At 43.0% G+C, this 57,671-nt stretch carries 49 protein-coding genes and 32 tRNA genes (1 of these 81 running past the window's edge); 28 read left to right on the top strand and 53 right to left on the bottom strand.

What is annotated here, in order from left to right; translation table 11 throughout:
* The 5 genes from argC to V7K55_RS15320 all read left to right on the top strand — a co-directional run.
* Positions 1-623: the 3' portion of an N-acetyl-gamma-glutamyl-phosphate reductase gene (argC, locus tag V7K55_RS15340; protein WP_334832750.1), read on the top strand. Its footprint begins 349 nt before the window's first position; 623 of the gene's 972 nt are visible here — the last part of the coding sequence; the start codon falls outside the window, past its left edge; it ends in the stop codon at positions 621-623.
* Between the two features lie 174 nt (positions 624-797).
* Positions 798-2,699 carry an alkaline phosphatase family protein gene (locus tag V7K55_RS15335; protein WP_334832652.1) on the top strand — a complete coding sequence of 634 codons (1,902 nt, stop codon included), beginning with the start codon at positions 798-800 and terminating at the stop codon, positions 2,697-2,699.
* A gap of 422 nt (positions 2,700-3,121) precedes the next feature.
* Entirely contained in the window at positions 3,122-4,105 is a 984-nt protein-coding gene (locus V7K55_RS15330; RefSeq protein WP_334832650.1) for a hypothetical protein, read from the top strand.
* Positions 4,106-4,512: 407 nt separating this feature from the next.
* Positions 4,513-5,154, top strand: a complete 642-nt coding sequence (locus tag V7K55_RS15325; RefSeq protein ID WP_094341021.1) for a hypothetical protein — start codon at positions 4,513-4,515, stop codon at positions 5,152-5,154.
* Positions 5,155-5,164: 10 nt separating this feature from the next.
* Positions 5,165-5,971: a pentapeptide repeat-containing protein gene (locus V7K55_RS15320; protein ID WP_334832648.1), complete on the top strand. Its 807-nt coding sequence runs from the start codon at positions 5,165-5,167 to the stop codon at positions 5,969-5,971.
* Positions 5,972-6,020: 49 nt separating this feature from the next.
* On the opposite strand, the gene V7K55_RS15315 is transcribed toward V7K55_RS15320, so the two are convergent.
* The 5 genes from V7K55_RS15315 to V7K55_RS15295 form a co-directional block, all read right to left on the bottom strand.
* Complete coding sequence (locus V7K55_RS15315; protein ID WP_334832646.1) at positions 6,021-6,176, bottom strand: hypothetical protein; 156 nt, start codon at positions 6,174-6,176, stop codon at positions 6,021-6,023.
* A gap of 16 nt (positions 6,177-6,192) precedes the next feature.
* Entirely contained in the window at positions 6,193-7,260 is a 1,068-nt protein-coding gene (gene namA / locus V7K55_RS15310) for an NADPH dehydrogenase NamA (protein ID WP_334832644.1), read from the bottom strand.
* 183 nt (positions 7,261-7,443) lie between these two features.
* Positions 7,444-9,666, bottom strand: coding sequence for a dynamin family protein (locus V7K55_RS15305; protein ID WP_334832642.1), 2,223 nt, complete (start codon positions 9,664-9,666; stop codon positions 7,444-7,446).
* 309 nt (positions 9,667-9,975) lie between these two features.
* A complete protein-coding gene (locus tag V7K55_RS15300) occupies positions 9,976-12,057 on the bottom strand; it encodes a dynamin family protein (RefSeq protein WP_334832640.1) in 2,082 nt (693 codons plus the stop codon).
* Positions 12,058-12,073: 16 nt separating this feature from the next.
* Entirely contained in the window at positions 12,074-12,400 is a 327-nt protein-coding gene (locus V7K55_RS15295) for a DUF3040 domain-containing protein (protein WP_334832638.1), read from the bottom strand.
* 243 nt (positions 12,401-12,643) lie between these two features.
* Between V7K55_RS15295 and V7K55_RS15290 the strand changes: the two genes are divergently transcribed.
* The 3 genes from V7K55_RS15290 to V7K55_RS15280 all read left to right on the top strand — a co-directional run bounded on the left by V7K55_RS15290 (position 12,644) and on the right by V7K55_RS15280 (position 15,026).
* Positions 12,644-13,618 (top strand): cysteine synthase A, encoded by a 975-nt coding sequence (locus tag V7K55_RS15290; RefSeq protein ID WP_334832636.1) that lies wholly within the window; start codon positions 12,644-12,646, stop codon positions 13,616-13,618.
* A 64-nt stretch (positions 13,619-13,682) separates the two neighbouring features.
* Positions 13,683-14,021 (top strand): (2Fe-2S) ferredoxin domain-containing protein, encoded by a 339-nt coding sequence (locus V7K55_RS15285; RefSeq protein WP_334832634.1) that lies wholly within the window; start codon positions 13,683-13,685, stop codon positions 14,019-14,021.
* A gap of 48 nt (positions 14,022-14,069) precedes the next feature.
* The gene (locus tag V7K55_RS15280; protein ID WP_334832632.1) at positions 14,070-15,026 is read left to right on the top strand and encodes a DUF5331 domain-containing protein; all 957 of its coding nucleotides are present in this window, start codon (positions 14,070-14,072) and stop codon (positions 15,024-15,026) included.
* 5 nt (positions 15,027-15,031) lie between these two features.
* On the opposite strand, the gene ygfZ is transcribed toward V7K55_RS15280, so the two are convergent.
* From ygfZ to V7K55_RS15265, 3 genes are read right to left on the bottom strand one after another with little or no spacing between them, the layout of a single operon-like run.
* Positions 15,032-16,027: a CAF17-like 4Fe-4S cluster assembly/insertion protein YgfZ gene (gene ygfZ, locus V7K55_RS15275; RefSeq protein ID WP_334832630.1), complete on the bottom strand. Its 996-nt coding sequence runs from the start codon at positions 16,025-16,027 to the stop codon at positions 15,032-15,034.
* Positions 16,028-16,049: 22 nt separating this feature from the next.
* A complete protein-coding gene (locus tag V7K55_RS15270; protein ID WP_334832629.1) occupies positions 16,050-16,193 on the bottom strand; it encodes a hypothetical protein in 144 nt (47 codons plus the stop codon).
* A gap of 3 nt (positions 16,194-16,196) precedes the next feature.
* Positions 16,197-17,849, bottom strand: a complete 1,653-nt coding sequence (locus V7K55_RS15265) for a mechanosensitive ion channel (RefSeq protein WP_334832627.1) — start codon at positions 17,847-17,849, stop codon at positions 16,197-16,199.
* A 200-nt stretch (positions 17,850-18,049) separates the two neighbouring features.
* On the opposite strand from V7K55_RS15265, the gene V7K55_RS15260 reads away from it, so the two are divergent.
* On the top strand, positions 18,050-18,490 hold the full coding sequence (locus V7K55_RS15260) for an SRPBCC family protein (protein WP_334832625.1): 441 nt from the start codon (positions 18,050-18,052) through the stop codon (positions 18,488-18,490).
* Positions 18,491-18,548: 58 nt separating this feature from the next.
* On the opposite strand, the gene V7K55_RS15255 is transcribed toward V7K55_RS15260, so the two are convergent.
* On the bottom strand, positions 18,549-19,373 hold the full coding sequence (locus V7K55_RS15255) for a SirB1 family protein (RefSeq protein ID WP_334832623.1): 825 nt from the start codon (positions 19,371-19,373) through the stop codon (positions 18,549-18,551).
* Between the two features lie 27 nt (positions 19,374-19,400).
* Between V7K55_RS15255 and V7K55_RS15250 the strand changes: the two genes are divergently transcribed.
* From V7K55_RS15250 to V7K55_RS15230, 5 genes are all read left to right on the top strand, one after another.
* A complete protein-coding gene (locus tag V7K55_RS15250) occupies positions 19,401-19,571 on the top strand; it encodes a hypothetical protein (protein WP_334832621.1) in 171 nt (56 codons plus the stop codon).
* Between the two features lie 338 nt (positions 19,572-19,909).
* Positions 19,910-21,358, top strand: a complete 1,449-nt coding sequence (atpD, locus tag V7K55_RS15245; RefSeq protein WP_334832619.1) for a F0F1 ATP synthase subunit beta — start codon at positions 19,910-19,912, stop codon at positions 21,356-21,358.
* Positions 21,359-21,493: 135 nt separating this feature from the next.
* Positions 21,494-21,907: an ATP synthase F1 subunit epsilon gene (gene atpC / locus V7K55_RS15240; RefSeq protein WP_334832617.1), complete on the top strand. Its 414-nt coding sequence runs from the start codon at positions 21,494-21,496 to the stop codon at positions 21,905-21,907.
* Between the two features lie 270 nt (positions 21,908-22,177).
* Positions 22,178-24,283: an SPFH domain-containing protein gene (locus V7K55_RS15235; RefSeq protein ID WP_334832615.1), complete on the top strand. Its 2,106-nt coding sequence runs from the start codon at positions 22,178-22,180 to the stop codon at positions 24,281-24,283.
* A gap of 104 nt (positions 24,284-24,387) precedes the next feature.
* On the top strand, positions 24,388-26,292 hold the full coding sequence (locus V7K55_RS15230; RefSeq protein ID WP_334832613.1) for a serine/threonine-protein kinase: 1,905 nt from the start codon (positions 24,388-24,390) through the stop codon (positions 26,290-26,292).
* Between the two features lie 22 nt (positions 26,293-26,314).
* On the opposite strand, the gene V7K55_RS15225 is transcribed toward V7K55_RS15230, so the two are convergent.
* On the bottom strand, positions 26,315-26,614 hold the full coding sequence (locus V7K55_RS15225) for a 30S ribosomal protein PSRP-3 (RefSeq protein ID WP_012410744.1): 300 nt from the start codon (positions 26,612-26,614) through the stop codon (positions 26,315-26,317).
* A gap of 213 nt (positions 26,615-26,827) precedes the next feature.
* On the opposite strand from V7K55_RS15225, the gene V7K55_RS15220 reads away from it, so the two are divergent.
* The gene (locus V7K55_RS15220; protein ID WP_334832611.1) at positions 26,828-27,631 is read left to right on the top strand and encodes a TIGR01548 family HAD-type hydrolase; all 804 of its coding nucleotides are present in this window, start codon (positions 26,828-26,830) and stop codon (positions 27,629-27,631) included.
* An 87-nt stretch (positions 27,632-27,718) separates the two neighbouring features.
* Complete coding sequence (locus V7K55_RS15215) at positions 27,719-29,107, top strand: cytochrome P450 (RefSeq protein WP_334832609.1); 1,389 nt, start codon at positions 27,719-27,721, stop codon at positions 29,105-29,107.
* 170 nt (positions 29,108-29,277) lie between these two features.
* Here V7K55_RS15215 and V7K55_RS15210 read toward each other — a convergent pair whose 3' ends face one another.
* Complete coding sequence (locus tag V7K55_RS15210) at positions 29,278-30,081, bottom strand: tetratricopeptide repeat protein (protein ID WP_334832607.1); 804 nt, start codon at positions 30,079-30,081, stop codon at positions 29,278-29,280.
* 116 nt (positions 30,082-30,197) lie between these two features.
* Positions 30,198-31,298 carry a Holliday junction branch migration DNA helicase RuvB gene (ruvB, locus tag V7K55_RS15205; RefSeq protein WP_334832605.1) on the bottom strand — a complete coding sequence of 367 codons (1,101 nt, stop codon included), beginning with the start codon at positions 31,296-31,298 and terminating at the stop codon, positions 30,198-30,200.
* A 243-nt stretch (positions 31,299-31,541) separates the two neighbouring features.
* On the opposite strand from ruvB, the gene hisF reads away from it, so the two are divergent.
* The 3 genes from hisF (at position 31,542) to V7K55_RS15190 (ending at position 32,776) form a co-directional block, all read left to right on the top strand.
* Complete coding sequence (hisF, locus tag V7K55_RS15200; protein ID WP_114081963.1) at positions 31,542-32,315, top strand: imidazole glycerol phosphate synthase subunit HisF; 774 nt, start codon at positions 31,542-31,544, stop codon at positions 32,313-32,315.
* 99 nt (positions 32,316-32,414) lie between these two features.
* On the top strand, positions 32,415-32,609 hold the full coding sequence (locus tag V7K55_RS15195) for a hypothetical protein (RefSeq protein ID WP_012410736.1): 195 nt from the start codon (positions 32,415-32,417) through the stop codon (positions 32,607-32,609).
* Between the two features lie 94 nt (positions 32,610-32,703).
* A tRNA-Ala gene (locus tag V7K55_RS15190) sits at positions 32,704-32,776 on the top strand.
* Between the two features lie 123 nt (positions 32,777-32,899).
* Here V7K55_RS15190 and V7K55_RS15185 read toward each other — a convergent pair.
* Positions 32,900-34,627 carry a succinate dehydrogenase/fumarate reductase flavoprotein subunit gene (locus tag V7K55_RS15185; protein WP_334832602.1) on the bottom strand — a complete coding sequence of 576 codons (1,728 nt, stop codon included), beginning with the start codon at positions 34,625-34,627 and terminating at the stop codon, positions 32,900-32,902.
* A 217-nt stretch (positions 34,628-34,844) separates the two neighbouring features.
* Positions 34,845-35,162, bottom strand: a complete 318-nt coding sequence (locus tag V7K55_RS15180) for a hypothetical protein (protein ID WP_334832600.1) — start codon at positions 35,160-35,162, stop codon at positions 34,845-34,847.
* Between the two features lie 474 nt (positions 35,163-35,636).
* On the opposite strand from V7K55_RS15180, the gene V7K55_RS15175 reads away from it, so the two are divergent.
* Positions 35,637-36,467 (top strand): hypothetical protein, encoded by an 831-nt coding sequence (locus V7K55_RS15175; RefSeq protein ID WP_334832598.1) that lies wholly within the window; start codon positions 35,637-35,639, stop codon positions 36,465-36,467.
* A 63-nt stretch (positions 36,468-36,530) separates the two neighbouring features.
* Here the strand turns inward: V7K55_RS15175 and V7K55_RS15170 are convergent, their stop codons facing one another.
* The 4 genes from V7K55_RS15170 to pds form a co-directional block, all read right to left on the bottom strand.
* The gene (locus V7K55_RS15170) at positions 36,531-37,853 is read right to left on the bottom strand and encodes an ABC transporter substrate-binding protein (protein WP_334832596.1); all 1,323 of its coding nucleotides are present in this window, start codon (positions 37,851-37,853) and stop codon (positions 36,531-36,533) included.
* A gap of 193 nt (positions 37,854-38,046) precedes the next feature.
* Positions 38,047-38,138 (bottom strand) — tRNA-Ser (locus tag V7K55_RS15165).
* 134 nt (positions 38,139-38,272) lie between these two features.
* Entirely contained in the window at positions 38,273-39,205 is a 933-nt protein-coding gene (gene crtB, locus V7K55_RS15160; RefSeq protein WP_334832594.1) for a 15-cis-phytoene synthase CrtB, read from the bottom strand.
* Positions 39,189-40,628, bottom strand: a complete 1,440-nt coding sequence (pds, locus tag V7K55_RS15155; RefSeq protein ID WP_334832592.1) for a 15-cis-phytoene desaturase — start codon at positions 40,626-40,628, stop codon at positions 39,189-39,191. The genes crtB and pds overlap by 17 nt, the downstream gene beginning before the upstream one ends.
* 361 nt (positions 40,629-40,989) lie before the next feature.
* On the opposite strand from pds, the gene nagZ reads away from it, so the two are divergent.
* Positions 40,990-42,078: a beta-N-acetylhexosaminidase gene (gene nagZ, locus V7K55_RS15150; RefSeq protein ID WP_334832590.1), complete on the top strand. Its 1,089-nt coding sequence runs from the start codon at positions 40,990-40,992 to the stop codon at positions 42,076-42,078.
* A 1-nt stretch (position 42,079) separates the two neighbouring features.
* Here nagZ and V7K55_RS15145 read toward each other — a convergent pair.
* From V7K55_RS15145 to V7K55_RS15000, 30 genes are all read right to left on the bottom strand, one after another.
* Positions 42,080-42,150 (bottom strand) — tRNA-Lys (locus V7K55_RS15145).
* 256 nt (positions 42,151-42,406) lie between these two features.
* Positions 42,407-42,489, bottom strand: a tRNA-Ser gene (locus V7K55_RS15140).
* A gap of 7 nt (positions 42,490-42,496) precedes the next feature.
* Positions 42,497-42,570 (bottom strand) — tRNA-His (locus tag V7K55_RS15135).
* A gap of 6 nt (positions 42,571-42,576) precedes the next feature.
* Positions 42,577-42,650 (bottom strand) — tRNA-Ala (locus V7K55_RS15130).
* Positions 42,651-42,688: 38 nt separating this feature from the next.
* A tRNA-Arg gene (locus V7K55_RS15125) sits at positions 42,689-42,762 on the bottom strand.
* Between the two features lie 6 nt (positions 42,763-42,768).
* A tRNA-Val gene (locus V7K55_RS15120) sits at positions 42,769-42,844 on the bottom strand.
* Positions 42,845-42,849: 5 nt separating this feature from the next.
* A tRNA-Gly gene (locus tag V7K55_RS15115) sits at positions 42,850-42,921 on the bottom strand.
* A gap of 8 nt (positions 42,922-42,929) precedes the next feature.
* Positions 42,930-43,002, bottom strand: a tRNA-Thr gene (locus V7K55_RS15110).
* Between the two features lie 8 nt (positions 43,003-43,010).
* A tRNA-Met gene (locus tag V7K55_RS15105) sits at positions 43,011-43,087 on the bottom strand.
* A 10-nt stretch (positions 43,088-43,097) separates the two neighbouring features.
* Positions 43,098-43,170, bottom strand: a tRNA-Leu gene (locus V7K55_RS15100).
* A gap of 4 nt (positions 43,171-43,174) precedes the next feature.
* Positions 43,175-43,247 (bottom strand) — tRNA-Pro (locus tag V7K55_RS15095).
* A gap of 6 nt (positions 43,248-43,253) precedes the next feature.
* Positions 43,254-43,330: transfer RNA gene (locus V7K55_RS15090), tRNA-Leu, on the bottom strand.
* Between the two features lie 6 nt (positions 43,331-43,336).
* Positions 43,337-43,410 (bottom strand) — tRNA-Leu (locus V7K55_RS15085).
* Between the two features lie 3 nt (positions 43,411-43,413).
* Positions 43,414-43,486, bottom strand: a tRNA-Pro gene (locus V7K55_RS15080).
* A gap of 4 nt (positions 43,487-43,490) precedes the next feature.
* Positions 43,491-43,565: transfer RNA gene (locus V7K55_RS15075), tRNA-Leu, on the bottom strand.
* Between the two features lie 6 nt (positions 43,566-43,571).
* Positions 43,572-43,648 (bottom strand) — tRNA-Leu (locus V7K55_RS15070).
* 6 nt (positions 43,649-43,654) lie between these two features.
* A tRNA-Gln gene (locus V7K55_RS15065) sits at positions 43,655-43,730 on the bottom strand.
* 3 nt (positions 43,731-43,733) lie between these two features.
* Positions 43,734-43,806: transfer RNA gene (locus tag V7K55_RS15060), tRNA-Gln, on the bottom strand.
* A gap of 5 nt (positions 43,807-43,811) precedes the next feature.
* Positions 43,812-43,886, bottom strand: a tRNA-Asn gene (locus V7K55_RS15055).
* 6 nt (positions 43,887-43,892) lie between these two features.
* Positions 43,893-43,966, bottom strand: a tRNA-Phe gene (locus V7K55_RS15050).
* A 20-nt stretch (positions 43,967-43,986) separates the two neighbouring features.
* A tRNA-Arg gene (locus tag V7K55_RS15045) sits at positions 43,987-44,061 on the bottom strand.
* A 4-nt stretch (positions 44,062-44,065) separates the two neighbouring features.
* Positions 44,066-44,155: transfer RNA gene (locus V7K55_RS15040), tRNA-Ser, on the bottom strand.
* A gap of 4 nt (positions 44,156-44,159) precedes the next feature.
* A tRNA-Tyr gene (locus V7K55_RS15035) sits at positions 44,160-44,242 on the bottom strand.
* Positions 44,243-44,250: 8 nt separating this feature from the next.
* Positions 44,251-44,321: transfer RNA gene (locus V7K55_RS15030), tRNA-Glu, on the bottom strand.
* A 65-nt stretch (positions 44,322-44,386) separates the two neighbouring features.
* Positions 44,387-44,458, bottom strand: a tRNA-Trp gene (locus tag V7K55_RS15025).
* 3 nt (positions 44,459-44,461) lie between these two features.
* Positions 44,462-44,536, bottom strand: a tRNA-Ile gene (locus tag V7K55_RS15020).
* A 10-nt stretch (positions 44,537-44,546) separates the two neighbouring features.
* Positions 44,547-44,620 (bottom strand) — tRNA-Cys (locus V7K55_RS15015).
* Positions 44,621-44,623: 3 nt separating this feature from the next.
* A tRNA-Glu gene (locus V7K55_RS15010) sits at positions 44,624-44,700 on the bottom strand.
* Between the two features lie 4 nt (positions 44,701-44,704).
* A tRNA-Asp gene (locus tag V7K55_RS15005) sits at positions 44,705-44,778 on the bottom strand.
* Positions 44,779-44,899: 121 nt separating this feature from the next.
* Complete coding sequence (locus V7K55_RS15000) at positions 44,900-45,094, bottom strand: hypothetical protein (protein ID WP_334832588.1); 195 nt, start codon at positions 45,092-45,094, stop codon at positions 44,900-44,902.
* Between the two features lie 195 nt (positions 45,095-45,289).
* Here V7K55_RS15000 and V7K55_RS14995 point away from each other — a divergent pair, with 195 nt between their 5' ends.
* Positions 45,290-46,126: a polysaccharide deacetylase family protein gene (locus V7K55_RS14995; protein WP_334832586.1), complete on the top strand. Its 837-nt coding sequence runs from the start codon at positions 45,290-45,292 to the stop codon at positions 46,124-46,126.
* A gap of 54 nt (positions 46,127-46,180) precedes the next feature.
* Here V7K55_RS14995 and V7K55_RS14990 read toward each other — a convergent pair whose 3' ends face one another.
* Together V7K55_RS14990 and V7K55_RS14985 are read right to left on the bottom strand one after the other, a co-directional pair.
* On the bottom strand, positions 46,181-46,570 hold the full coding sequence (locus V7K55_RS14990) for an alr0857 family protein (protein ID WP_334832584.1): 390 nt from the start codon (positions 46,568-46,570) through the stop codon (positions 46,181-46,183).
* 16 nt (positions 46,571-46,586) lie between these two features.
* Complete coding sequence (locus V7K55_RS14985) at positions 46,587-47,093, bottom strand: HNH endonuclease (RefSeq protein ID WP_094332228.1); 507 nt, start codon at positions 47,091-47,093, stop codon at positions 46,587-46,589.
* A 436-nt stretch (positions 47,094-47,529) separates the two neighbouring features.
* Here V7K55_RS14985 and V7K55_RS14975 point away from each other — a divergent pair, with 436 nt between their 5' ends.
* From V7K55_RS14975 to V7K55_RS14965, 3 genes are all read left to right on the top strand, one after another.
* Positions 47,530-47,865 carry a hypothetical protein gene (locus tag V7K55_RS14975; RefSeq protein WP_012409307.1) on the top strand — a complete coding sequence of 112 codons (336 nt, stop codon included), beginning with the start codon at positions 47,530-47,532 and terminating at the stop codon, positions 47,863-47,865.
* Positions 47,866-48,748: 883 nt separating this feature from the next.
* Entirely contained in the window at positions 48,749-50,767 is a 2,019-nt protein-coding gene (locus tag V7K55_RS14970) for a sensor histidine kinase (protein ID WP_334832579.1), read from the top strand.
* An 8-nt stretch (positions 50,768-50,775) separates the two neighbouring features.
* On the top strand, positions 50,776-51,384 hold the full coding sequence (locus tag V7K55_RS14965) for an SRPBCC family protein (RefSeq protein ID WP_334832578.1): 609 nt from the start codon (positions 50,776-50,778) through the stop codon (positions 51,382-51,384).
* A gap of 78 nt (positions 51,385-51,462) precedes the next feature.
* Here the strand turns inward: V7K55_RS14965 and V7K55_RS14960 are convergent.
* Positions 51,463-51,535 (bottom strand) — tRNA-Glu (locus V7K55_RS14960).
* A 328-nt stretch (positions 51,536-51,863) separates the two neighbouring features.
* On the opposite strand from V7K55_RS14960, the gene V7K55_RS14955 reads away from it, so the two are divergent.
* A complete protein-coding gene (locus V7K55_RS14955) occupies positions 51,864-53,783 on the top strand; it encodes a cation:proton antiporter (protein WP_334832576.1) in 1,920 nt (639 codons plus the stop codon).
* Positions 53,784-53,813: 30 nt separating this feature from the next.
* Here V7K55_RS14955 and V7K55_RS14950 read toward each other — a convergent pair whose 3' ends face one another.
* Both V7K55_RS14950 and V7K55_RS14945 read right to left on the bottom strand, forming a co-directional pair.
* Entirely contained in the window at positions 53,814-54,425 is a 612-nt protein-coding gene (locus V7K55_RS14950) for a cytochrome b N-terminal domain-containing protein (protein WP_334832574.1), read from the bottom strand.
* 136 nt (positions 54,426-54,561) lie between these two features.
* Positions 54,562-55,257, bottom strand: a complete 696-nt coding sequence (locus V7K55_RS14945) for an esterase/lipase family protein (protein WP_334832572.1) — start codon at positions 55,255-55,257, stop codon at positions 54,562-54,564.
* 619 nt (positions 55,258-55,876) lie between these two features.
* On the opposite strand from V7K55_RS14945, the gene V7K55_RS14940 reads away from it, so the two are divergent.
* Complete coding sequence (locus V7K55_RS14940; protein ID WP_334832571.1) at positions 55,877-57,379, top strand: hypothetical protein; 1,503 nt, start codon at positions 55,877-55,879, stop codon at positions 57,377-57,379.
* 119 nt (positions 57,380-57,498) lie between these two features.
* Positions 57,499-57,630: a hypothetical protein gene (locus V7K55_RS14935; RefSeq protein WP_334832569.1), complete on the top strand. Its 132-nt coding sequence runs from the start codon at positions 57,499-57,501 to the stop codon at positions 57,628-57,630.
* Positions 57,631-57,671 lie beyond the last annotated feature (41 nt).

Genomic DNA, 57,671 nt, shown 5'->3' with positions numbered 1-57,671 from the left:
GTTATCCCACAGGATTTTTAGCCTGTATCCGTCCGTTAATTGCTAAGGAACTTTTAAAAAATAATTTTCCTATCACTGTTAATGCAGTATCAGGTTACTCCGGTGGCGGAAAGAATCTCATCAATCAATACCATACCTTCCACGAACAGCAAGCTGAGGGCGAGTCACTATATCCATACGGGATCTACGGTTTGCAGTTTGGACATAAGCACGTTAAGGAAATGCATTATTATTCAGGGTTAGCATCGCCGCCACTGTTCGTACCGTCAGTAGGGGATTTTGAGCAAGGGATGCTAGTTCAAGTGCCTTTGCCGTTAGGAACTTTGGATAATCCACCATCAGGTGAGGTAATCTATGAAGCGATCGCTAATTACTACCAAGGTGAAAAATTTGTGCAGGTTGCTCCATACCAAGATTCTACTCTGCTGCGAGACGGAGTATTTTTGGATGCGATCGCCATGAACGGCACTAATATTGTTCAAGTTTTTGTATTCGCCAATAACACCACCAAAGAAGCGTTGCTAGTTGCTCGTCTCGACAACTTAGGCAAAGGCGCATCAGGAGCCGCAATCCAAAACCTAAACATCATGCTGGGCTTTCCAGAAGAATTGGGATTGTTATGAAAAAGCATTAGGAAATAGGGAACCCGGATTTATCATCACATCTCGATTAAGCCTGCGCTTGACCAGAGGAACAGGGGAGAGTTCAAATACCAAGTTCTTTCCTCTCTGCTCCTCATTATATATTCTGGTATAAAAAAATTGGTATTCCAGTTAACACGCAATAAAGCTTGATGCATGGTTCAATTAGATACTAAAGCCCCAAAAGCCGGAAATATCTATATTTGGAGATGTGGTCGGATGGTTTTACCTAAGATATATAAGACTTTTTTGATAATAGCTACTGTTACACTCGTGACAGTATTGGCAGTTTCAGGGTTTGCTAAAACAAAACCTCAACACAATATAATAATTTTTATTACCGATGGATTGCGGCCTAGTAAAGTTAATGCTCAAGAAACTCCTAATCTTCATGAGATTCGCCAACAGGGTGTAAGCTTTGTCAATAGCCATTCACTCTTTCCTACTTTTACTACTGCTAATGCTTCTGCGATCGCAACTGGACATTATCTCGGTGATACTGGTGATTTCAGCAATACAATTAATGTTGGCTTTCCTGTCAAAAATGCCAGTAATAGCCCCCTTCCTTTCTTAGAAAACAATGCTGTTTTAGGGGAAATTAGCCAACACTTTGATGGCAATTACTTAAACGAAGAAAGCTTATTAGATGCCGCGCGTAAAGCTGGATTTAGTACCGCCGCCGTTGGCAAGATTGGCCCAGTATTAATTCAAAATGTTACTCAACGAACTGGTAAATCTACAATCATAATTGATGATGCCACCGGTTCTCAAACAGGAATTCCTTTGAGTTCTGAAATAGCTGGATTGTTAACAAAAAATGGCATTGACTTAAAATCACCGACACGAGGAGATAATGGCAAATCTGGCAGCAGTACAGTACCAGGCACGAAAGTCGCTAATATATTTCAACAACAATACTTTGCCGATATAACCACAAAAGTGCTATTGCCTCTATTCAAACAACGGCAAAAACCTTTTGCTTTAATTTATTGGTCACGCGATCCCGATGGAACTCAGCATAACCAAGGTGATAGCTTAAACACTCTTACTCCAGGGATTAATGGCCCCACTTCACTTGCAGGTCTTCAAAATGTCGATAACAATCTCGGTCAAATCCGTACCGTTCTCAAACAGCTAAATTTAGAAGCTTCTACAGATATTTTTGTGACAGCCGATCACGGTTTTTCTACTATCAGCAAGGAGAGCAAAACCAGCTATTCAAAGACACTTGATTATCCAGATATTATGAAAGGATTTTTGCCACCTGGTTTTCTAGCTATTGATATTGCTCATGGTTTAGGATTGCCTTTATTCGATCCAGATAAGCAAAATGTTGCGGTCGAGCCAACTCAGGGTCAGTTTTCTAAAAATGGTTTGATTGCTAAAGATCCCAATAAACCTGATGTGTTAGTGGCTGCTAATGGTGGTTCAGATTTGATTTATTTACCTAATAGTACAAATAACAAAGCACTTGCTAAACAAGTTGTAGATATCCTCTTAAAAGAAGATTATGTTAGCGGTTTATTTGTAAATGATACATTAGGTTCGATTCCAGGGACTTTACCCTTGAGTGCGATCGCACTTAATGGTAAATCTCATCTTCCTAGCCCTGCGATCGCAGTAAACTTTCGGACATTTGATACTGGCTGTGGCGACCCAACTGCTTGCGGTGTCGAAGTTGCAGACACTTCTTTGCAGCAAGGACAGGGGATGCATGGGTCTTTTAGTCGTGCTGATACTTACAATTATATGGCTGCGATCGGCCCTGACTTTAAAAAAGCTTTTGTAGACCGAGTACCAGTGAGTAATGCTGATGTGGCTATTACCTTGGCTAAGATTTTAAATTTGAATATTCCTCATCAAGGAAAACTTATAGGTCGTGTTTTAAATGAATCTTTGGTCAGAGGAGTAAAAAAAGTTTATTTTAAATCTAATACTTTGACATCTCAACCAAGTACTAATGGATTAAAAACAATCTTGAAGTATCAAACTGTTGGCTCAACTCGATATTTTGACGTTGCTGGTTTTCCTGGTCGGACACTCGGTTTAGCAAAATAGTCCGCCATTGGTATATTTAAATCTTTGAAACTCTCAAGACTATTTCATTCCTAGAAACTAAAGAAAATGTAGCAATAAACATAAGTAAGTTTATTCTTTAGAGCTTCTTAACAACTCCAATTTTTCCCTAGATTTTAATTCTTAAAAGCTATTTATAACGCGTTTTTTAAGTGATTATCATCACTATTTTTTGTTTGTACTTTTGACATACTTGAATTTATAGGCAAAGTGGTATTAAATCATTTAATTTACGATAATAGTCACGTTATATATTCATTTCTATTATCAATACCTTAGTCAAATCAACTAAAACCAACCAAAGACCAACAAACACATTCGTTAATAATTTATTTTGTAGAGTCTGATTTAACAATGAGATAACAAGGTATAGATTATAATAATTTCATGCTAAAAAGTTTGTGATGAGTAGATATTCCAATTACACTTACTATATCCGTTCAGATAACCTAGACTTAATAGAACAGGCTGTAACCTACATTCTTGAGCAAGAAAACTCTCATCGTATTCCTTTGCCTCCCCTGTCTCTAGATGGTATAGAGCTATCCATCGAAGAAATTGAAAACGACGTTAAAAAACTGCGTCGTTATAACTCTAAGCTAAGTAGCGAACTATGGGCGTTTGGAGTTTTTGTTGGTGCGCTTGAATGGACGATTGTAAAAACTTTTCCTGATGAACTGCTATGTCGTCGAGCAAAAGATGCCGAACGACCCCGACTATCAGAACTAGCAATACACCTTGGTACTGATGCTTTCTATATAGGTTACGGCGAAGAAGGTAGTATTTTTATGGAAACGGATGCAAGAGGTGGCATTTTCACATCTGGCTCAGTTAATGAAGAACACTCAGAAGAAGGTAAATTTTTTGAAGAGCAGATTAACTTAGTAGATCGTATCCAATCACTAGAGCAGATGAAGCTGATGCACTCAAAAGTACCTCAACACTTCTTCTTGTTAAATGTTCCAGAACAGATACAAAAAGCAGAGCAAGAACTAAAAGAAGAGGAACATAAAAGGTTTGAGGAGTGGCAAGAGCAGTTTTTAGATGATTATACTAAACGTTATTTTTCTCTAATGGCATCCGATAAGTTGGAAAAGTGGAAGATAAAGTTTAGACAGAACAGCAATCACTTATTTAACAAAAAAGGAGGGAAGCAATTATTTCGAGCTTGGTCTAATGCATATACATGGCAGGACTTTCATGATATGCCTAGCGGTTGTTTTATCACATTTGAAAGAGCTATAGGACGATTATTAGGTGGTACACCTTCTTACTGGCATTTAGGAAGAGAACCTTTAGTGTACCGTGCCTACACTCAGCAAAAACAGTTAGAAACTGATGGAGCAAGGCTATTGTACTTTCGACCGGCAAGCTACGCAGTTAATTAGCGAATAGCCTATTATTTCCTGGTTTCCAGCTAACTCACTTCTTGTCTACTTTGTCAATGTGCAAATCCTAACACTATCAGTTTGATTGGCAGCATTTTGTAGATATTGGCACAAGTCCAGCGAACTTTTTCCGCTTCAGTTTAGCTAAAAACTTTCTTGTCACATCAACTTTATCAGTAAATCAAGACTAGTTAAACATTGCAGAAAGCGATTTGTGCGTAATAAAGCTTGTACAATTATCAAGGCGGTTTTTACTGCCAGAATACTTCTCAGGTGTAAAATTTATCGACAGCAAAATTTTTATACTTTGTATTTTTCCATCCTTTACTTGTGGCAAAAATGACCCAAGTTAAGCACTCATATATTGCAATAGATAACTTTTACCCTTATGACTGGAGAGCAAAATCTTGGGAATAGAACTACGCAGTTTCGTATTTCTCGACAGCCTGCAACCTCAACATGCAGCATATATGGGAACAGTAGCCCAAGGCTTCTTACCATTACCAGGGGATACATCACTGTGGATTGAAATCTCTCCTGGTATCGAAATTAATAAAATTACGGATGTAGCCCTGAAAGCGGCCTCTGTCCGTCCGGGAGTACAAATAGTTGAACGACTTTACGGACTATTGGAAGTTCATTCTAGCTCCCAAGGCGAAACGCGGGCTGCTGGTCAAGCCATTTTAGCGGCCTTAGGAGTCCGAAAAGAGGAATGTCTCAAGCCGCGTGTTGTTTCTAGCCAGATTATCCGCAATATCGATGCTTACCAAACACAACTTATTAATCGCACGCGACGGGGACAGCTACTATTAGCAGGACAAACACTGTATGTATTAGAAGTGGAACCTGCTGCTTATGCCGCACTCGCTGCCAATGAAGCTGAGAAAGCAGCATCAATTAATATCCTTGAGGTTCAAGCTGTAGGAAGTTTTGGACGGCTTTACTTAGGTGGACATGAGCGAGATATTCTAGCAGGTGCGGCGGGAGCGTTAACGGCTATTGAAAGTGTAGCTGGTCGGGCAAATCCTCTAGGTGGTCGTCAGGAGTAAAGGAGAGAAAATGGCAAATCGAGAGCATCTAGCTTTACTGAAAGCAGGTGCAGTGAAATGGATTGAGTGGAGAAAGAGAAATCCTCAGATTGAACCAGACCTCAGCGCCGCAAATCTGCAAGGGGATAACCTCAGAGGCGCAAACCTCCAAGGGGTAAATCTGAGAAAGGTAGATTTGGGTCATGCTTTACTCGTGCGAGCAAACCTCAGTGGGGCTGACCTCAGTAGTGCCAACCTCTCCAAAGCCTTGCTCGTTGAAGCTAACTTGAGTAATGCTAACTTCAGTGTTGCTAACTTGAGTGGTGCTATGCTTACGCAGGCAGATTTGAGTCATACTAATTTGATTGGAGCCGACTTGAGTGAGGCAAATTTGAGAGGCGCTGCGATCGCTCATGCTAATCTAATTGGAACTGATTTAAGAGGCGCTAACTTGAGAGATGCCGATTTAGGTGCAGCGAAACTAATCCGGGCTAATCTCTCTTTTTCCAATCTCATTGAAGCTAACTTGATTGGGGCTGACCTCAGTGAAGCAAGTTTGTACGAGGCAGAAATATTGGGGGCTTATCTTTATAAAACCGACTTATCCAAAGCTAATTTGAATAAGACTCGCTTCAGTGGTGCTTACCTGCTACGAGCTAACCTAAGTGAAGCTGATTTGAGTCAAGCTGATTTAAGCTGGACTAACCTGAGAGATGCGAATTTGGCAGGGGCAAATCTTAGAGCAGCTAACCTCAGAGGAGCCGACATTCGGGGAGCTAATCTTAGCGGTGCAAATCTTCAAGAGGCAATTATGCCTAACGCTTCAAGGCATGATTAGTTAACAATAAAGAGCAAACGATGTTTAGATTCATTTTTTGAAGTTTAAACTAATTCGCAGTTTCAGAGCGATCGCTTGTCGCCCATATTCTTCTGCCTTCTGCCCTTAGCATAGCTGCCTTCCCACAACCAAGATCGCCAAAAGTTGCCAATAACCCATAACCCCTACCAGCAAGCAGTAAGGGTTGAAGGTGGTTGATGCTCAATTAAGGACAGGTGATATCATAGCCAAGCTCGGTCATATTGAACAGGCCAGAGTTTATCGTGTCCTAACTGTTTGGCTGCCAGATGCGGCCAGTAAGGATTGCGGAGTAGTTCGCGTCCCAACAGCACTATATCAGCTACTTCTGTGCGAATAATCTCATCAGCCTGTTCAGGGGTTGTAATTAAGCCTACAGCTCCTGTATGGATATTGGCTTCGCGTCGAATGCGTTCGGCAAACTGAGTCTGATAACCAGGTTTAACTGGTATATTAATGCCCGGTATAATGCCCCCTGATGAATTATCGATGAGATCAACTCCTAAAGACTTAAGTTTGTCACTTAAAGCGATACTTTGCTCAATGTCCCAACCCTTATCTACCCAATCGGTGGCAGAAATACGTACCCAAAGTGGATTCGTATCGGGCCAAACCTTTCGGACTGCTTGAACAACTTCTCTGAGAAAACGAGTCCGGTTTTCAAAGCTACCACCATAATCATCTTGCCGTTGGTTAGAAAGAGGTGAGAGAAACTGATGGAGTAGATAACCGTGAGCAGCATGGATTTCAACTACCTTGAAACCAGCTTCTAGAGAACGTTTAGTAGCTTGGACAAAGGCATCAATAACTTCCTGAATTCCCTCAATACTTAGGGCTTCTGGAACTGGGCTATCTTTGCTAAAAGCGATCGCACTACTCGAAACCAAAGGTCGCCAACCTTCCTGAGATTCATCCAGCACTTTCCCTCCCTTACTAGGTTTGGCAGTGCTGGCTTTTCTGCCTGCATGAGCGAGTTGAATACCCGCAACCGCTCCAAAGTTATGAATCAATGCCACAGTTTTGGCTAAAGTTTCGATGTGTGCATCCGACCAGATTCCCAAATCTTGAGGGCTAATGCGTCCGCGAGGTTCTACGGCTGCTGCTTCTGTTAGCACTATACCTGCACCGCCAACTGCGCGAGAAGCTAGATGAATAACGTGCCAATCATTAGCATATCCATCTGTGCTGGAATATTGACACATAGGTGAAACGGCGATGCGGTTACGAAAAGTAACTTCACGAATCTTTAATGGTTCAAATAGATGTGCCATTGCTATTGATTCCTTTTCTTACTTGGTGAAAAAATAGGGGTGTAAGGGTGGTGGGTCACTCTCTAATTCAATATAATTCTTATGAAAATCATGAATGGTTTTGCCCCTTAAGAGAGTTGTGACAAACAAAAAGTTTCAGATGCCCTTAATCTAACTTTTTAAGGAAGTCCGGTATCTTGTCGTTTATTTATCACTCAAAATTGTGTAAGCATCATTAACTAAGTGCATTTTCTCTTGTGCTTGTTTTAGCAGTTGTGGCTGATTCACAAACAAATCTGGATGCCATTTTTTTACTAAAGTTCGATAAGCCTGCTTTACTTCAGCCTGAGAAGCATAAGCTTGCAATCCTAAAATGCCGTAGGCGCGAGTAATCTTATCTTTTTCCGTCTGGCTTTTGGGTTGAGTGGGTGCTTTGTTGCTTTGAGTTGAATTTTGCTGTTTACCAGTTTGAGAACCAGGCGATCGCATCTCTGCTTTCATTCGCGCTATTTCCTCATTGAGTTCCCAATCACGAAATTTCGCCTCTACCTCTTCTTTCCTCGGAGAGGGAGAAGCTTTTGGTGGTGGTGGTGGAGAAACTGATTCTACCCTTCTACCACTATTCTTAGCAGTATTTTCTTGTTGTTGCTTAATGACAGGATCTTTTTCGGGGGAAATTTTAAATCTCTCTGGCTGTGGCGAATATTTTCTATTAGTATTTGTAAATTTTGGTATTTCTTTATAAGGTTGATAATTTGAGAGAATTTTGACATTTTCTAACTCTTGCAGAAACCGATTAAAACCATTTTGTAATTGCTGCAAATTTTCTCGCTTATTAGTAACTTCTACTGGATATTGACTGAATTCAAAGCAAATTACTTTTTCAGCTTTCCGTTCATATTCATTCAAAATCGATAACCCTTGGCTGCTGAAATTAGAGAAATAATCTTCAATTGCAGTTATACAAAGTTTAGCAACTTCCTGATGATAAGATTCCTTTGCTAATTGTTCATCTTGTTTTTGGATATTCTTGTTTAACAAATAAGAAATACTCCCGACGACAGCAGCACCTACCGGGCCGCCTAACAACCAACCGATACCACCACCAACAGCGATAGAACCAGGTTCACTTAAATCATCACTATTGTTTGGCTTTGTGGGCAATATTACTTGTGGTTCGCTAGGAAAGGGAATTAATAAATCTTGTGGTCTTTCTTCTTGGAAAAACTCGTAAGCTTGATAAAGCCATTTTGCCGCAGCTAATTGCAATTGATTTAGGTCTTTTTTAAGAGTATTTGTTTGCCAATCTTTAAATTTATTTTCTGCCAATGCAACTGCCGCATCAGCTTGATATTTTGTGAGTAGCTTGGGTAATTCTAGCCAATCGCGTAATTCTCCGATGCTAGTAGTGAAACCTTTATAAATTAAATTAGCTGCTTTTTGTTTAATTTCAATTTTACTATTTTGTTTCTCGTCAAAAGATTTTATTTCAAGAGCAATCGGGTCAATTTTAGCTTTTAATGAGAGTTGAATTTGAGAAGCGATCGCTTGCACTCTTGGCAAACGCACACTACCACGATCTGGTTGCAAAATCCCCACAATATTTTGCAACGCTGTTTCAAAAGCCGCCAACCCGCTACTATTTGCAGCCGCGACATCGCCTTTTAATCTGGCTCTTAAGGCGGGTAAAGCATCAACGCGATATAAATTACTAAAACCTGGAGGTAATTCGGCTCGAAAGCTTTCTGCAACAAATAGCAAGCGATTTTGAACTTGTTTTTGCTCGTCGGGTTCGAGTAAGTTGAGAAAATTGGCAACAAATATAACCGTTTTGATACCGCGATCTAATAGCCAATCTCGTAAGTTTTCCCGTTCACCTAAAGTCATTAACTTCCGTGCATCTAGTAATTGAATAACTAAATCTGCACTTAAAAGTTTTTCTCTGACTAAATTATCTTGTTCATCTCTATCATTAGTTCCCGGTAAATCGAGGAATTCTACACCTGTTTCTAAGAAGGGATGCGGACAAAAAACTTCTACAGATGCTACATCTTTTCGCATCTGCCTATTGCCATCAAGAGTTGCAAATTGTTGTAAAATTTCTGTGCCACTGCGATAGATTTCTGCACCATCTACCAACATGATGCGAGTCCGTACATCAGGACCATACTTGACAGTAATCGATGCGCCTGTGGTGGGGATTAAATCAATTGGTAAGGTGCGATTTCCTAGCATGGCGTTAAGTAAAGTAGATTTGCCATGATTGAAAGGGCCAAATACCGCAATGCGAAAACTAGGATTAACGAGATGATTGCAAATGGTTATTATATCTTGATTTAGTTGCGATTTGCGTTCTAAATTCAGTAACGCAGAGGCAGATTTGAGAGAATCTGCTAAATCCTTATAACCTTCATACTGTTGTTGCATAGTTTCTCATCCCCAGGCTCTACCTCACATTATTATGTTTATACTATGTATAATTCAACATCCAATAAAATCCTAGTTTGTAGTGAGCAATTCATTGCTCATAGCAAAGTTTATCAGGACTAAAGTCCTTACCCTCCGGGTTCGTTAGTCGCTCATGGGGGAAACCCCCAAGACCGCGCTAACTCACTACAAACTTTAATTTATTTACGTTTAGCTACTTATGGTTATGGAAAGCGGAGACTTCCTATAGGCATTCCCAGCTAAAAGCTGGGAACCAGAATAACGAAAAGACGATAGTAATAATATATATTAGCTATAGTAAGCTAATAGATTGCTATACGCCGCCTCTATTTTTTGCAACTGAGCTATTACATCTTCCTGTAAGCTTTTTAACCGATTGAACTCACCCTCACGATTGATTTCGCGGGTTTGTTTTTGCTTAACTAAGTTATCTAATTCAGATTTGCGAGAGACAATATCATCGTTAATTCGCTTACTCACTTCTCTTTCGTAAGAGTCAAAACACTCTTTCACAGCATTATATACAACCTGAGATTGTTCGTATGCGACTTGTGGTAGATGTTTAACTAATTCTTTCTTTGCAGTTTTAACTAACTCCCTACGCGCTTGATCTGCTTGCAAAAATCCTACCCCTAAACCTAGCAACGCAAACCCGATTGGCCCAAGTAAAACACCTGTTACGGCTGTAATTATGCCGCCAATACCAATTACAGTGAAGTAGTTTAACAAGATATTTTTCCAATCAAATCCAGCCCCGGCTAGTGCAAAGCCAGCAAGATTTCCTTTAGACAGTGATAACAATCCCATTGCCCATTTTGCCCAGCCGGGAGAGTTATCTTCTTCAGCAGTAGTAGTGGTATGTACCTTTACGTCTTGTCCGGTGAGCTTTTCTGTAATTTGGTCTGTGATTTGATTGTAAGATGCGCCATATTGTGCAGCACTACGAGAAAGTTCTTTAAAAGCTGCGTTAATATCTTTTTCAGCAGTTAATGTCCAAGCCGCAGATTTGTCGGTAATATATTGCTCAAAAGCTTTTTGCAGTGCGGTGTTAAATGCTTCTCGTTTACCACTGCTGAGAAAATCAAACAGATTTAATTCTGGCTGATAGCGTAAGAAGTCATTTTCAAAGGTATTACCTAAGTTTAAAACATAGCTGCGAAAAGATTCAGAAATCGTTCTTGCTTGAGTGTCTCTGGTATTGATAATTTCTTTTTGGAATTCATCTCGAATACCTGTGAGTTTGTTAAACTCAGGTTCTACTGAATCAATCCGTTTTTTTAATTCATTGACATCTTGATCGAGTAATGGTATACGTCTAGCAACTGCTTCGCGGGTATGATTGCAAGCAAGTCTTGCTAAGGTTCTGACTTGCCGGAGTTCTGCGATCGCACGTTCTCTGGTAAGAAATGTATTAAGGGAATCCATAAACTTCGGAAAGCCAGTCCCCTCTAAATCAGCTTGGGGGTTCTTCAACCGTCGTCTGAGTGCTTGAATTGACGAAAGTTCAAACACGCGTTCGTCATAAATATTCTGACCCTCTACAGTACAATATTCTGCTAAATTCGCCTTAAATACTTGCCGCAATCTATCCTCAGATGCTTGTAATTCTTCGACATCATCAGGATCTATCAGTGATTCCCGAACCTGATCCCAAGCATTAACTAAGAAGAAAACAGTCAAGCCTCGACCTTTGATATAATTTTCTAGATAGCGACGCTCACCCAAGGTACAAGGTTGAGAAGCTCTCATCACAAACAGAATTGCATGGCAATTATTTACATAACCCAAAGATAATTCGTTTCGCGCTTCTGTATCATTCAATCCTGGACTATCGACAATTTCAATTCCCTTTTCTAGTAGCGTTAAGGGATATTCAACAACTGCATAATCAACATCTGGAAAAGCTTGTTTTTTCTCCTGCTCTAATTTTTTTGCTTCAGCCGGATCGATGGTATATTTATATTTAAAGTTCTGAAAATCTAGCTGTTGCGGACTTTTACCATCATTAAAATGAATGGTAACTTTCTTTTCTGGCCCATAACGTAAAACTGTTAACACTGCTGTACAAGGGTTAACATCGCTCGGTAACAAGTTTTCACCAATTAAGGCGTTAAGAAACGTACTTTTTCCTCGTTTCATATCGCCCAATACCAAAAGGCGAAATACACCTTGACGGAGGTTTTTACTAGCTACTGTAATATCTTCAATATCTCGCTCTAAACTGAGTTTTCCTGATGAAGAGTCGCCAGCTAATTCCGCTTGATTAATTGTTTCAGCTAGTTTACTCAAACATACAGACATCTCCGACCGCACTTGAGCAACCCGCTCTAAATCTTGGATAAATCTGTCAGTTGCTATCTGATTTGTCATAAAATTTACACCTTTATTAAAGATTGGTTTTTTTAGATTCCAAAAATAGTTTGTAAGATAGCCATCCCAGCGCACCAACAATAATAAACCCAGCTAATACTGAGGCTATTCTTACTGCAACTAGCGCTACCACACCAAGAGCAAAAAGCTTTCCACCCAAAATCAGTTTTTTCATCCAAGGTTTCTGGGAATTTTCTGGCTGATGCTTCACAGTTTGATGAAAAGCTGCATCAGTAGCATGGATGTTAGTTTCCATTTCCCGCAGTCGCAATTCAACTTCTCGTTCGCGTAATGTACGTTCCCGGTGTTCAATTTCTTTTTGGCGATTACTCTCAAATGTCATCGGTGTTCATCCCGTCTAAGACAATGAAAAGATGTCAGCATTTACTTATCAGCTATGCTGTATACTAACTTACGTAAATATTTAGCAACCCCAGTAAATTTACTATTTTGCTTTTCATCGCCTGGTAAACTGAAGCTGGAGTTAAGTACCATAAATTTGTGGTGAAAACGAATATTTTTGATGTAAGTTATGCGATCGCTATAAGCCAAAATTTTTATAGATACTCACACAGGTATAGTCAAAATGGATATTAAAAATGGCTTCGTTGGCGCTATTGGTAACACACCTCTAATTCGCTTAAACAGCTTCAGTGAAGAAACAGGGTGTGAAATCCTCGCGAAAGCTGAATTTCTCAATCCTGGCGGTTCCGTCAAAGACCGCGCCGCACTTTATATCATTGAAGATGCCGAAAAGAAAGGTTTACTCAAACCCGGTGGTACTGTTGTAGAAGGAACTGCTGGTAATACTGGCATTGGACTGGCGCATATTTGCAATGCCAAAGGCTACAAATGCCTAATTATTATTCCTGATACTCAGTCACAAGAAAAAATAGACGCACTGATAGCACTAGGCGCAGAAGTTCGTCGCGTTCCTGCTGTCTCCTACAAAAACCCAAACAACTACGTCAAGCTATCTGGCAGAGTCGCTGCTGAGTTAGAAAATGCTATTTGGGCGAATCAGTTTGATAACTTAGCCAACCGCCTCGCCCACTACGAAACCACAGGGCCGGAAATTTGGAAACAGACAGATGGTAAAATAGATGGATGGACAGCTGCAACTGGTACTGCTGGTACTTATGCTGGTGTGGCGTTGTACTTGAAAGAACAAAATCCAGCGATTAAATGCGTTGTAGCCGATCCACTGGGTAGCGCACTTTATAGCTATGTCAAAACTGGCGAAATCAGTATAGAAGGAAATTCCATTACCGAGGGCATCGGTAACGGTCGCGTCACAGCAAATATGGAAGGCGCACCTGCTGATGATGCTATCCAAATCGATGACAAAGAAGCTTTGCGGGTAGTTTACCAATTGCTAAGGAAAGATGGGCTGTTAATGGGCGGTTCAACGGGTATTAATGTTGGTGCAGCTGTTGCCCTAGCGAAGCAGTTGGGGCCAGGACATAGCATTGTCACCATCTTGTGTGATAGTGGTTCTCGGTATCAGTCACGGATATTCAACCCGGAATGGCTAGCCTCAAAAGGACTTTCAATAGATTAGTCATTGGTCATTGGTCATTGGTAAAAAATAATATAAAAGACAAAGGACACATGACAAAGGACAAATGACCAACATTACTCAACCATCAAACTTGCCCACAATAGACCAACCCTCTTCTTCTAAATGTGTGCGTGTTTGTCAAAATCGTACCTGCAAAAAGCAAGGTGCGGCCAAGGTATTAGCAGCTTTTACGGCTTTCCCAATCCCTGATGTAACGGTAACGGCTAGCAGCTGTTTAGGACAATGTGGCAATGGGCCGATGGTGCTGGTATTACCCGATATGGTCTGGTATAGCGGCGTTCAACCCGATGGAGTATCTCTACTGATAGAAAATCATTTACTAGGTGGTCAAAGAGTCGAACAGATGCTCTATTATCGGTTTCATCCCCAGAGATCAAATTAATTAGCAATATCAAAGTCTGTAATCTTGTTGACTGAAGTGAGGCATCCAATGAATATCCAGCAGCTGCGTCAATCCTTAAAACAAAATTGGCTTATTTACTACAGCCAAAATATTACCTGGCTAGTGAAAATGCGAATTTGGGGGACTTACGATGGTCTACGCCGTCCTTTGTCCGGTTTTATTTTGGCAACACTGTCTGTTTTAGAACCCCAGTTTGATGAAATACTTGGTTTTATGCTGGATCTAAATAACGATCCAGATAAAATAGTCATTGCTTTAGGTCTTAACTTCAATCCTGATGAAGAGTTACGTTTAATCAAATCAGAGCATTCTATGGCTACAAACAAAGCTGAAAGCGAGTCGCTAGATGAGAAGTATTCTGAGGATAAACATCTGTTATCAGTTGTAACTGCTACCAAGATTGCGCCTAATTTTCTTGCCAAGACTCTAGACTCCAGTTTGTCACGCGCCGATAAACTTGTACCATCATATACAGCTACTACTGAGGTAGTTCGCACCCATAAATCTGAGTTGGTAGTTGCATTTGCTACTAAAATTTCTCCATATCCTCCAGTAAAAACGCCATCCTTCGGTTTCTTTCACGAATATCAATCAGTACGTAGCGGCTTTGCATCTGGTCGTCAAACATCAACTCTTGAACGCCTCCCTTCAGGAACATCGCTGACAATGACTGCTGAGGTCAACAGTAAAGCCAAGACTATGCCATCTGTGGCGCTAGCTAGCGAGGTTAAAAGCAACGTGTCATCTGGCCGAATCCCTGTAGGTGCATTGCTGGCAATTACAACCGAGATTAACAGTAATGGTAAACCAGTGCGATCGCTAGCAATTAATACTGAGGTTAAAAGCAACGGCAAACAACCGAATATTCAACCACAAGAGTTTAAGAGCAAAGTGAATTTACCAACCACTAATGCCCGGAATCTAGCTTCTTGGGTAGATGAGTTTTGTTACGGCGCTAGGGATAAAGAAGATATTTTGACCTGAATTACTTATGGGTAATCGTGAGAAACAAAGGGGATTTCTATGACTTCACCTTCAGTTTCTCCCACTTTAACTTTTAAGCCTACGCCACCAGCTTTGGAGCGAATATAACCTAGTCCAAAATAACCATCAGCCGTTTCTGTGTAACTGGTAAGTTTGCCGACCTTTTCATCTCCAACTGCGATCGCACTTCCAACTTCCACAGGGGCATTGAGTCGTATACCCAAAAGGTGTTGTTTTACACCTTTATATGTATTTAACCGAGCGATGGTTTCTTGCCCAATATAGCAACCTTTAGTAAAAGAAATTGTCTGCCACAAACCAACTTCCAGAGGATTATAATCATCTGTGAGTTCGGAATCTGGCGCGGGACGGCCTTGTAAGATTCGTAAGGCATCCCAAGCGCGATCGCTCATCTCTACCGCCCCAGCTTCTAACAATTTATTCCACACCGTCGCTTTGTCAGTATAAGGGAAAGTGAAGGTGTATCCAGGTGCAGCCAACCCACTACCCACAGCAATCCGCACTCCCTCGGCGGGAGGAATGGTGTATACTTTGTGACTAGCATAAGGTTGGCCGATGAGTTCGCCAATACCCAACTTTTCTAAAATAGCGTCGCTTCCTGGGCCAATGAGGCTGAAGGTATTGGTGTATTTTGTGATATCAGATAATTTCACCTTGTCGGCAGAGAAAATATATTTATCCAGCCATTCCATGAGATATTGGCGGCGGTTGGGTGAAACCAGCAAAATTACCGCATCTTCTCTAACATAAGCAGTTACTAAATCAATTGTTCTAGCTGTGGAAGTGACGAAAACCGTATCACAACCTTCTCCAGGCTTGAGTATTTGGAAATTGTTAGTACTTTGATTGTGTAAGAAATTGAGGCGATCGTCGCCAGCTACTTTAATGCGTCCCCAGGTGGTGCGATCGCATATTGCAACCCCAACTTTAGCAGCTTGGATAGCTGCTGCGTCTCGATCGTCAATTGTAGATGTTGGCATGGTGGTGATAACTTGCCCTGTTTTAATGTTGTCGCACTGGAAATCTTAGCAAATAAGCGTTTCCGGCTTCAAAGCGTTGAGCTTCAGAACTCGGAACTTGAGCTTTAGAACTCGAAATTTCAAATTCTCCACTCAAACTCCGAGTTTCTGAGCTTCTAACTTTCAACCTCTAGTTTCTACTTTTGAAAGAGTTTAGCCATTCTTGAACTTGCTCGCGGGCAATATCGCGCCCTCCAAGACCAAAGGCTAAGGCAATAGCAACTGCGATCGCCCCGAGTAAAAGCCCAAAGGCTAAATTCACAATATCACTGGCAACTCCAATCTGTTGCAGTGCCATTGCAGAGACTAAAGCAATAATGGCAATTCGCGCTACTTGTCCCAAAATCTCTGCCTGACGTTCGCCGGAACTGGTAATGATATTAAAAGCCAGATTTGCCAAGAATAAGCCAATGGCAAATATCACCAATCCCGCCAAAATTCGCCCAAATACGATCGTAATCCCAGACACTAATGCTGTCAGGGCTGGAATATTCAAGATATTCACCGCCGCCACCGTTGCAAACAGCATGATACCCACTAAGGCAACAATACCTGCAATTTCCGATGGAGTGCGGCTGGGAATATGGGCAGTTCTTGGTTCAGTTGAAATTTCAATGCGTCTAGTGGGTGTTGTTAAACCCAAGACGGTGAAAATGTTATTAAAGCCTAAATTGGTGAGGATACTTGTCACCAAATCCGCGACAAACCGCCCCGCGAAATAGGCAACAATTAAAATTGCTACGGCTGTAAAGATGGCAGGGAGAGCGTTAAGAATCTGTTGCAGCATAGCGATTGCCGGGACAGAGATCGCATCAATTCGCAAGGCATTAAGCGCTGCGATCGCCACAGGAATCAAAATCAAAACATAGACAATTGTGCCGAGAATATTCGATAGAGGTTGCACCCCCGCAGCCGGAGATAATCCTAAGCGACTACCTAAATGATCGATCCCAGTTGTCGCCAACAAGTTGGTCACAATCCGCCGCACTACATTAGCTATAAACCAACCAATTACAGCAATTAGCCCCGCCGCTAAAATGTTCGGCAGAATTAGCAGAACTTCTGTAATCAGAGCTTGTACTGGTTGTAGAGCCTGTCTTAGTCCAAGAGTATCTAAAACTGGAGCAAGAAACAGTAAAAATATAAACCAATACAGAGCATTACCAATAGTGTCACTCAGAGACAACTGATTCAGGCTAGGTGTCCTGTCTTCTGGTTCTGGATTCAAACGCTCATCCAGATTAAATGCCTGTAACGATCGCACAGTGAGAATCTTCACAATGGTCGCCAAAAACCAGGCGGTTCCTAAAAGGATTCCCGCACCAACCAAATTTGGCAAAAAGCCAATAAGTTGATTGAGAAAATTATTCAGGGGTCGAGAGGCTACCTCCAGATCCAATGTCTGTAAAACAGCTACCGCCGTCAATAGGATAATGCTCCAAAAGACTAAGCTGGAGATTAATTTCTCCACTTGAGGAACATCCTGACGACCCGTTATCCCTGCGGCAATGCGATTATCTATATTTGTGCGATTGAGGATTCCTCGCGTCACCGCAGCCGCGATCGCTGCAAGTAGCCAACCTACTAACAAAATTGCTACTGCCCCCAGTAGACGGGGCGTAAACAGAATTATCTGTTGAACAATACCTTGTACATTAGCGATTCCTTGATTCACTGCTGGTTGAATCGGTTGCAAACTGGGCGATTGGGCCAAAAATTGCTGTACCCTCATGGGCAAACCAACTCCTATCACCTGGGTTATTCCTTGCCAAGTTGTGTTCATGGTTTTCAGAAATTAAGCTTAAGTATTCGCCGCAAACACTGAGTAAGTGTTTTGCCTATCAATTTACCAGTAAAAACATACATCTATCGCATTGATATCAAGAGTAATTTTTGACTTTGCTACTAAATATTTGGTTTAATCTACTGGCAATGGTGAATTTTGCGTTACTCTAATTGCAGCAACAGCATCGAAGATGTAGAATGCCCCAAGTTTTGGAACAATCGATTCAAATTAATGCTACAGCTACGGTGGTGGAGCGCTGTATTAGCGATTTAGCTCTTATGCACCGTTGGCTCAACCCCGTTCTCCGTTGCGAACCTGTGGGCGAAGCTTGGAGTACTGATGTCGGCAGTCAAAGTCGTTTTATCATTCAAATTCCTCTGCTGAAACCCACCTTAAATAGCGTAGTTGTAGAACGACAACCGGGTTTGGTAGTTTGGGAATTCCAGGGATTTTTTCAAGGGCGCGATCGCTGGGAATGTCAACCCACAGAAAAGGGAACGCTACTACTAAACCGCTTTGAGTACGATATCCCTAACCCCTTAGTGAGTTGGGGTTTCAACACCTTTGCTGCTTCTTGGACAAAACAAGATATGCAAGCTCAACTCCGCCGCCTGAAACGAGTCGCAGAAAATTCGTAATCGGGCATTGGGCATTGTTTATTTTTCCCCCTACCCCCTGCCCCCTGCTCTCCATTACCTACTGATCTTTACCCAATTCGGTAAGTAGCCGCCGAATTACAGATGCATCTTCGGCATCAGGAACTTTTGCTAAATAATTTTGTAAGTCGTCTACGGCTTGGGGGTAGTAACCGAGTTGATAGTAGATCAAACCGCGATCGCGCAATTCTAAAGTTAAACCAGGAAATAGCAACAAAATTCGTTCAACTGCTGCCAGCGTTTTTGCTAATTCTTGCTGTTTGAGGTAAATAAATTTTAAATTTGTCAGCATCCGGGCCAAAAATTGCCGATTACTGACTACAGCTAAAAACTCTGGTTGTAGCGTCACAGGTCGCTGATAAAGTTGAGACAGTCTGTCTTTGCAATCTTGGGCAAATATTATTTCACCGCCATTGAAAACATCCACAAAAATCTCTATATCGGGAATATCTGGGCGGATCAAGAAATGCCCTGGCATCCCTATACCCACCATCGGAAAATCAATCCGTCGAGCAACTTCCAGGTAAAGCAACGCTAAGGTAATGGGAATCCCTAATCTGCGATCGATTACATCATTGAAAAAGCTGTTGCGCGGGTCGTAATAGTCAATTTCATTACCAGAAAATTTTAATTCTTCATAGAGATACTGGTTAATACTTTGAACTATTCGCAGAGGATATCGTGAGTCAGGCAGACGTTCTTGTAGCTCCCACGCCATTGTATCAAGGGCGTTGAGGTATTCCTCTGCATCTAGATTGGGATATTCTTCTAGTGCAATATACAAAGCTGCCTTTGCCAAATCAATGCGCTCGTCAGACTGCTGAATCTCCTGGTAAAAATATTGTCGTGCTGACGAGAAATTCATAAGCTATTGTTCGGTGTAAGTGTGAGGATGAAGCCGCAGCTACGACTAACCCAAGCATCGCAGCTTGGCCAAAAGCTGTTTTTTGTATCTATCTTTATCTTATGGATATTCAGAAGTTTTGGAAATGTAGAACTTTTAGTAAATGCTGTGTTGGTGATGTCTTCGATGGACTGTACCCATGCAAAGCACATGATGTAATATAAGTATGAATTATTTCAAGGCAAAAGTTAGATATTTGATACCTAGCTTTTTGGCTGCAAGTGTAAGTATTTAAGTAACTCAGAATAGTGGTATATTTTGCTACAGAGCGTTAAAGCTAGGGCGATCGCATCTGAAAAATGAGATTAGGGATAAACTAGAGCCTATTCCGTCAATCTAGTCAAGATGGGGACTACAACCATAGCCACCAAACACCTTTTTAAGGAATTACTAAGAGAGTTATGTCCCCGTCCGGTGCTAGAGTTAAAGGTGACATTTCTTATTCTTATGTCTTCTCCGACCTTATCTGAAATCTAGCTTCACTCATTAGGCGCAGCATGGTCACAACCGCAGAAAAAACAAACATTGGCTACATTACCCAAATCATTGGCCCAGTTGTAGACGTTAAATTTCCCGGCGGGAAATTGCCACAAATCTTCAACGCTTTGAAAATCAAAGGCACCAATGAATCTGGACAGGAAATCAACATCACCGTTGAAGTACAGCAACTGCTGGGCGACAACCAGGTGCGGACTGTTGCGATGAGTTCCACTGAAGGCTTAGTACGTGGCTTTGAAGTCACCGATACAGGCGCTTCGATCAGCGTACCAGTTGGTAAAGCCACCTTGGGTCGGATTTTCAACGTTCTCGGCGAACCTGTGGACAACAGGGGCCCTGTAAATGCTGAGACAACTTTACCGATCCACCGCTCTGCTCCCAAATTCACCGACCTGGAAACCAAACCTTCCGTGTTTGAAACTGGGATTAAAGTTGTTGACCTTCTGACTCCCTATCGACGCGGCGGTAAGATTGGTCTGTTCGGCGGTGCTGGTGTTGGTAAGACCGTGATCATGATGGAATTGATCAACAACATCGCTACTCAGCACGGTGGAGTATCGGTTTTTGCTGGCGTGGGTGAGCGCACTCGTGAAGGCAATGACCTCTACAACGAAATGATTGAATCTGGGGTAATCAATAACGAGAGCCTTAATGATTCCAAAATTGCTCTTGTGTATGGTCAGATGAACGAGCCACCTGGAGCGAGAATGCGGGTTGGTCTTTCGGGATTGACAATGGCAGAGTACTTCCGCGACGTAAGTAAACAGGATGTGCTGTTATTTATTGACAACATCTTCCGGTTTATCCAAGCAGGTTCGGAAGTATCCGCGCTATTAGGTCGGATGCCCTCAGCGGTAGGATATCAGCCCACATTGGGAACCGACGTAGGCGAACTGCAAGAGCGGATTACCTCAACTACAGAAGGTTCCATTACATCGATTCAGGCAGTATACGTACCTGCGGATGACTTCACTGACCCCGCACCTGCTACCACCTTCGCCCACTTAGACGGAACAACATTGCTGTCTCGCGGTTTGGCATCTAAGGGAATTTATCCAGCTGTGGATCCCCTTGGTTCAACTTCCACCATGCTACAGCCCAGCATTGTCGGTGACGAACACTACAATACTGCCCGTGCCGTACAGTCCATTCTGCAACGTTATAAAGAACTCCAGGACATTATCGCCATTCTTGGTTTGGATGAATTGTCTGAAGAAGACCGTCTCATCGTGGCGCGGGCGCGGAAAATTGAGCGCTTCTTGTCTCAGCCGTTCTTTGTCGCAGAAGTATTTACCGGTTCTCCTGGTAAATATGTGAAGTTGGAAGATACCATCAAAGGCTTCCAAAAAATTCTGTCTGGTGAGTTGGATGCTCTGCCAGAACAGGCTTTCTACTTGGTTGGCGATATTAACGAAGCGATCGCCAAAGCTGCAAAAATGAAAGCTTAGTCATTAGTCATTAGTCATTGGTCATTAGTTGAACTGCTAATGACTAATGGCAATTCCAAAAGACGAATGACATAGACGCGCCAAGGGCTTCCCGCAGTGTAGGACAAAGGACGAAGGACAAAGGACAAAAGACAAATGACATTAACCGTTCGTGTAATTTCCCCAGATAAAACAGTCTGGGATGCTCCAGCTGAAGAAGTCGTTTTGCCTAGCACTACTGGTCAACTAGGTATCTTAACTGGACACGCACCACTTTTGACAGCTTTAGATACTGGTGTCATGCGAGTTCGTGGCGCTAAAAATCAGAATTGGGAAGCGATCGCTCTTTTGGGTGGCTTTGCCGAAGTCGAAGAAAATGAAGTGACAATTCTGGTTAACGGCGCTGAACGTGGCGACAAAATTAATCTTGATGAAGCTCGCACTGCTTACAACCAAGCAGAAGCGGGGCTGAATCAAGTCTCAGGAGACGATCGCCAAGCCCAAATCAAGGCAACTCAAGCCTTCAAACGCGCCCGCGCTCGGTTTCAAGCTGCTGGCGGTTCGGTCTAATTTAAGTTTATATTTCCACTTTGTAGGTTAGGCAATGTCCAACCTACAAAATATTTATTCAGAAGAACTCAGGAGTCAGGAGCCAGAATTCAGTATGAACTCTGTACGGATGCTAAAACTCCATCCCTTTTATGGATAGAGTATTCTGAATTCTGAATACTGACTCCTTATTTATTAATTTTTAAAAAAATTACGTCAAGTTTAAGAAATCGAGGCAAGCTTTGGTGGAGTGTTAAATTAACTAATTAGTTGCCCTTTTGGGCACAAATTATGAAAAGCCTTTCATTTTTGCTTGGTACTCGTAAACAAAATAAGGTAGCTCGTTTAGCAGCATCTATCGTAGCAACGTTAGCACTTGCTGGTAGTATTCACTCTGCCAATGCTACTTCTGTCAAAACAACTACTGCAAAAGAAATTACTTCGGCATCAATCCAGCTAAATCAGACCACACCAAATATTGCCCAATTACAAACTAGCAGGACTCAATATCAGGCTGCTGGAATTGGCCCTGTTGTACTGGTTCCCATTCTACTTGTTGGCGGTTTAGTCATATTCGTCCCCCTATTCTTTGGCGGACTGGTAGTGATTGGCGAACGGGAAGTTGGCATTGTGGTAAGGAAATTTACCCTTTCTGGGCGTGGATTACCCGCCGGCAGTTTGATTGCCCTCAATGGCGAAGCTGGCTTACAGGCAGATACTTTAGCTCCTGGTTGGCATTGGGGCTATTGGCCTTGGCAGTATTCTGTAAAAAAAGAATCGGTAATTGTCGTTCCCCAAGGGGAAATCGCTTTGATTGTGGCAGCTGATGGCGCATCCAACCCACCAGAGCGAATTTTGGGTAAAATCGTGGGTTGTGACAACTTCCAAGATGCTCGAAAATTCCTTACCCAAGGTGGGGAAAAAGGGCGGCAAATGGGTTTTCTCACGGCTGGTACGTACCGGATGAATACTGCCCTGTTTAAAGTCATCATGGCAGCAAATGCCAGCGCTCATGGCATGACTCCAGAACAGTTGCGGGTGTACAGTCTGGCAGCTGACAAAGTTGGCATTGTTACTACTTTAGATGGCGTACCAATTTCCGCAGGTGAACTTGCAGGCCCCACAATTGACGGACACGACAACTTCCAAAATGGTCAGAAATTTATTAATGGCGGTGGGCGACGAGGTTTACAAGAGCAGACTTTGCTTTCTGGTTCTTGGAACTTGAATCCTTGGTTTGTCCAGGTTGAGCAAGTGCCGATGACAGAAATTCCTATTGGGTATGTGGGTGTGGTGATTTCTTTCGTGGGTAAAGCACATCAAGATGTCAGTGGTGCAGCTTTTACCCACGGTAACTTGGTGAATCAGGGACATAAAGGTGTATGGATCGAACCGCTATATCCTGGTAAGCACCCGATTAACTCCCGGATTATGAAGATGGAACTAGTGCCAACGACCAACATTGTTTTAAACTGGTCAGGTCGGACTGAACGCCACAGCTATGATGCTCAACTAGCTTCTTTAACAGTGCGATCGCGTGATGGGTTTGCCTTTGATTTGGAAGTAGCGCAAATTATCCATGTTGGTGCTTTAGATGCCCCGAAGGTAATTTCTCGCGTTGGTGCAATGCAAAATCTCGTAGACCATGTATTAGAACCGACTATCGGGAATTATTTCCGCAACTCAGCCCAAAACTGTACTGTATTAGATTTTCTGACGGCTCGAAGTGAGCGACAAACTGAGGCTGCTGAGTATATTAAAACAGCATTGCGGGCTTATGACGTGCAAGCGATTGACACCCTCATTGGTGATATTCAGCCACCAGCGTCGTTAATGCAGACACAGACAGACCGGAAAATTGCCGAAGAAGAACGCAAGACTTATGAAGTCCAGCAAATGGCGCAAACCCAACGGCAGCAGCTTGTCCGGGAGACAGCACTGGCTAATATCCAGCAAGAAATGGTAAAATCGGAGCAGAGTGTACATATAGCTGACCTCAAAGCCCAAGCCCAAATTAAAGAGGCGAACGGTGAAGCCGAGGGGACAAAACTCCGGGCAATTGCTGAGGCTGAAGGTATCCGAGCCACAGGTAACGCCAAAGCTGAAACCTACCGCGCTGGTGTGGAAGCTTTGGGTTCCCAAGGTTATACAGCAATGCAATTAATGCAGATTATAGGCGATCGCAATGTCCGTTTGATTCCAGATGTCTTAGTTGGCAGTAATGGTAGCAATAACGGTTTAGTGGATGGGCTACTATCCATGATTTTATGGAATCAAACTGGTAAGGGTGAATTGACACCAACACATTTGCATCCACAACCAGTAGTTACCAAAGCCCAACCAACCCCAGAAAACGGTTATCCTCCTATAGTTTTGAATTTTCCTGTAGATCAGTAACATCAGTAACATAAGTTAGGGGCATAACATTGTTGTGCCCTGACAAAAAACAAACGGCTATATTTTATTGTGGACATCTTGCCCACCTTGTAGGTAGGGAAATTTTGCTTTTACAAGAACGTTATCGTTTACTCAAGGGAATTGGTAAAGGGGGATTCTGCAAAACCTTCCTTGCTGTAGATGAGGGTCAGTTTCCTCCAGTTCCTTGCGTTGTTCAAGAATTATCGCTGGAATCTGAAACAGATCAAACTTTTCACCAAAAGGCACAAAAGTTAGAAGAATTAGGCAAACATCCGCAAATTCCCACCTTGTTGGCTTATTTTCAACAAAATGGGCATTTTTATTTAGTGCAAGAGTTTATTGCAGGCACTAATTTAGCTCAGGTGGTTGAAGAGGAAGGCACTTTTAATGAAACTCAGATTTGGCAACTTTTAGAAGATGTGTTGCCAGTTTTGCAGTTTATGAGCGATGCCTGCGGCGGGCTACGCCTACACAATATCATTCACCGCGATATTAAACCCAAAAATATCATCCGTAGATCCCCAATGACCAAGAAGGGGGATTTCGTCATAGTCGATTTTACCACTGCTAAAATCGTCACAGAAATTGATCGGCTAATATCTGAAACCAGTATCGGCAGCCCAGAATATTCTGCACCAGAACAAGCGATAGGAAAAGCAGTTTTTGCTAGTGATTTATATAGCTTGGGCGTAACTTGTATTTACTTACTTACCCAGATTCCTCCCTTTGATTTATTTGATATTGCTAATGATTGTTGGGTTTGGCAACAATATCTTACTACCAAGGTTAGCGATCGCTTGGCGCAAATTCTCGACAAGCTGCTGCAAAATGCTGTTAACCACCGCTTTCAATCAGCTAATGAAGTTATGCAAGCAATGGGTATGGAATGTAAAACTCAAAATGTGAAATTACCAAATCTCCCTTTGCAATGCTTACATACTCTAACTGGGCATTCTGGGGCATTAAGTAGCGTGAACGCCCTTGCCATCAGTCCCGACGACTATACTTTAGCCAGTGGGAGTGATGACAAAAACATCAAATTGTGGGACTTAAATACTCAAAAAGTCCTAGCTACTTTATCAGGACATTCCCAAGCTGTAAAATCAGTTGCTTTCAGTCCTGATGGGAAAATTTTGGCAACCGCTAGCGATGATAAAACTATCAAATTGTGGCAGGTTGAGACATTAGAGGAAATCTGCACCTTATTGGGACACTCACACGCTGTAAAATCAGTTGCTTTCAGTCCTGATGGACAGATTCTCGCTAGCGGTAGCTGGGATAAGACAATCAAACTGTGGGATGTAAATACTGGCAGAGAAATTTGTACCATAACTGGACATCAATTACAGGTAAATTCAGTAGCATTTAGTCCCCAAGGACAGCTTTTAGCCAGCGCTAGCTATGACAGAACAATTCGCCTGTGGCAGATACCAAGAAGAGGCAGGGGAGCAGGGAGCAGGGAGCAGGGGGATATGAATAGTGCTGAGTTAAAAGACCACCCACAAGGAGCGGAAGACATTCCCCCTTTTTCCCTGCCTCCTGCCCCCTTGCCTCTTATTGAAAACCGCCCATGCTATAGCTTGTTAGCCACCCTTTCGGGTCATGCATGGGCGGTTTTGACAGTCGCTTTTAGTCCTGATGGTCAAATTTTGGCGACGGGTAGTGATGATAACACTATTAAATTGTGGGAGGTAAACACAGGTCAGCTAATTTGCACACTTGTAGGCCATTCTTGGTCTGTGGTGGCTGTGGCTTTTACTGCCGATGGCGAAACACTCCTAAGTGCAAGTTGCGACAAAACAGTTAAACTTTGGAAGGTAAGCACAGCAGAAGAGATTGTTACTCTCTCTGGTCATGTAGACTCAGTATCTGCTGTTGCTATGAGCAAAGTTAGACAATTAATTGCAAGTGGCAGCAGAGACAAGACTATCAAACTGTGGCAGCTTGTAGAACAGCGCGTAGGCGTAGCCCGTCGTAGACATCGCTAACATTGTAATATCAGGTGTAATATCAGGCGCTACCTGTGAAGGCAACTTCTGGAAATTTCAACTGAGCTTCGGCCATTGGACGGTTTCTGCCTTCCTCTTGCCAGTAGTTAATCACTTCTGTTGCTTTATTAAGCAACTCAACACGATCCAGGTCAGTAATCCAATGTTTGGATTCTAATTCCTTTTTTAACTCTTCCCAGGCATCATTTCTAGGCCAAAAAAAGTACTTAGTCAAAGGACTTGTACCTTTACCGACAATTTGATCCACTGCTAGAGCAACGTTTTCGTCTAACCACAGAATTTTCAAAATAAACTTGGTCAATCACACCTCCGGGAATTTCCGGGCATTACTGAACTAGGATAGCGATCGCTTATTTTAACGCAATACCCCATCAAATGACCAAACACTCATTGGATTGGTCTAGCATCCGGTTTAGTCGGCGCTAACTACAGAGGCTTAACTCGACCCCGATTTTTTATCTGAGTCACGATCTGACGTTTTATGATGATGTAAAACTATTTTGCTTCCTCCCCCATGACTCAACCAACTTCTGTAAAAGCGATCGCAATTTTCGATATTGATGGCGTTGTGCGCGATGTTAGTGGTTCATACCGCCGGGCGATCGCAGATACTGTAGAATATTTTACTACCCAAGCATATCGCCCAACCCCACTAGATATTGACCAACTGAAGTCTGAAGGCTTTTGGAATAACGATTGGGAAGCATCGCAAGAATTAATTTACCGTTACTTTGAAACCCAAAAACAGACACGTGAGCAACTGCAACTAGATTACAGTGCGATCGTTGCTTTTTTTCAATCGCGTTATCGTGGCTCAGACCCGAATAATTTTACTGGGTATATTTGTAATGAACCCTTATTATTACAACCTAGCTATTTAGAACAACTTACCCAAGCTGGGATTGCATGGGGATTTTTTAGCGGTGCAACTCGTGCTTCCGCCAACTATGTATTGGAAAAACGCCTGGGTTTGAAATCTCCGGTGTTGATTGCGATGGAAGATGCACCAGGTAAACCAGACCCCACTGGACTTTTCGTTACAGTTCGTGAGTTAGAGAAGGGAATTGAGCAAAAATTAGCGATCGTATACGTAGGAGATACGGTAGCAGATATATATACTGTCAAGAAGGCACGAGATATAGATTCTTCTCGCCCTTGGATTGGCGTAGGGGTTTTACCGCCCCATGTACAGGAAACAGCAACCCGTAGTGATGCTTATGGTGAGACACTGCTAGCAGCAGGAGCAGCAGTAGTTTTGCGTAATGTGCAAGAATTGACTCCAAAGCAGATTCAAGAATTGGTGAGTTCATCTACTTAATCTGTGTTCTAAGATTAATCCAGCTATGCGTGGATGAATGACTAGCTGATAACAATCTTGCTCCAATTTATTGGGAGATAAATAAAAATGTCTGCACATAAACTGCCTAATGGCCCTCAAACTCACCCTTGGGTACAGACATATCAATGGCTGACTAACCCAGTGGAATACATGGAAGACTGTGCTAAAAGCTATGGTGATATGTTCACTCTCCGAATTGGCCCAGTTTTTACTCCTCAAGTCTTCATTAGTAATCCTCAAGCAATTCAGCAGATTTTTGCCACAGATCCAAAACAGTTAGATTCTGGTACACCAGCAGGTTCAGGTTCGCCTTTATTGGGGCCAAATTCTCTACTATCCTTAGAAGGAAAACCTCACCAGCGCCAGCGTAAACTGCTGACACCTCCTCTACATGGGGAAAGAATGCAGGCTTATGGTGATTTAATCTGTGAAATTACCAAGCAAGTAACTAGTGAGTGGCCAGTCGGAGAAACCTTTACAGTCTTGCCATCCATGCAAGAAATCTCCTTTCAGGTGATTTTGAAGGCTGTATTTGGTCTAAAGGACGGACTTCGTTATGAAAAACTCAAAGAAATCCTGATTGCTATCCTGAATCCAAAAAGACCTATTGTGCGGGCAATACTGCTCATGTTCCCATTATTAAGACAGGATTTAGGGCCTCGTAGTCCTTGGGGAAGCTATCTACGTTTGCGGCAGGAAATGGATGATCTCATCTATGCTGAAATTCAAGAGAGGCGATCGCTTGGCGACCAGTCTCGAAGTGATATTCTGTCTTTAATGATGGCGGCTCATGATGAAGCAGGTGAGCCGATGACAGATTTGGAATTACGTGATGAGTTGATGACTTTGTTGGTTGCAGGCCATGAAACTACAGCCAGTTCTTTGGCATGGGCGCTGTACTGGATTCATCATCAGCCTGAAGTCCGGGAAAAACTGATGCAAGAACTGGATAGCCTGGGTGAGAACAAAGACCCAAACGCCATTTTCCGATTACCTTATTTGAATGCAGTTTGTTCGGAAACAATGCGCCTGTATCCAGTGGCGATGTTGGGATTAAATCGATTGGTTAAATCACCTTTAGAAATTGCAGGCTACAAATTTGACCCTGGTACTATATTGGTTCCTTGTATTTATTTGAACCATCACCGAGAAGATTTATACCCCAATTCAAAGCAGTTTCAGCCAGATCGTTTTCTAGAACGCCAATTTACTCCATCTGAATATTTGCCCTTTGGTGGTGGTAATCGTCGCTGTATTGGGATGGCATTTGCCCTATTTGAGATGAAACTGGTATTGGCAACTGTACTATCTAGTTGGCAAATGAAACTAGCTGATACAAAGCCAGTACTACCAGTTCGGAAAAGCTTCCTGTTAGCACCAGGCCGTGGTGTACCAATGATGGTAACTGGAAAGCGTCAGCAAAATCAGCCAGTTCTTGAGACTAACTTAGTGTAGAAAGTCTCATAATCAGGTGGGAGCGATTGCTCCGCTTCCCCTTTTAAGCTAATCGTCCTTTAAATTGCACAGTAATAAAAGCTGCAAACCCTCTCCCTTGCTCCATGCCCCCTGTCCCCTGCTGTCTCAATGTGCAATCTTATTTGCTTAACAGCTTATTTACTTGCTAATTACTGGATTTTCAAGAACTTATCCAAAGCTGTAACTAGGCTGGGCGGCCAACGACGGATATTTTTTACCCAGTTGATATCTTTATAGCGGCTATCAAGTCCATAAGCTGCCACCCAGTTACTCTCGGCTTCACCTTGTTCTCCATTTACCCAATATGCAGCTGTAAGGGCGGCACGCATATCAGCAAATTTGGAGTATTTACGGGCGATATTTCGCATTTCACGGATTGCTTGCTCTTTTTGACCAGTTTCATAAAGAGCGAGAGCGTAGTTAGCACGGGCGAAGGCAAAATTTGGGGCTATCTCATTAGATTTTTTGTAGTCTACGATCGCATCATCCCATTTTCCTAAACCTGCTGTGGCATTGCCGCGATTATTATACGCCATCGCATCTTTAGGATCTAGTTCTAGAACACGATTATAATCTGCGATCGCATCGTCCCATTTTTCTAACCCTTCTAATGCCGCACCCCGATTCAAATATGGATCGGTAACATTCGGCGCTAGTTCTATGGCTTTGTTATAATCTGCGATCGCCTCTTGTAACTTATTCTGGCTCACCCGCGAATTTCCCCGGTTACTCCACGCCCCTGCATTAGTGGGAAATTGCTCAATAATCTTTGTCCAGTAAGTTTCAGCCGTCGCAAAATCACCTTGATTCGTCGCTATAAACGCTTGATTTGCCCATTCATCACCTTGTTTTAACTGTTCTTGAGTAATGGGCGGCTGAGATTGTGCCATCACTGGTGTACCCCAACCAAACACAAGTAACAGACTCAGAAAAATACCAATCAACTTAATCATCTAGGTTTACCTAATTTGTCATTTGTCATTTGTCATTTGTCATTGAGCATGGGGAAGAGGAATGGAGTTCAAAGACTCATTTACGATTATCAATGCCCAATGCCTAATGCCCATAATTACAATAATGACAACTGTTCATTAGGTGGTGTGAATCCCAAATGCTTATATGCTGCCTTTGTCGCCATTCTGCCGCGATGAGTTCTAGTTAAATACCCAATCTGCATAAGGTAAGGTTCGTATACCTCTTCAATTGTTTGGGTATCTTCACCCGTTGTTGCTGCCATTGTTTCTAACCCGACTGGCCCGCCGTTAAATTGTTCAATTATCACACTCAGCATCTGACGATCTGTCCAATCTAAACCGCAAGGATCTACTTGGAATAGTTGCAATGCTTCAGATGCAACTATTTCATTAATCTCACCACATACTTTTACTTCCGCATAATCACGGACTCTTTTAAGTAATCTATTCGCAATCCGTGGTGTTCCGCGTGAGCGACGGGCAATTTCTGTAGCACCATCTTCTGTAACAGGGGTTTTGAGTAATTGAGCGGTTCGCAGTACAATTTGAGTCAGTTCGTCAACTTCGTAAAATCGGAGTTTTTGAATTAAACCGAAGCGATCGCGCAGTGGTGAAGTTAAAGCACCAACACGGGTTGTAGCTCCCACTAGGGTAAACTTTGACAGAGGCAAACTTCTGATCCGAGCGCTGGAACCCTTGCCAATTGTAATATCTAAGCGATAATCTTCCATTGCTGGATAGAGAATTTCCTCCGTCATCCGCGAGAGGCGATGAATTTCATCCACAAATAAGATATCTCCCGGCTTGAGGTTTACCAGTAGTCCGACAATATCCCGTGGACGTTCTAGGGCTGGCGCACTAGTAATTTTATAATTTACCCCCATTTCCGATGCTAAAATCATTGCCATTGTGGTTTTGCCCAATCCCGGCGGCCCATAGAGCAGCAAGTGATCTAACACTTCACTACGAGACTTAGCTGCTTTGATGGCAATATCTAGCACATCCTTTAAATCTTTTTGCCCAATGTAATCAGCAAATCGGTGTGGTCGAATACCTTCTTCTTGCTGTTCTTGCTCATCAATAGCAGCTTCCGGCTTCAAAATATTTTCTGTGGATGGTGCTTTCGCCGACTCTCGAAGCTGCTTTGGTTCTCCGTTGGGTTCTGGAGGCTGTTTTTTCGAGGAGATTATCGCCATAATTCAGCTATCTACTTTTAAGGGACTGGGGACTGGGGACTGGGGACTGGGGACTGGGGAGTAGAGAAGGGAATAGGTTACAGGTTATAGGGTACAGATTATTTATCTATAACCTGTAACCTTTCACCTCTCCCCTAATTCCAATGCCCAATACCCCATACTTGTGAAAATTTTCGTTTGGAAATACCCGCGCCAATTTAAAATTTAAATTCCGGTCAATTACCCAGAAGTACAAAAATTATTATGTTATCTAAAAGAATCTTACCGTGCTTAGATGTGAAGGCGGGACGGGTTGTAAAAGGAGTTAACTTTGTTAATCTCCAAGATGCAGGCGATCCGGTAGAACTGGCCAAGGTTTACAACGAAGCCGGTGCTGATGAGTTAGTATTTCTGGATATTACAGCTACTCATGAAGACCGAGCTACAATTTTAGATGTGGTCTACCGAACTGCTGAACAGGTCTTTATTCCATTGACTGTGGGTGGTGGCATTCAATCCTTAGAAAATGTTAAAGCTTTGTTACGAGCAGGCGCAGATAAGGTTAGTATTAATTCTGCGGCGGTGCGCGATCCAGACTTGATTAATCGGGCCAGCGATCGCTTTGGTAATCAGTGCATAGTTGTTGCTATTGATGCCAGACGCAGAAATAACCCGGAGAATCCAGGTTGGGATGTGTATGTGCGGGGTGGCAGAGAAAATACAGGCTTAGATGCCCTATTGTGGGCACAGGAAGTTGAAAAACGCGGGGCTGGAGAACTGCTAGTAACAAGTATGGATGCTGATGGAACCCAAGCTGGGTATGACATCGAAATCACACGGGCTATTGCAAACGCTGTAGAAATTCCAGTTATTGCTTCTGGTGGTGCAGGTAATTGTGAACATATCTACACCGCTTTAACCGAAGGTAAGGCTGAAGCAGCATTACTGGCATCTCTATTACATTACGGACAATTAAGCGTAGCAGAAATCAAAAATTATTTGCGCGATCGCAATGTGCCAGTCAGAACATTATCTTGACCCAACATTTCCCATTTAATGACATCCATCTAAGGTTAGACACACTTCCTGAAAAGGGTGTTAATATTATTTTACAAGTATTAACAAATATTAAGAAATATGTTGCTTCCTATTTTACTTTTTGATGTAGCCTTGGTAGCGTGGTCGCTGCACTTAATGGAAAAAGCCTATGAGAGTAAAGAATTTTCTCTAATGTTGGCTGGTACATTGGTTGCTCTGGCTGCTGCTGCCATGTTAGTAGTTTACTTTTTGATGGGGCATTGTATGACCTATTTGTTGCAAGTGTCGTTGTGAGGGTTGAATGGTAGAGGAGATATTTAAAATTTAGTTTCCACAAAAAGCTTGACAAAGTACTAGTAACTAAGCGAAAATTTACAATGGATTTTAAGGGGTTATAGCGCAGTTGGTAGCGCACCTCAATGGCATTGAGGGGGTCAGCGGTTCGAATCCGCTTAACTCCATCCTTAAACTTTAAGTCTCGTTATAGCTGTTTGTGATTGGAAGCATAATTTTTCCGTGACGGAAATGTTATGCTTCCAATTTTTTAGACTTGACAAAAACACGGACTAAATTTTTATCTTTGGCTAATACTTCCTCTCTTTTGGCTCAAACATAGTAATCGCCACTGGCCGATATTGAATGTCAATTCCTGCTGGTGAATAATAAGCCATTGTGTGTTTGAGGAAGTTAGCATCATCTCGCTGGGAATAATCTTCGCGGAAGTGTGCGCCTCGACTTTCCTGACGATTTAGGGCTGATGCTAAAATTGTCTGTCCCACTATCATCAAACTTCGCAATTCTAAGGCTTCTACAAGTTCTGTATTCCAGCAACTACCCTTATCATCTAAATAAATTTCAGGGTATTGCTGTTGTATTTCTGCTAATTTGTGTAAGCCTTCACTCATTAATGCCTCAGTGCGGAAAACACCGCAGTACTCAGTCATACAATCTTGGAAAGCCTGACGGACTTGGTTAATCCGATATTGTCCTGGTTGTTCTAGCAAAGCTTGGATTTCTTGCTGGGCTTGTCTTATGTAGCGTTGCTCATCTACAGAGGGTAACTTCCGTTTTTGGACAAATTTGGCGATCGCAGCCCCAGTTCTCTTGCCATAAACGACACATTCCAGTAGAGAATTACTACCAAGGCGATTTGCACCATGAACGGAAACACAAGATGTTTCCCCAGCCGCAAAGAAAGCATCAACTAAACCATCACCACTGCTGCGGACTTGCCCATCAGTATTAACTGGGATACCACCCATACAATAGTGAATTGTGGGACGCACTGGCATCGGTTGAGTTACCGCATCAACACCCACCAAACGATGTGCTTCTTCCCAACAAAAGGGAACGCGACTCATAATTTTTTCTTTACCCAAATGGCGGAGATCCAAATAGACAAAGGGGCCACCAGCACTACCATCGAGATGAATACCACGACTGGCGCGAATTTCATAAGCGATCGCTCGTGAGGTAATATCACGAGGAGCTAATTCCATGCGGCTGGGTGCATAATTCGCCATAAAGCGATCGCCTTCACTATTAATCAAATACGCCCCTTCACCCCGTACTGCTTCCGAAATTAGCACCCCTACGGGATATAAGCCAGTGGGATGAAATTGGACAAATTCCATATCTTCGAGGGGTAAACCTGCGATCGCAGTCATTGCCAAACCATCACCCGAAGAAGCGTAATCATTAGAGGTGGTATTATAAACGCGACCATAGCCACCTGTAGCAAACATCACGGACTTGGCTCGCACTACCTCTATATGTCCATCCAAAAGATGGAACATCACCACACCCTTCGCCTCATTTTCTTCCAAAATCAGACGCATCACGTACCATTCTTCATAAACTTGCACCCCATAACGCCGCAAATTGTTAACCAATTCGTGCAGAATCGCGTGACCGGTCTTATCGGCTGCGTAGCAAGTACGGTTGTGGGAATGTCCGCCAAAAGCTCGTTGGGCAATGCGACCATCGGGTAAACGAGAGAATAAAACGCCTAGATGTTCTAAATCAATTACCACATCTGGCGCTTCTTGGGTGAGAATTGCTACAGCATCTTGGTCTGCCAAATAATCAGAACCCTTGACAGTATCAAAAGCATGTGCTTCCCAACTATCTTGTGAATCAACATTTTTCAGTGACGCAGCCATACCACCTTGAGCCGCCACCGAGTGCGATCGAATTGGGTGGGTTTTAGCAACCACAGCAATATTTAAACTGGGGTCAGTGCGGGCAATTTCCACAGCAGCGCGACATCCCGCCAATCCACCCCCGACAATAATTACATCGTGTTCCAGCATAATTAGCCGCTCTATATATACTTGGATAAAATTAAACGTTGTTAGACGTGCTGTTCTATTGTATAGACGTAATTAATCAGGCAGTGCATTGTGGCGTTTCTACAAAAAAAATTCCCTGCCTATAGACAGGGATATTATTACAAATTTTGAAATTAGGAGTTAAAAGTTAAAACTCAAAAACTCCTGTAGAGATGCGATTAATCGCGTCTCTAACTCTTTAGCTAGTTGCTTCTACAGGTTGTTGCTGAGACACATTACCTGGCATGGGTTCCATTTTAGTTCCCGGCCCTACAGGACAGACTTCAATATGATTTAACAAGGTAGTGACAAACGCAAACAACAAGAAAGGTAGCGATAGCAAAACGACCAGACCCGCAGTTGCTAAAGCATACACAGGTCGCTTGGCACCCATTAGCGCCAAGGCAGATGCCAAACTTAGGGTAATTGTAATTAACCAAACAATTATTTGACCGTAGATATCACCAAAAGTCAGAGTACAGACAAACCGATACTTTTGAATATTATTTCCGCTCATCACATTTGCCTCAAGTCTCTCCTATATAGGTTCTACGTTAGAACCATGTTTGCTTTGTAGACAATTTCTAAATATTTTTGCAAACTTCGTAATATTGCTTCACAATTAACTTTTTTCGTTACAAACTACAATTCCTAGTCCTGTATAGCGTAAATAGACTAATATTCTCGACGGGAAGCCTTTTCCTATGGTCATCACTGCCTAATAATTCTTTCTTTCCCTTGTATTACAGTGTATACACAAGTTCTAAAAACCTAGTTTTATCGGCTGTATTACGTCGTAGCTTAAGGCGCGATGTCTACGACGGGCTACGCCTACGCAGCTTTTCAGTGCATTAGAACTATAGATAAATCCAGCAAAGTAAGGATGTGAAATCCGATTTTTTGGTGTTAAATTTTGAATGTTGCCCGAGCTTGTTGACTTAAATCAACAAAAACCTTTATTTTTCGTGGCAATTTTGTTTTAGGAGTGAATGTGAATACTATTTTTCTTCGTAAAGGTGTTTTTTGGTTGCCAGGTATAGCTGCTCTTACAATCCTGGGTAGCAGCTTATCTGCAAGTGCCCAGACGGTAGATAAGGTGAGCAGTCAGGCATTAACCGACCCTTCCGCAACCGTAGCGTCTCCCAATGAGTTTAGTACAGAACTAGACACTGTAAGTCAAAAGCTCTCTACAGAAACAACTGAAACATTTACAGCAACAAATTTAGCTGAGGTACAGCAGCCTCAAAACCTTGTCATAGAGGAAACGTCTACACCTATTCCAGGCACAGTAGCAACCTCATCTGCCACCCTAACATCTGAGCTTGTACAACCGACTTCTCAAACGACTTCTGAACCATCTGCTACCAAAGTGGCGCAATCGGATATTGATTTAGGTAGAACAAACCGTGGTGGTAGTAGCTATGTTGGGGTTGCTGCTAACATAGGTCTAAATGGTGGTGACACGTCTTTGGGTGATGGTAACTTCGCGGTAGTAAGTAAAATCGGGCTGACAAATTCTATATCGGTGCGCCCTTCAGCCATATTTGGGGACAACACCACAATTTTACTGCCGATCACCTACGATTTTACCTTCAAATCAGCAGATGCTTTTAGCGAACCGTTAGCGATCGCACCTTACGTCGGAGTAGGTGCAGCTTACAAAACTGGCGATGATTCGCAATTTGCCTTTTTGGCATCTGCTGGCATTGATGTGCCTCTAACTTCTCAATTCACAGCAACAGCCTCTGTCAATGCAGGATTTTTCGATCAAACTGATATCGGCTTGTTGTTAGGAGTTGGTTACAACTTCACTGGGTTATAAGAGTTAAGAGTTAAGAGTTAGTAATATTTCATTCATAACTCTTAACTCCTAATTCCTAATTTTCTACTTAGGGGTAACTTTGTCAATTACCTTAATTTTGCCGTCGTCTCCTACTGTCCAAACGTCGTATACACCAACAACATCGCCGTTAGCATCAACATCTACGTTGCCACTGGCTCCTTGATAATTAATCTTCTTACCATCTTTAAGTAACTTCAGCCCCTCGCAGACATCGGTAACTTCCGTACCAGGCCCATCTGCGACTTCACGGATTTTGCCGGCTATACCAACACCTGTATTTTCTGTAGCAGCTTGTGCCGCCAATGTCAACAAAGCAGCCGCATCCCAAGCTTGAGGAGCGTATTCTCCTGGTTCACCACCCTTTTTATCCTTCCACAGTTTGTTGAAAGCTTCTAGTGCTTTGCCATCAGAACCAGGTACTGTACCGATCGCTCCAGTTAAAATATATTTACCATCACTGCCTTTACCAACTTGTTCTGGAAAAGTCGGTGATTTCACTCCATCTGTCAGCAGAATCTGTACTCCCTTAGATACACCTTGCTGATAGGCAGCTTTCAAGAATAGACTGCCAGTTTCAGCATAAAGTACAGCCAGGACTGCATCTGGCTTACCAGCAAAGGCAGCAGATGCTTCTGTATCAAATGTCTGCGCTTTCGGGTCGTAGCGGACAGGCTTATCCTTATTAACGATGGTTCCACCCAATTTTTCAAAAGTTTGCACAAATGCTTTTTCAAAGCCAACGCCGTAGTCGTTATTAATCACGACTGTAGAAACTCGCTTGAAACCTTTTTTTCTGGCAAGTTGAGCTAATGCTAGTGCTTGGTAGGTATCGGGGGGAGCAGTCCGCGCCCAAAAGCCTTTAAAGTCGCCTTTCTGGGCTTTTTCAGTAAAGATGGGACTGGTACTACCAGGGGAAACCAGCATGACTTTATTAGGTACGGCAATGGAGACTGCTGCGCTAGAAACACTACTGGCAAAGGAACCAACTACACCTGCTACTTTATCTAAGGTTGCGAGTTTAGTCATACCGGCAGCACCAGCTTTCGGGTCAGTTTGGTCGTCTACTTGCACCAAGGTAACTGGTTCGCCATTCACTCCACCGCAAGCGTTGACTGTATCGACAAGTAAAGGGACAGAACCTAACATCTGCTGTCCGATAGAAGCCAAGTCGCCTGTTGTCGGTAGCAATGAACCAATTTTTAGCCCTTTCGCACTGCTTGTCGTAGTTGAGTTTGCTGCTGGGCTAGCACTACTTCCAGTGGTAGCTGTCCCATTGGGAGTACTGGTATCACCACAAGAACCAACTAGAAACCCAGTTGCGATGGTAGCTATACCGAAGGTTAAGGCGGCACTAATTTTTCTCATAAATAAACTTTCACTCCTCAAATATTTAGGAGCCTAAAATTAAGATTCAAACTAAATTTCTAAGTTAGTTGGATCTTACCAGGACTCCAAAGGATAAATCATATCATCCATCTTTGGGAGTAAAAGTGTTTACGCTTATTTGATTTTTTACTTTTGGACACAGAAAACATTCAGTGTCTTAAAAGCTGGAAAACGGAGAGGGAGGGATTCGAACCCTCGGTACGGAGTTGCCTGCCGTACAACAGATTAGCAATCTGCCGCTTTCGACCACTCAGCCACCTCTCCATGACTCACGAATATCAATGTTACCAGACTCGTTGGGAAGAGTCAATAGTTATTTTTGGGAATTGGACATCAGTCATTGGTCGTTAGTTATTTACAAAATATAAATGACTAATGACAAATGACTAATGACAAATTCAAAGAACTTGCGATCGCATCCAAGCTAAGGGTAAGGTGCGTAACTTTTTCCACTGGGGAACGAAAGCCCGTTTACTGAACACATCATAATTGTTGCGTTCAATGACCTCCAAAATCTGGCCGTACAGCATTGATGCTGCCCACACAGGCCAACGGGCATCGGATGCCAAATAAGTAATTCCCTGGTCTGATATGGTATAAAATTGGCGAGCCCGTTCAATTTGAAAGCGCATCAATGCCCGCCAACGATCGTCTACCACACCTTTGAAGAAATCTTGCTCGGTGTAGTTGAATTTTTCCAAGTCCTCAAGGGGAATGTAGATTCGTCCCCGTTTGGCATCTTCTCCCACATCCCGCAGGATGTTGGTGAGTTGATTGGCAATTCCCAGAGCGATCGCTTCTTCTGTGGGAAGATAAGGTTGTTTGTTCTGTTGCCACGGAGCGGTGAATATGGTGCTATCAACACCCATCACTTCTGTTGACATTAAGCCAACAGTGCCAGCAACGCGGTAACAGTAGAGGTATAAGTCCTCAAAGGTTTCATAACGACTGCGATATAAGTCCATGCGTTGACCGGCAATCATATCCCGAAAGGGCTGAATGTCCATCGGAAAGCGCTGGAGGGTATCAACTAAAGCGACATCGTAATTTTCTAATGGTCGTCCCGCAAAAATAGATTCCAGCTGCTGTTCCCATAGGTCTAGGGTTTCTGGCGTGGTAATAGCAGAGGCGGGCCCATCCACTAATTCATCTGTACGGCGACACCAAGCGTAAATTGACCAAATAGATTGACGTTTTACCGGACTCATTAGCAAAGTACCCAGGTAAAAAGTCTTGGCATACTTTGCTGTGAGATGTCGGCAAAGTTTGTATGACTCGTCTACAGAGACCAGCGTTTTCATGCGCGGGGGGGAATCAGGCAGTTGCAGCATTCGTTGCGGGCGGTCGGGTGAGCGTTTGCAGGTTTGAGGAATTTGCTACCGGGAGAGCCTCAGAAATTGCCTGCGCTGTCAGCTTACCAGAAAGTACGGCACCTTCCATACTGCCTAAGTAGCGTTGCATGGTATAACTTCCAGCGAGATAGAAGTTGGCAATGGGCGTAACTTGTGCAGGACGGTACTGTTGACGACCGGGGGTCGCTTTGTAAACTGAACGCGGCGTTTTCACCACATGAGATTTTAGCAATGTTACTGGGTTGTCTCCCCCAAAATGGTCTGGGAAAAGTTTTTCCAACTCAGCAAGCGTTGCAGCCACAATCTCCTCATCGGATTTGGCAATCCAATCTTTTGCCGGAGCTAGAACTAATTCCAGCATTGAGCGATTGGGGTTGGCGTATTCACGGCAGGTATTGCTCATATCAGCATAAACGCTTAGGAGGGGCGATCGCGAAAAAAGTAGGTGATCAATTTCTGTAAGTTTCCGATCAAACCACAGATGCAGGTTAATCACTGGTACTCCTTCCAAACCTTCCAGCTTTTGAAAAAACTCCATCAGCTTCCAAGGTTTAGGTAACATGACTTTCAAAGGGTCAACTGAAATGGCAGATACATAGGCATCAGCCGTCACAACTTCATCTTCTGCGCCATTTAACCCTCTAATCAAGTATCCCTTCACCGTGCCATCGGCGTTGAGCAAAATTTCTTTCAAAGGGACATTTAACCGCACTTCTCCACCGCGTTCTGTGATGTAATCTACGATGGGGCTGCATAGACGTTCTGTGGGAGAACCATCCAAAAATGCAATCTTTGAGCCATATCGTTCTTGCAGAAAGCGATTCAGTGCAGTTAAGAGAATCGTTGCTGAAACTTCATCAGGATTGATAAAGGTGAGGGCTTTACATGCGGCGATAAAAACGTCACTAGTTACCCGCTCGTCTACACCTTGCCTTTTCAACCAATCTAAGAAGCTGTATTTATCCATCTCTTCAACATACTTTTGACCCCGAACCACTGCGGGAAGTAGGCCAACTGCAAATCTAATCTTCTGCTCCCAAGTCAACATGTCTTTGTTGCGAAGAATCGATGCAATGACGTTGAAAGGAGATGGAATATCTGGAACATCAAAACGTGAGAGTGTCCCAGGTTTGTCTGGTTGATTGAAAATGAGTGTATGCTCTTTCCACTGGAGTCTATCTTCAATGCCCAACTCCTTGAGCATTTGGAGCATATTCGGATATGCCCCAAAGAAGGCGTGTAACCCGGTTTCGTACCAGTCGCCGTCAGAGTCTTTCCACGCCGCAACCAGACCACCCAGTACGTCCCGGCTTTCCAAGACAATGGGAGTATGACCTGCATCCGTGAGATATTTCGCGCAGGAAAGCCCTGCTAGTCCCGCTCCCGCGATCGCTACTCGCATTTAACCTTAATGCCCTTCAATATTTCTTAATGGTTTTATCGTTCTCATTATACGTTGCAAACTGTTACATTTGGCGGTGATTGTGCGATCGCTTCCCCAAAAAACTTTTGCCCAAGGGAATTTTCCCTACATACACTTGCCTAGCAAAATTACCAACACCATTATTAGCAATAGGTTTTGGCGAATATTTTATCTAAATTTACGTGTAGGAAATTTCGGGAAATCAAAGTAATTCCTTTGACTTAAAATATCTAATATCAAAAGTAGTTGATTTCTTTTCAAATCTGTGTATCCGATCTGAGAAAATATCTAGTGAACTGGTTATAGACTGCTATTAAAAAACTCAGTTAGGTAAAAAATTATGAGTGGATCGCAGGAATTAAAACGCTTTGGACATCATCTGATTCTAGGGATTTCTGGCACGATATTAAGCGATGATGATAAACGCGCACTCAGTGAATTAAAGCCGATTGGGGTGATATTTTTTGCTAAAAACTTTTTGGATGGCAGTCCATATCAAGTTTGGCTAGAAAGCTTCAAGTATTTAAACAGTCAGATACGAGAATATACTGAACGTGATTCGATGTTTCTAACTCTGGATCATGAAGGAGGGCGTGTCATTCGCACACCAATGCCGATTACGCGATTTCCTCATGCGTTGTTGCTGCGATCGCACGCCCCCGAAGTAGCAAAAGCCACAGCAGTAGAACTAAAATCACTGGGAATTAATTTATCTTGGGCACCTGTAGCAGATGTTTTTTCCCATCCCAACAATCCTGTGATTGGCCCTCGCGCCTTTGGTAATACTCCCGAAATCGCTGCAAAATATGCCCGTGACTACTACCTTGGACTTCAAGAATCAGGAATTTTGGGATGCGCCAAACACTTCCCTGGACATGGAGACACCAGCAAAGACTCTCACATTGAGCTACCAATACTAAATTTAACTTTAGAAGACCTGCGACTTCGAGAACTCGTACCTTTCAAAGCCCTAATCGAAGTCCAGATTCCTTTAATTATGACTGCCCATATCTTATTTCCCAGAATAGATGCTGATGTGCCAGCAACCCTTTCCGAGGCTATCCTCAAAACCATACTCAGAGAGGAACTTGGCTTTAAAGGAGTAGTTGTATCTGACGATTTGGATATGAAAGCGATCTCAGATATGTTTATGAAAGCTGGTACTGTGGCGCGATCGCTTCATGCAGGTTGCGACTTGTTTATTGTTTCGCGCAATATTAATTCATCATCTCTTGAAAGAACCTATCAGATTGCTGAAGATTTCGTCCAATCCCTCAGCAAGGGTAGTTTAGACGAATCAGTAGTGGAAGCATCCAGAGAAAGAATTGATAAACTACTGGCAATAACACCACAATATTCCGTAGAAGTTTTGGATAAAAATGTATTATTGCGACATAGTGAACTGGCGATCGCTAGTTGCTATTCATAAATGGGTGGTATAGGGGTCGAACCTATTTCTGCGAGTTAAAAGCTCGCTGCACAGCCGGTATGCCAACCACCCTAGTTAATTTAAAAAATGAGTTGGTGCGATCGGATATTTTTTACATCGCAAGCCCATCAACACAAACACCAGTAGTCTGTCAAGAAATAATTGACGAATAAATTTTCTGTAGAGACGGCGATTTATCGCGTCTCTCCAACCGTCAGTCAAAATGGGTTTAACAGACCACTAGATATAAATCCACCTGGGAGGTCCTGCCCCTCCTATTTCTGTGTTATCAGCACAGCGCCTCACTTTTCGGCTTCAGGTGGAAAAAAGGAAGATGGAGGAATCGAACCCCTACAGTTGCCCATACTCTGGTTTTCAAGACCAGTTGCTGTCCATTCAGCAGCATCTTCCATTGAGGGGTGTCTGACCGGACTTGAACCGGCTATTACTGGTTCCACAAACCAGCGCCTCGACCACTTTGGCTTCAGACACCATCAATGGAATCAATGGGAATTGAACCCATAACCTCCTGCTTGCAAGGCAGGCGCTCTAGCCATTTGAGCTATGACCCCATAAAAATTCAAAATTCAAAATTAAAGACATTTTCAAGCGGGAGTGGTAGGACTTGAACCTACAACTTTCGAGGTAGAAGCTCGAAGCTCTATTCCATTGAGCTACACTCCCAAGATTTGGTAGTCCTGGCAGGAATTGAACCTGCGACATTCTTCTTGTAAGGAAGACACTCTACCAATTGAGTTACAGGACTACGCAAGCGAGTGGAGGGACTTGAACCCACGCACTGAGTATGGCGTACTCAGATGCTACCGATTACATCACACCCGCATCAATCAAGCTGGTAACAGGAATTGAACCTGCAACCTACTGATTACAAGTCAGTTGCTCTGCCAATTGAGCTACACCAGCACTAATTTTGGTGACGGGGGCAGGAGTCGAACCTGCTGATGTTCAGGTTATGAGCCTGACGAGCCACCGTTGCTCTATCCCCGCATATTCACCAATACCCCTGACTGGATTTGAACCAGCAACCTCTTCGTTCTAAGCGAAGCGCCTCTTCCATTGGGCTACAAGGGCAAAATCTGAGTGACACGGATTAAACCTGTGTCCTGGAGTTCCCGAAACTCCCGCGCTCCCAACTGCGCTACACCCAGATATTTTGGTACTCTCGACAGGATTTGAACCTGCAAAAAACTAGATCCTCGGTCTAGTGCGTCTTCCGTTCCGCCACGAGAGCATTGAGTACCCCTGACAGGATTTGAACCTGCAAAATCTGAACTCTGATTCCAGCACGTATGCCAGTTCCGTCACAGGGGCATATCGGGATGGCAGGATTTGAACCTGCGACTCCATGCTCCCAAAGCATGGCTTCTGGCCACTGAATTACATCCCGTTAGTACTCCTGGTGGGAGTCGAACCCACAACTAAACAGATTTTAAGTCTGCCACCTCTTCCAATTGGGCTACAGGAGCAAGTTTTGGTACTCTTGGTGGGAATTGAACCCACAACATACCGTTTTTGAGACGGCAGCCTCTGACAGTTGGGCTACAAGAGCAGAGTTTGGCAGCCCCACCAGGGGTCGAACCTGGAATCTTCGCCTTCAAAGGGCGTTATGTTGCCAATTACACCACAGGGCTTTATTGCCAGGGCAGGGTTTGAACCTGCAACCTCATCGTTCAGAGCGATGCGACTTACCAATTCGTCCACCCGGCAATGAATGGCTGCCTCAGTAGGACTCGAACCTACAACCGCGCGGTTAACAGCCGCTTGCTCTACCATTGAGCTATGAGGCAACGAAGCCCCCCAGGTCAGAATCGAACCGACGACCTCCTGTTCTTCAGACAGGCGCTACTACCAACTGAGCTACCGGGGGATAAGGAGAAGAGATGATGACGAGAGCGGAGGGATTTGAACCCTCAAATCTTCAGTTTCGTAGACTGAGATGTTATCCAGTTACACCACACTCTCAAAACGGAGAGAACAGGATTTGAACCTGCGACGGGTATTAACTAACCGTTTCCTCTTAGCAGGAGGACGCTTTTAGCCACTCAGCCACCTCTCCATAGTGGGTCGAACAGGATTTGAACCTGCGCGCAAAAAAGAACAGTTTTACAGACTGTCGCCTTCAGCCAGACTCGGCCACCGACCCATAAATCATTCCCTCGACGAGAATTGAACTCGCATCTGTGCTTTGAAAGAACACTGACTTAACCATTTGTCCACGAGGGCATAATTTGCTGAATTTTAAATTTTTTAATCTAAAATCTAAAACCTAAAATTCAAAATTGTCTGACACAGGGACTAGGATTTGAACCTAGAACATCGGATTTGGAGTCACGAGGTGTTGCCGTTACACCATCCCTGCATTTGGTGGCAGTGGCGGGACTTGAACCCGCATATACCAGGTTATGAGCCAGGGGCTTTACCATTAAGCTACACTGCGATCGCACCAGAGGTCAGGGCGGGATTTGAACCCGCGCTAATCAGTTTTGCAGACCAACGCCTTCAACCACTTGGCTACCTGACCATTTGGGAGTCCCGACGAGATTCGCACTCGCAATCTTCAGCTTGAGAGGCTGACGGCTTAAACTATTCGCCTACAGGACTGCAACCAGGGTGACGGGATTTGAACCCGCAACATTTCCGCAGACAACGGAACGCTCTAGCCAGTTGAGCTACACCCCGATTTTTTGGAATCTGTGCCTAAAATTTTAGATTTTTAGGCACATGTTTTTGTTGGTGAACTTGCCCATTTATTATTCAGTTTTCAAGGTTCAGAAAGGTTACTTTTTACTATTAGAAACTGTTAGGAAAACAACCGAAATCCTAGGTAGCAAGCCTGTTGTGTATTACGGATGTATTCTGTAGTTTTACTGAGTGCAAACTTAAAACTTTTTTGTTTGATTGCCTCTACTTCAGATGGTTTACAAGTAGAAGCGGCTTTTATGACTGGAGACTCTGGTTGATTCCAGCACCTCTGTTTGAGTTGTATGTAGAACATTACTTTGACCCTTGCGAAGCTTTGTCTTTCGCCTCACTACAAATATACTACGAAATACTACAAGAGGTGTCAAGGGGTTTGAGAAAGTTTTTTTGAAATTGTCTAAAAAAGCTTCTGCACTTAGATTTGAACTTGCTCACGCCTCTTAAAAGTCAAACTACAGCTTATGATTGGGTGAGTTTTTAAAAGCCTGACGTGACAGACAACTACCTCAAGCGACAAAAGATAATTAGTTTTGTCGCGATCGCCTCTACGATTACAGCTTGTAGTATTGCCCCTGGCACTTCCCCACAATCGGGGTTGAACCAGCCAGCGAGCAAAAGCCATACTGCACAAGTTCAAGATCCTGCAAAAGCTCAACTACCGCCATCAGTCAAAGTAGAAAACGCTATATTTACAGTCCCAGCTAAATTTCAAGGAAAAACAGTTTATAAGGTTCCACTCAGCAGCAACGAAAAGGTTATTGCTCTAAGCATTGATGATGGGCCTTGGCCAAAGACAACCTTACAAATGCTAGATATCCTCAAGCAAAATGATGTTAAAGTGACATTCTTTTGGGTAGGACAAGCATTACAAGCAAATCCTGACCTAGCAAAGCAAGAGGTAGCCGAGGGACACGCCATAGGCAACCATACTTGGCATCATTGGTATCGGCAGATGGATGAAGCTACAGCTAAAAGTGAAATCGATCGCACATCTGACCTGATATACAAAACTACAGGGGTGAAAACTGCTCTGTTTCGTCCTCCTGGAGGCTTTTTAAACAACGGACTAGCCGCTTATGCTAAAAGCCAGAAGGATGCTGTCATTATGTGGTCGCTAACTTCAGCTGATACTGACCCTCACGCCAAACCGCAAGCATTTGTAAATAATGTCTTGAAAGGCGCGAAACCAGGTTCTATTGTTTTGATGCACGACGGTGGTGGCGATCGCCACAGAACTGTAGAAGCTTTGCCACAAATCATTAGTGGACTCAAAAAGCAAGGCTACCGATTTGTGACAATTCCCGAATTGCTCAAAATGGCGCAGTGAGAAATTATCCTCACGGAATTTTAGATTTTGGATTGTTCCAAAATCCAAAATCGTTTATTCGCTCATCACAGAAGCACAAGCTTGAGCTTCCTGCCAAAGTTTGTGCAAAAAGAACTCAGCGCGATCGCTCATCGTGGTGAAAAACACACCGACAGCATCCTTAGAACTATCTGATAGCCAAGAACCTTGCAGAGTGACTTCCATGTATTGAGTATCGCAGGTACAGAGGGCAATGATTTCTCTGTCACCTCTTTTTACCTCAACCTCAAGCACTTCTACTCCTGGCAAATCAACAGGAAGCAAAAAGGAAGCGGTACTGGGTTCAATGCACAAACTTTGCCCAACTCGCAGGGCCAAAATCACTCGCTGCGCTACCCATTCTTCTAGCGACAGAGTGACACGTTCCAAATCAAAACTGCTTTCAGTGTAAGTTAATTTCAGCATTCCTTATGCTCTCCTGCTATTCCAGGCTTCCTTGCATATCTATCCAAAACTGTTCGGCAAAAGAAATCGCGGGGTGAATTGGCGCTTTTGGTTTGGTACGTAATTGCATACCAGATTCAAACAGGGTGCGATCGCCTTTACGGGAGTTACATCTCTCACAAGCTGTAACTACGTTATCCCAAGTGTGAGAACCGCCTTTAGAACGCGGCATCACATGATCTAGCGTTAGATGTTTGCCAGTACCGCAATATTGGCAACTGTAACGATCTCGCCGCAACACTTCCTTTCGATTCACTGGTGGAACTTTCCACATCCGCTCATTAGAAGCGATCGTTAAGCGAATGTGTTTTGGTACATCAACTACCAAGTTGGGTGAGTGAACTCGCCATCCGCCTTCTGTGGTCAAACCTAACGGTTGAGCTTTATTGGTTACTAACAGCACAATCGCCCGTTTAATATTGATCTGACACAGTGGCAAGTAATTTTGAGAAAACACCACCACAGATTGCTCTAACACTTGCATTGCGTTCGCGCCGCGCATTGGAGATATCGTCACAGCTTCACTCCTTATAAAAAAACCCCCGCTTCCTGTTTGGGTGAAGCGGGGGTTAGAATTGACCGGAAAATTTTCTGGTCTCATATCGGTACAGTATTCCTTTGCCTGTACCCCCCGCTTTCTTCATCTAGTTGTGGTTTTGCAATCAACCCACTTATGCTGAGATGTCTGAAATCATAATTACCCTCTGTGATTTGCCCATAATTTTGGCCGCCATCGCCCATAAATAAATACTCCACTCCCATAGCAGCTGATTCCCAACTGGCTCGGCAATTGGTAAGGCACAAAATTGAAGTAGAGATGGGGCAAATGGATTTCACAGAAAATTTCACCTATTGAACATTCCTTTAAACATACTACACTTGTATTACTATCCTGTCTATAGTTTCAAGGAGAAATAGTGATGCATACGATCGCCCGCACCCCAACCACCGATATGGAAGTTACCAGCATCCGCTTAGAGCGCGAACTCAAAGATAAGCTCAAAGAAATAGCTGGGAATCAGGGATATCAAGCTCTGATTCGAGATATCCTGTGGAATTATGTCCAGCAAAAATCAGGTGAATGGAAGCCTCGATTTTCGCGAGCGGACATTCGAGCTAGCATAGCTGCCACCGCGCAGCAAGAAGAACGCTGTGTACTCACAGGTCAACTAATTCAACCCCAAGAACCGATGTTGTTAGGACTAACGAGGAATGGCGATATGGTTCCTCTGAGTGTCGAGAGTTTAGCTGGATAGTCTTAATATTCAGGCAGTGCAACCTAGTTATTTTATTTAGGACTTACGCACAAGAGTTGCCCTAACCCTCTTAAAAAGTTGGCTCTTTCAGATTCCCGCTTTTTAAGGGAAGTCAATTGCTCCACTTGAATATCTCTGAGTGGAGCAATTGTCGTTTGTTAGGGGGAGTGGGCTACGCAAACGAGGTTTCAATTTTTCAGTGCGTAAGTCTTATTACTGAATAATTGGGCTGCATTCAGAATTAAGCTTTATTTTCTCCAATCAGTAGAACTTTTTGTTAAGATTTGTAGCTTATAAAAGGAAATTTGGTTTTACTACGAATTTTAGATTTTTTAGTTCATGCCCCAAACTTCGTCCTGTAAGGAAGGCAGTATTCTCTTTCAATCCAAAATCAAAAATTGGTTTGATGCTCCGGCTTAGTTATATTTGATTGAGAGCAATACAGATCATAAGGATGGCTGGCTAAAGGATTAAAATAAAAACAAAATTTTACAAAGTCATTAAAATATATTCAGTGTTATTACGGTTATGACTGGGGAATTACCCTGATATTCCAGAGAAATTACGGTTTATGTATACTTACAGACAGGATATTCTGAGTCGAAGTTAGTTAATTATCTAAATTTAAAGAAGATAAAGCAGCCAAAAATAATCAGGCTAAGTCATTTTAGAGTATCCTAAGTATCTCATTACCTATGTAGCAATTTGCTTTATATAGCGGGAATTTGGCCATCTGCCAAAGAAAAGGGCTATAACAGGTGAGAGAAAGTATTCATATAAAATTTGCCAATTATGAAGGTGTCGCAACACAACTAACGGTGAAGAATATGCCAAAGGGTTGGGTGCAAAAACAATGGGTTTATTATCCGAGGGCGTGCCAAGAATGAAAAAGCCTTTATGGTCGCCGCCACAATACTTAGATGACGTAGATCGACTACAAACTTACCAAGTCAAGCTGATGCAGCATCAGGAAGAAACTGCCCGCCTGGTACAAAAGATTAACCAAATCATCGCCAATACCTCCGCTACGGCATTGATGTTGCAAGATATTGCCCAATTGCTAGGATCTGCTTTTCAGGTAGATTGTTGCTGTTTGGTTTCAGTAACGGGTGATACATCCGATGAAGCAACTACTATTAGTTGGTGTGCTAATGAGTATCTAGGGTTGCCACATCCAGAAGAAATGTTTTCGATGGAACAGTTGCTTATGCACTCGCCAGTGCTGCAATGTGCTGCTGAACCATTGACTATTGAAGACATTTCGATCGTTCAGAATAGTCTGGTAATTGGCTGTCAGTATTTACCGCTACCCATAAAAGCGGTTTTGGCAATTCCCACCAGGTTTGGTGAAAATAATAATGGGGTGATTAATCTGATTAAATTCCAACCTTATGATTGGAGTGAATCAGAAAAACAATTGCTCAAAGAAGTGGAGTCTGCTTGTGCGATCGCTTTTTCGCAAGTGGCGCAAGCTAAACTAATTACTTATCAACAACAGTATCTGCAAAAAGGCGATCAGTATCAAAGCTTGATCAAGCAATTAACATTATTGAATCGCAGCAACTTGGAGCTTAATCAAATGCTCCAGTTAGTTATTGCCTCTACTGCCGAATCTCTACAGGCAGATCGGGGTTTACTGATATTACTAAAATATACCGATCCATTATTTAGGACTCAAGGTAAAAAACAAGTTCCGAAAGCGAAAGCGAGAGTGGTTGGTGAATGGGCTAAGGCAGCACAAATTTCCCGGACTACTAAACCAGATACCTTAGTAGATCAGTCTTTTTTGGTTTCAGAATGTAGTTTATGCCAGCGTCCATTCATAGATTCTGGAAAAGCAGTCATTTTCGATAACTATACAGAGCAAAATGATACCTCGGCAGCTGCTCCATTATTTGTAATAGAGCAATTGCCTGGGGTCTTATTAGTGCCATTAGAAAGTCAAGGTAAAATCTTAGGATTTTTGGTGCTACAGCAAGCTACTACTCGCATCTGGCAAACACCAGAATTAGAACTTGTAGAAATGGTGTGCGCTCAAGTCAGTAACGCCATAATTCAGTCACAGACATTGCGCCAAGTGCAAACTTTGGTAGATGAGCGGACGGCGAAACTCCAGAGTAGTCTGGAACTCCAGAGAAAAATGCAAGAAAAAACCCGGCAGTATGTTGATCAGCTGCAAAAACTCAATGAACTCAAAGATGAATTTTTGAGCAACATGAGCGATCGCTTGCGTTATCCTTTGACAAATATGCTGATGTCCATTCGGAACTTACGTTTGCCAGGAATCGCACCAGAACGTCAAGTTAGATACATGGATATCCTAGAGCAGGAATGCACAAAGGAAATCAACTTAATTAATGACTTGTTGACACTCCAGAAACTAGAGTCGCCTCACGAAGCTCCACAATTAGAATCTATAGATTTAAATGCTAGAATCCAGTCCATAGCATCATCTTTCGAGAAAAAACTCGCAGAGAAGGGATTAAAGATTTCTGTAGATTTACCAGAGAAATCGCTAAAACTGCAAACTGAACTGGAGAGTTTTGACCGCATCCTGCAAGAGTTGTTAACTAATGCCTGTAAATATTCGCAGCATGATACCACCGTCCATTTAGAAGCTGTTCACCGAGTCGATCAACAAATCGATCGAGTTATCATAAAGGTGACGAATACAGGACACGCCATCTCCGAAGAAGAAGCAACCTACATCTTTGACAAGTTCCGTCGCGGAAAAGGGCGCTGGACTCCAGGGACTGGCTTGGGACTTGCTCTAGTCAAGTCTTTAGTGCAGCATTTGAATGGAGCGATCGCAGTTGAGAGTCTCCCAATATCGGATTCTGAACAGAGCGAAATTTGCTTTACCCTGACTCTGCCCCAATTTTCTGACGAAAGCAAACCATAATTCTGAACGTGATTAAAGAACAGAACGCAACAGAGAACCCTGATTTCCAGTCTCCTAGTCATGACACCAATCTTGAAGGGGATTTAACTGCTGATCTAGTCGCTTTGGCAGCTAAAGTAGAAGTCCAAATTCAGAAAATAGCAGAGCGACAGCGACAAATCAGCGCCAAAGTTCAAATCCCCCAACCAGTGGAACAAATTTGGAAGGTTCTGACAGATTATGAAGCCTTACCTGACTTTCTCCCTAACCTCGCCAAGAGTCGTCTAATTGAGCATCCCAATGGTGGAATTAGACTTGAGCAAGTAGGCTCCCAGCGCTTGCTTAATTTCAACTTTTCGGCGCGGGTGGTTCTGGATTTGGAAGAATGCTTCCCCAAAGAAATTAATTTTCGGATGGTAGAGGGAGATTTTAAAGGCTTTTCTGGTAGCTGGTGTTTAGAGCCTTATTCCCTTGGTGAGTTTGTAGGAACAAATCTTTGCTACACAATTCAAGTTTGGCCGAAACTCACTATGCCAGTAGGAATCATTGAAAACCGCCTGAGTAAAGACTTACGGTTAAATCTTGTGGCTATTCACCAACGTGTAGAAGAGTTAGCTAGTAAAGAACCGTATGTATAACTAAACGGTCATTCAGGATTGTCTCTGAATGACCGTTTTCATTTATCAACTCGTAGAAAAACGCTTCTACTTTTTCAGTACCCCCAGGGGAATTCGAATCCCCGTTACCTCCGTGAAAGGGAGGTGTCCTAGGCCTCTAGACGATGGGGGCATTGGACTCATGACCTTTTATAAGTTAACTAATTTTCCGGCTGTTGTCAACAGCTTTTGCGAAAAAAAGTTTGTGGCAGCTAAACTGGATGGATGTAAAAGCTTGAAAGGGATACAAAGAGATGAAAACAAAAAAAGAATTTCGTAGATACTCCTGTGGTTTGCCACAGGGTAGGTCAGCCTCCGGCGCTGGTAATTTAGAGAGAAGTTCAGATAGAAAAAACGGTACATTCTGTCAAGGACAAAAGGGTATGATGTTGTACCCTGTAGAGTTAATATCTACGATTTTTTACCAAAGATTTTGAAATAAATCGCTCAAAATCTCCAACATGGAAGCATCTTTTGAAATTACTTTACAGATGGCGATCGCTGTTTTTGCAGGCATTAGCGCTCAAGTGCTGGCTGCATACTTTCGCATACCCGGCATCGTCTTGTTATTGCTGTTAGGCATTTTGTTTGGCTCTGATGGCATAGGGCTATTACATCCCCATTTGCTAGGGCCTGGATTGGAAGTTATTGTCGCCCTCGCAACTGCAATAATTTTGTTTGAAGGCGGACTTAATTTGGATCTGCGAGAGTTAGGCAGAGTTTCACTCAGCTTACAATTGCTGGTCACTCAAGGAACGCTAATCACACTGCTTGGTGGGAGTATGGCTGCTCACTGGCTGGGTGAATTTCCTTGGAACATAGCTTTTCTCTACGCTTCCATCGTTGTGGTGACAGGCCCAACCGTGGTTGGGCCTTTGCTCAAACAAATCAATGTAGATCGGCAAGTAGCAACACTTTTGGAAGGAGAAGGGGTTTTAATTGACCCTGTAGGAGCGATTCTTGCCTTCGTTGTCCTCGATACAATTTTGAACGGCGATGCCGATCCAATTAATGCGATCGTCGGTTTACTCATACGCCTGGGTGTTGGTGCGGCAATTGGTGGTGCTGGCGGTTATCTGATGAGTTTGATTTTCAAACGCGCTGATTTTCTGTCATTCGAGCTAAAAAACTTAGCGGTGTTGGCGATACTTTGGGGTCTGTTTACCTTATCGCAAACTATCCGCAGTGAATCGGGAGTCATGACAACAGTTGTTGCCGGAGCAGTCTTTGCTAACTCCTCAGTCCCAGAAGAACGGCTGTTAAGGAGCTTTAAGGGTCAGCTAACAATTCTCAGTGTCTCGGTGCTATTTATCTTATTAGCTGCCGATTTATCCATTGCCAGTGTGTTTGCTTTGGGTTGGGGTAGTTTATTCACTGTTTTGGTACTAATGTTTGTCGTTCGCCCGATTAATATTCTCTTGTGTACCTGGAACAGCGATCTAAATTGGCGACAGAAACTATTTTTAAGCTGGGTTGCTCCAAGAGGAATTGTTGCCGCTTCTATAGCGTCATTTTTTGCAATTTCCCTAACCCAGCGCGGCATTAACGGCGGTGATTCCATTAAAGCTCTAGTCTTCTTGACAATTATCATGACTGTTATCTGCCAAGGGCTAACAGCTGGTTGGTTTGCTAAATGGCTGCGAATCACTTCCAAAGATGCAACTGGGATAGTGATTGTGGGTTGTAATCCTTTGAGTCTTTTGATTGCCCGGTTCTTTCAAGAACGAGCAGAAAACGTGGTCATGATTGATACTGACCCCCAACGTCTTGTTCAAGCTGAGGCACAAAATTTGCGGGTGATTGCTAGCAGTGGGCTAGATGCTGCTGTTTTAGAAGAGGCAGAACTTGCTTCTATGGGTACTTTTTTGGCTATGACAAGTAATGGTGAGGTAAATTTTGTTTTAGCTCAACGAGCATCTGAGGAGTTTAATCCGCCGCGCGTCTTAGCTGTTTTCCCCCGCGATCCGCAAGCTAGTACCTCGGTTAGTAATAAAGTTAATCAAGCTTTTATCCCAGACTTAGCAATTAAGACTTGGAATGAATATTTGAATGATGGGCGAGTCAAGTTAGGAACAACTACCCTAACTGAGTCAGAATTTTCTAGTCAAAATGAGCGGATCCAAGAAATGATTAAGGATGGGGCATTGATACCGCTATTGATCGAACGAGAAGAACGCTTGCTGGTAGTGCCAGTAAAATACGAGTGGGAAGTTGGCGATCGCATTATCTACTTGTTGTACGATCCCAGACCTAAGCTTTTAAAACGCTTATCTGGTGCTAACCAATCTACTCGCCTCTCTTTAGAAAAGCTACCAGAAGTTGAAGAAGTCCCCCTGGCGAAAATATCTGAACTTTTCACTACTGACACCCCTGGGGCATAAGGGGGCAGGGGGAGCAGAGGAGAATAACTTTTAACTCCTAACTTCCCAATCAGCTTGATACATTTGCGATTCTTGCCACAGTAAAGCAGATAAATGCACTATGGCAAGAAGTAGCGTCGCCACTGCAATTAGATAAGTGTGGATTGTGTAAAGGTGTTCGACAGTAACTGTGTTAATCGCTCCACCCCCAGTTAGGATGTCGCGCAGTTGTCCACCAATCAAAGGAATAGCTTCGATAGTTCCCAACTCAATGTTAAAACGCCAGTATCCTAACTGAGTCCAATCTAAAATCATGGCACTCCAATTCAGCCCGATCGCACTTAAGGTTAACAAAATCCCACTAATCCAAGCAGCCAGCCAACTCTTGCGAAATTGCCTACCTAAAAACATCACTACAATTTGCATCAGAGCGATCGCTATTACCGCATTACCAGCAATATCATGCGCTCTCCAAAACAACCACCCATAAGGTACTTGTGTATTAATCATCTTCAATGAGTTATAAGCACCCCCTGCTGTCGGTTCATAGTAAAAAGAAAGCATTACTCCTGTAGAGACATAAATTAAGCAGAGAGTAAGGATCACGACTGATAATATCGTCGCTATTCGTCGCATAATCTTATCGAACTGGGTGCTTTGCATGACTCACCCCTCCTGTTCTTAACTAGGTATTTATTCTTTTCTCATTTTAACTAAGAAATATTAATATTCGTTCTTCGCTTGAGTTCTGAGCTTTACTCTAATTCCAAAAAACTATGGTTTTCAAGGTAGACGGGGTTTAAATTAAATATTGCACCCAAGCTTTTAAGGGTTCTGGTGAGCCATACCAAATTCCAGGACTTCTAGGAGAATGTCTCACACCTTCAATTACCAGATTTTCTGCGCCTTCCAAATGAGCAGCTTCAATTGGTGTGATTCCATCTCCCCAAGTGTTACCTTTACCGCAGGTTAATTGGTAACTACTGTAAGCTAACCAGCTACCGCGCCGCCTTTGTCCAAAGATAGTTTTGCCCGCCACACAAATGTAACGAACGTTTTTGTAAAAAGCTCCTGGGTAGTTATTGGTGACAAAATCTAGATTGGAGCGTGTCCAGCGTTCTTGGCTAATATGGGGTGTACCCAAGGTGATGAGAGTAGCAACCAAAGGATGCGCTTTCCAGAGCGAGGGTTTAGCGTTACTGCTTACCCAATATGGGTTTTCTCCCATGTAGATGCGGGATATCCAACCTCCGGCGGAGTGACCAATTAAGTTAACTTGAGTAGCATTATACTGCTGTAATGTATGCTTGATTGTCAGGTCAAGTTTTTGTAGAATCGGTGTTACTGGTCTTCCGCCAATAGTGGGTAGCCAGTCGCGCCGTCGCAGTGGTACTGTAATTGCGGGAAAATCTAACTCTTGTAAGGATTGTTCTAGTTGGCGGTAAGCGATCGCGCTTTCTAGATATCCCGGTACAATAACTGTCGGTAACGGCATTTTGAATTTTGGATGCAATGATTGAGGGTTTGAAACTTTTTGATGAAGAAGTAGTCAGAATTCAAAAGCTATAATTGCGATCACACAACTGAACTCTTTATCAGAAAAGCCCAAATAGCTTTGGTGGGGTTTATAACTAAAATGTCAAGAAAATTGTACAACTTGCAACAGTTTTGAGGCTGCTTATATGGTAGTATTTTCACATAGGGACTAGCTCAGACAAGCAAATGTGCCATCTGTTACGCAAGCCTAGTTAAATGGAAAAGCGGAGAGAAACAAGGCAGCTTTAGCAGATGTTTTGATGTACTCAGACTTTTACCTTGACTTAAACTTTAATAAAGATCCCAGATATTAATTGTAATTGTGTGCGTCATAAAAATAGAACATCAAAAGTAGTAATTTTTCAGATACCTCTTTAGCAAGCTCAAATTTGAAGATCCGATTTAGTCTCGTTAAACAACTACAAATCTGAATAAATGGCAATTTTGGCGTTTTGATTGCCATGAGAGGAAATTATTACTTCCTTAGAGGGACGCGTATATTGCGATATTTTGCAATATAGTTCGGAAAGAGAAAATCGCTAGTCAACTGCAACTGAGCCGAGTGAACGATAACAGCTATGTCTTACGTCTCCGTGTTTAAAAATATACCAGAAGTCTTAAGCCAGCCAATTGGGATAGCGGCTATAGCTTCTCTTGGCATCCACGGTGCGATCGCCATGATTGTGCCATTGATGCCTATGGATTCTAGCCAACCCAAAGATACAGCATCATCAAAAAGCGTTGGGCTTTTGGAATTGAGCCAAGCCGATCAAAGCCGTTTGCCACAAAGCACCCCGCAAATTGGTTTACAACAACTTCCTCCAATAGCGCCACTTTCTGCATCTAACTTTAGCCCCCAAAGCACATTGCCTCCATTGGCAGCACCGCCATCTAGCAGTCAGCTAGTACTGCCTCCGCTACCCCAATCATCGAATAACTATCGCGTCTCCTCCGTGCCTACAAGACAGACTTTACGGATGATTCCTAGTGATAATTTGCGATTTGATGGCTCTAAATTTGACAATTCTAAATTCAGTACCACTCCCAAATTCTCTCCATCAGTTCCTCGTGTGAATGTCAGTGATACCAAATACCAGGTATCTAAGCCGTTGGATGTAAATAGATTGCCATTGCCAGTATTGCAGTCGCAGCAAATACCTAATGATATTCTGCAAAATGCTCAATCTCCGAACCTCTCTGACACTAACCCCATTACAACAGCACAGGTAAATACCACTCCACAAACGATCCAGTCGGGTAATAATGGGTTTAGAATTGCTCAAAACTCGCTAATAAGTTCTCTAAAACAAGCTTCAAGACCTGGGGATAGCTTAACCTTAATGAGGGGAAGCACATCACCAGAACCCAATTTATCTCGAAAAGGAACTGATCTGGCAATTGCACAGCTAGATTCCTACGCAAACCTGAGAAAAGAAGTTCAGCACGAATACCCCAACGTTGAACAAAAACCAGTCATTCGTCAAACATTACCTACGGATAAGCCAAATCTTGAAGGCGCTGTTTTGGGGGTATTAGTAGTGGATCGTGATGGTAAGGTCTTAGATATAAAGTTTCAAGACAAGCTAATTTCTCCTGAATTGCAATTAAAAGCAAGGGAATACTTCAATAAGCAATCCCCCAAGGGAGATAAACAGATTAGTTCCTACCCATTTAACCTAAGTTTCCAAAACAACACTGGGACTACTCAACTATCTGCACCAGGAATCAATAATAAGCTTACCCCCTCACCAGCAGCCACTTCTAAACCATTTCCCGATCTGCTAATCAGAAGTAATCAGCCTAGGCCTTCTTCAAAAGGTACTCTTCAACCATTAGCTGCACCGGGAGTCAATGGCAATCAGCCTCAGTTCTCACCGACAGCTACTCCCAAACCATTATCTGAACTCCCAATCAGAAATAACCAGATCGCGCCTTCATCAGCAGCTACTACTTCGCAACCCTTAGTGCTGCCGAAAGTCAATCAGATTGAGTCTACACCCTCTACCGAATCTGATCAAAAATTAGTAGAACGGTTGCGCCAAGTGAAGGAAAACAGAGAAAAATCTAATTCAGAAAAATAATTACCCACTGGTGATTTTGGATTGAACGCACCCCAGCTAAATCGGAGATTATAGTTGGGGTGCGTTCCGCTTACAAATCCGAAGACTTCTGAGCGTTTCCAGAATAATTGGCGTTCTCAATGTGTCGTTGGAACTTTTGCCGTCAACTCAGCAAGATTTTGCCATTGAGCATTTACGATATTCCTCAACCGTTAAAAATTAAACTCAACGAGTCTGTCACCAGACCCGTTGGTCTTCAGAACCGTGCATGAGACTTTCACCTCACACGGCTCCTCGCTGACTTGGCTCTTGT

The organism is Nostoc sp., from assembly GCF_036919895.1.
Classification (GTDB): domain Bacteria; phylum Cyanobacteriota; class Cyanobacteriia; order Cyanobacteriales; family Nostocaceae; genus Nostoc.
Note: the sequence above shows the minus strand (reverse complement) of the source record. Positions and strands in the feature narration are given on the sequence as shown.

Bases quoted from the DNA above. Each gene is read 5' to 3' on its own strand.
- V7K55_RS15335 (WP_334832652.1), top strand. From the start codon at position 798: ATGGTTCAATTAGATACTAAAGCCCCAAAAGCCGGAAATATCTATATT.
- V7K55_RS15330 (WP_334832650.1), top strand. From the start codon at position 3,122: ATGAGTAGATATTCCAATTACACTTACTATATCCGTTCAGATAACCTA.
- V7K55_RS15320 (WP_334832648.1), top strand. From the start codon at position 5,165: ATGGCAAATCGAGAGCATCTAGCTTTACTGAAAGCAGGTGCAGTGAAA.
- namA (WP_334832644.1), bottom strand. From the start codon at position 7,260: ATGGCACATCTATTTGAACCATTAAAGATTCGTGAAGTTACTTTTCGT.
- V7K55_RS15305 (WP_334832642.1), bottom strand. From the start codon at position 9,666: ATGCAACAACAGTATGAAGGTTATAAGGATTTAGCAGATTCTCTCAAA.
- V7K55_RS15300 (WP_334832640.1), bottom strand. From the start codon at position 12,057: ATGACAAATCAGATAGCAACTGACAGATTTATCCAAGATTTAGAGCGG.
- V7K55_RS15295 (WP_334832638.1), bottom strand. From the start codon at position 12,400: ATGACATTTGAGAGTAATCGCCAAAAAGAAATTGAACACCGGGAACGT.
- V7K55_RS15290 (WP_334832636.1), top strand. From the start codon at position 12,644: ATGGATATTAAAAATGGCTTCGTTGGCGCTATTGGTAACACACCTCTA.
- V7K55_RS15285 (WP_334832634.1), top strand. From the start codon at position 13,683: ATGACCAACATTACTCAACCATCAAACTTGCCCACAATAGACCAACCC.
- V7K55_RS15280 (WP_334832632.1), top strand. From the start codon at position 14,070: ATGAATATCCAGCAGCTGCGTCAATCCTTAAAACAAAATTGGCTTATT.
- ygfZ (WP_334832630.1), bottom strand. From the start codon at position 16,027: ATGCCAACATCTACAATTGACGATCGAGACGCAGCAGCTATCCAAGCT.
- V7K55_RS15265 (WP_334832627.1), bottom strand. From the start codon at position 17,849: ATGAACACAACTTGGCAAGGAATAACCCAGGTGATAGGAGTTGGTTTG.
- V7K55_RS15260 (WP_334832625.1), top strand. From the start codon at position 18,050: ATGCCCCAAGTTTTGGAACAATCGATTCAAATTAATGCTACAGCTACG.
- V7K55_RS15255 (WP_334832623.1), bottom strand. From the start codon at position 19,373: ATGAATTTCTCGTCAGCACGACAATATTTTTACCAGGAGATTCAGCAG.
- V7K55_RS15250 (WP_334832621.1), top strand. From the start codon at position 19,401: ATGAAGCCGCAGCTACGACTAACCCAAGCATCGCAGCTTGGCCAAAAG.
- atpD (WP_334832619.1), top strand. From the start codon at position 19,910: ATGGTCACAACCGCAGAAAAAACAAACATTGGCTACATTACCCAAATC.
- atpC (WP_334832617.1), top strand. From the start codon at position 21,494: ATGACATTAACCGTTCGTGTAATTTCCCCAGATAAAACAGTCTGGGAT.
- V7K55_RS15235 (WP_334832615.1), top strand. From the start codon at position 22,178: ATGAAAAGCCTTTCATTTTTGCTTGGTACTCGTAAACAAAATAAGGTA.
- V7K55_RS15220 (WP_334832611.1), top strand. From the start codon at position 26,828: ATGACTCAACCAACTTCTGTAAAAGCGATCGCAATTTTCGATATTGAT.
- V7K55_RS15215 (WP_334832609.1), top strand. From the start codon at position 27,719: ATGTCTGCACATAAACTGCCTAATGGCCCTCAAACTCACCCTTGGGTA.
- V7K55_RS15210 (WP_334832607.1), bottom strand. From the start codon at position 30,081: ATGATTAAGTTGATTGGTATTTTTCTGAGTCTGTTACTTGTGTTTGGT.
- ruvB (WP_334832605.1), bottom strand. From the start codon at position 31,298: ATGGCGATAATCTCCTCGAAAAAACAGCCTCCAGAACCCAACGGAGAA.
- hisF (WP_114081963.1), top strand. From the start codon at position 31,542: ATGTTATCTAAAAGAATCTTACCGTGCTTAGATGTGAAGGCGGGACGG.
- V7K55_RS15195 (WP_012410736.1), top strand. From the start codon at position 32,415: ATGTTGCTTCCTATTTTACTTTTTGATGTAGCCTTGGTAGCGTGGTCG.
- V7K55_RS15185 (WP_334832602.1), bottom strand. From the start codon at position 34,627: ATGCTGGAACACGATGTAATTATTGTCGGGGGTGGATTGGCGGGATGT.
- V7K55_RS15180 (WP_334832600.1), bottom strand. From the start codon at position 35,162: ATGAGCGGAAATAATATTCAAAAGTATCGGTTTGTCTGTACTCTGACT.
- V7K55_RS15170 (WP_334832596.1), bottom strand. From the start codon at position 37,853: ATGAGAAAAATTAGTGCCGCCTTAACCTTCGGTATAGCTACCATCGCA.
- crtB (WP_334832594.1), bottom strand. From the start codon at position 39,205: ATGCTGCAACTGCCTGATTCCCCCCCGCGCATGAAAACGCTGGTCTCT.
- pds (WP_334832592.1), bottom strand. From the start codon at position 40,628: ATGCGAGTAGCGATCGCGGGAGCGGGACTAGCAGGGCTTTCCTGCGCG.
- nagZ (WP_334832590.1), top strand. From the start codon at position 40,990: ATGAGTGGATCGCAGGAATTAAAACGCTTTGGACATCATCTGATTCTA.
- V7K55_RS15000 (WP_334832588.1), bottom strand. From the start codon at position 45,094: ATGTTCTACATACAACTCAAACAGAGGTGCTGGAATCAACCAGAGTCT.
- V7K55_RS14990 (WP_334832584.1), bottom strand. From the start codon at position 46,570: ATGCTGAAATTAACTTACACTGAAAGCAGTTTTGATTTGGAACGTGTC.
- V7K55_RS14985 (WP_094332228.1), bottom strand. From the start codon at position 47,093: ATGCAAGTGTTAGAGCAATCTGTGGTGGTGTTTTCTCAAAATTACTTG.
- V7K55_RS14975 (WP_012409307.1), top strand. From the start codon at position 47,530: ATGCATACGATCGCCCGCACCCCAACCACCGATATGGAAGTTACCAGC.
- V7K55_RS14970 (WP_334832579.1), top strand. From the start codon at position 48,749: ATGAAAAAGCCTTTATGGTCGCCGCCACAATACTTAGATGACGTAGAT.
- V7K55_RS14955 (WP_334832576.1), top strand. From the start codon at position 51,864: ATGGAAGCATCTTTTGAAATTACTTTACAGATGGCGATCGCTGTTTTT.
- V7K55_RS14950 (WP_334832574.1), bottom strand. From the start codon at position 54,425: ATGCAAAGCACCCAGTTCGATAAGATTATGCGACGAATAGCGACGATA.
- V7K55_RS14945 (WP_334832572.1), bottom strand. From the start codon at position 55,257: ATGCCGTTACCGACAGTTATTGTACCGGGATATCTAGAAAGCGCGATC.
- V7K55_RS14940 (WP_334832571.1), top strand. From the start codon at position 55,877: ATGTCTTACGTCTCCGTGTTTAAAAATATACCAGAAGTCTTAAGCCAG.
- V7K55_RS14935 (WP_334832569.1), top strand. From the start codon at position 57,499: ATGTGTCGTTGGAACTTTTGCCGTCAACTCAGCAAGATTTTGCCATTG.